This is a genomic window from Coprococcus sp. AM11-30B, from assembly GCF_027674365.1.
GTDB classification, from domain to species: domain Bacteria; phylum Bacillota; class Clostridia; order Lachnospirales; family Lachnospiraceae; genus Allocoprococcus; species Allocoprococcus comes.
The window spans coordinates 115,344-173,014 of the sequence record NZ_JAQDVB010000005.1; the positions used below are offsets into that span (position 1 = coordinate 115,344).

The window sequence follows — 57,671 nt, forward strand, 5'->3', positions numbered from 1 at the left end:
TTTCGTCAGTTCTGAATCTTTATCGATACTCTTGACCATTACATTTCCACTCTGTTTTTCCTCATCGCTTTCCACATATGCCAGACGGAAACCTTCAAATATAATCTTAGATGCCGATACCGTAAAACGGTAATCATCTGCTCCGATTTTAACAGAAGTTGTCTCATATTTTGCCGGCTGCATTCTGCTCGCCACAAAACGCTTCCAGATCAGCTGATACAGACGGAACTGATCTCTTGTAAGAGATTCTTTGATTTCTGCCGGAACACGGGTAACATCTGACGGGCGGATGGCTTCGTGTGCATCCTGAATATTTTTCCCGTCATTCTTCTGCTTCTGTTCCGATGCAGCCTCTGCCACATACTCTTCTCCGTAGGCTTTTCCAACGTAGGCTCTTGCATTTGCATCCGCCTCCTCAGAGATACGGGTCGAATCCGTACGCAGGTAAGTGATCAGACCAACCGTTCCACTTCCTTTGATATCCACACCTTCATAAAGCTGCTGTGCGATACGCATCGTCTTTGAAGTTGCAAAATTCAATGCTTTGGATGCCTCCTGCTGAAGGGTACTGGTTGTAAACGGAAGCGGTGCTTTTTTGCTTCTCTCACCGCGCTTTACATCGACCACTTTATATTCTGCATCTTCCAGTTCTGCAAGAATCTTATTCATTTCCTCTTCATTATGGATCGTAATCTTCTCATCCTTTGTTCCGTAGAATTTTGCTACAAGAGGCTTCTTTTCTCCCTTTACCTTGAAATTGGCGTCCAGTGACCAGTATTCTTCCGGAATAAACGCTGCGATCTCATCTTCCCGGTCTGCAATGATGCGAAGTGCCACAGACTGCACACGACCGGCACTAAGTCCTCTTTTTACTTTTGCCCAGAGAACCGGACTGATCTTATATCCCACGATACGATCCAGCACACGACGCGCCTGCTGCGCATCTACCAGATCCATGTCGATATCACGTGCATTTTTCAGGGATGCCTTTACCGCACTTTTAGTGATCTCGTTAAAGCTGATCCGGTATACTTTCTTTCCTTCCAGCTTAAGTGCTTTCATCAAGTGCCAGGAAATTGCTTCTCCTTCGCGGTCCGGGTCAGTTGCAAGATAAATCTTATCTGCTTTTTTTACTTCTTTTCTAAGTCCTGCAAGGATCTCACCTTTTCCTCTGATTGTAATGTATTTCGGCTCAAAGTCATGCTCCAGGTCTACTCCCATCTGACTTTTCGGCAAATCTCTTACATGTCCGTTTGATGCCATTACCACGTAATTGCTGCCGAGAAATTTCTTTATGGTCTTCACTTTTGTCGGTGACTCTACAATCACAAGATAACGTGCCATATATTATATTCCTCCATATTAATAGTGTCAGATCATTTAGCTCTGACATAATAATTTTTTGATCTTTCCTGAATGCATCCTTTCAACTGAAGAGATACACAGATTCCCATCACCTCCTGTGGAGTAAGTCCGGTTTCTCTCTGTAAATCATCCAGCCCCCGCGGATACAAACCGAGCTTACTATACACCAAATTTTCTTTCGTTTCAAGCTTTATTTTATTTTTCGTGTCTGATATAATTGCGATTTTCTTCTTTAGCAGCCCTTTTATAACCAGTTCTTCCAGCAAATCTTCTTCATTCAGAAGAATCCCTGCTCCCTGCCGGATCAGGCGGTTACAACCACAGCTCAGCGGCTCTGTCACCATCCCCGGGAGAGCATAAATGTCTCTTCCTTGTTCAAGAGCCATGTCTGCTGTAATCAGGGATCCGCTCTTTTCTTTTGCCTCCATAACAAGTACCACATCGGCAAGTCCGCTGATCAGACGGTTTCTTGCCGGAAAATGCCAGGCAACCGGTGGAGTTCCCGGTGGCTGTTCAGACAGTATGCCGCCCCGCTTTATCAAATCATTATAGAGTCCTTTATGTGCCGCCGGATAACATACATCAGCTCCGCCTCCCAGGACCGCAAATGTCTTTCCTCCAACATTTAATGCAGCCCGGTGTGCCATCCCGTCAATTCCCAGTGCCATTCCACTGATGATCTGGATTCCACTCTCCGCAAGTCTTTCCACAAAGCGAAGCGTCATTTTTTCACCATAGCTGCTACATCTTCTGGCACCCACCACCGCCACCGACGGGATTCCCTCCTGTGGCATCTCCCCGATAAAAAAGAGTGCATACGGCATTCCCGCAAGTTCTTCAAGCCGCTTCGGATAATTTTTCTGGCCACGGACTGCCATCTGAATTCCCCGGTCCACCGCTTTTTGATACGCTTCCCTCCAGTTCCTTTTTTTCTTACTTTCTTTCAGGATCTCCCACTCTTTTTCTGTAATTGTCTGTTCTCTGATTCCTTTTTCTTCTATATAATAGACTGCTTCCGCAGATCCGTTTTTTCTGCATAATTCACACTTCCTGCCACCGGTGATTCCTTCCACACACGCCAGCCAATATGTATACCACATTTCACTCATTTCTCTTATCCCCAGTATTCTTTATCCATAACCCGATACCCCAGTGCCTCTCGAAGTGTCGCAAGATCGATCTCCTCCTTTTCCTCCAGATCTGCGATTGTCCGTGCCACCTTCAACACCTTATGATAGCTCCTCACCGTCAGGTTCATCACTTCATAAGCCTGGCGCATCATCCGTTCTTCCTCTTTCCCAAGATGACAGTATTTTTCAATTTCATTTTGTCCCATCTGTACATTTTTTGTCAGCTTTTCTTCCCGAAAACGTTCCATCTGACGCATTCTTGCAAGCATCACTTTTTCCCGCATGGCTCTGGAATCCATCCCTGTTTCCTTTCCGGTCAGTTCTTCATATTCGACCTTGGGTGCCTCCATGCAGATATCAATCCGATCCAGAAACGGCTGGCTCAACTTTCCCTGATAATTCCGGATCTGCCCGGGCGTACAGGTGCATTGGGGACCAGGAGCCATTCCACAGGGACATGGATTCGTTGCAGCAACCAGCATAAAGTCTGCCGGAAAAATATAAGCTCCCTGCTGCCTTGCCAGATGAATGCATTTTTCTTCCAGCGGCTGCCTGAGCACCTCCAGAACACCTTTTGGGAACTCCGCCAGCTCATCCAGAAAAAGGACACCTCCATGCGCAAGTGTTGCTTCTCCCGGCGATGGGATTCGTCCGCCTCCGATGAGTGCTGCCCGCGTCACGGTATGATGGACCTCCCGGAACGGTCTCTTCCAGATCAGCGGATTCTCTCTTTTAAGCAGTCCCGCCGTACTGTAAATCCCCGTGATCTCCAGACTTTCTTCACGGTCAAGCGGTGGTAGTATCGTCGGAATCCGTTTGGCAAGCATCGTCTTTCCGGAACCAGGCGGACCGACATAAAGCAGGTTATGTCCTCCTGCCACCGCCACCATCGTCGCTCTTTTTACTGCTTCCTGTCCCTGAATATCACTATAATCTATGTCCCATTCTTCCATTCCATGAGCCTCTTCTTTGTCACTTTTCTCCATCTGAGGCATATACTCACCCTTCAACCATCTGCATACCTCCTCCAGAGTCTCTGCCCCAAAAATCTGTATTCCCTGCGCCAGCCTTCCCTCATCCTCATTTGACTTCGGAATCACACAACACCTAAAACCAGCCCTCTTTGCTTCCAGAACAATCGGAAGGATTCCCTCTACCGGCTGTAGCTTTCCATCCAGTCCGAGCTCTCCTGCAAGTAAAATATCCTCCACTGCTTTTTCCGGGAAAATCCCCATTGCCCCGAGTACTGCAACTGCAATTGGAAGATCAAATACCGATCCCTTCTTGCGGACACATGCCGGCGACAGATTGATTACAATCTTTTTCGCCGGCATGATATAACCGGCATTACGCATGGCAGTTCTTACCCGTTCTGCGGCTTCCTTTACCTCAGAAGACAGATATCCCACCATATGAAACATTGGAAGTCCGTTCCCTGCATCTGCCTCTACCTGCACAAATTCTACTTTCAGCCCCAGAATCGTTGCCGAATGTACCTTATAAAATCCCATATTAAATTCACCCTTGCCTTTCCCCGGCAAAAGTTCAGAAGTTTTATTTCAGAAAATATATGGCGAAATGCCATGAGCGATTTGCTAAAAGAAAACCGATATCTTTTAGAAAATGTATCCTTATGATAGTATGGGTAGGGGATTTTGTCAAGATGAGTTGGAGGAAATTTTTGTACGAGTAGGTTGTGAGGTCGTCGTGGGAAAATCATCTCTTTCGATTCCATTGTGCAAACCATTCCGAGAAGCCTCTGAAAGCGAAAATTGTGTCAGCAATGGCTTCCACAATTTTTGAGTCTTCTCTCCATTGCACAATAAGTGAATCGAAAGAGATGATTTTCCCACGACGACCACTGTACTTTACTGGCAAAGTTTTGCCTTGCTGTATCATAGTGGGGACAAAATGCCTCTTCACATGCAGGTCGAAACCTTGTGTGCAGAGGCATTTTGCTAAAAGAGTTATTTACTTAATCTTTGTTTCATGTATTCGTTGGCGTTTAATTCTAAGGTGTCGTCCAGTGGGACGAGTGGGGCGATTTTGCCGTATTTGCGTTCTAGGGCAGTTTGTAATATAAAATCACAGAGTACCGGGTTCTTTGGTAAAAGGGAGCCGTGTGAATAGGTTCCGAAGACATTTTTGTAGCGGGCTCCTTCGGTTTGGTCTTCTCCGTTGTTGCCGTAGCCTTTGAGCATTTTGCCGAGTGGTGATACGCCTTCACCCAGGTAGGTCTTGCCGGAATGATTTTCAAAGCCGACTACGACAGCTCCACTGCTCTCCGGGAGGGTCTCAAACATATAATTGCCGATCATACGCTCTTTTGATCCAACGGTATGAATGTTGATCGCGCCGGTAAAATCGAGCTGGACACCATCCCAGGTCTTATAATACTGGCCAAGCATCTGATAGCCTCCGCAGATTGCGAGGAAGGTCTTTTCATCTTCCACAGCCGCGCGGATCTCTGCTGCTTTTCCGGTCCCCAGGTCTTTCAGAAGGACTTCCTGTTCAAAATCCTGACCTCCGCCAATGAAGAAGATATCATAGCGGTTTGCATCCAGCGTTTCTCCGATCGAGCAGCCTTCTACATTGACCTTGATTCCCCGATCCTCCATACGACGTTTCATTGTGATGATATTGCCCCGGTCTCCATACAGATTAAGGATGTCCGGATAGAGATGACAGATATTCAGTTCCATAATTCCCTCCTTATTCGTAAAATGCCTTGATATCGGTATGCTTGCTGATCTCGCCGCGCAGATCAAACATAGCGGTATAAGTCGGCATAATAAATGTCGGTGTCTCATCCGCTCCGATTGCTTCTAAAAGGTTCTCATAGTCACGGATCACTTCAATCCGTCCAGTGTCAAATCCTGCATATTTCAGGCGGAGCGCCATATCATCTGCACGGACTCCGGATACCAGAATACGGGTAAAGCGTGCGCTCTGGCGGGCAAGTGCTTCAAAATCCACATCCCAGATCCAGCTGATATCGGTTCCATCTGCATAACGGTCGTTCAGAAGGAACGCAATCTTGCACTCTTCCTCATCATTAGAGATCTGGTTGATGACCTGATTGTACCCTGCCGGGTTCTTGACAAGCATCATACGTGCTTTAGACTTGCCAAGTTCAAACTGTTCCGCACGTCCGAAACCACACTCAAATCTGCTGAGTGCATCAACTGCTGTGTCTTCATCGATTCCAACAATCTCCGCAGCCGCAACGCAAGCTGCCGCATTGTAAATATTGTAACCTCCCGGAAGATTAATGTGCACATCATGGCTATGCCCGAATGCATTTAACACGATATCCGAAGAATCTGCTCCGGTACGCACTACCTGCGTCACGCCAACCTGCGGTGTCTGCCGGTGATATCCACATTTCGGACAGCGGAAACCGCCAAGATGGCTGTAAGTTCTGTAATCGTATTCATATTCTGTCTTACAATGAATACAGTACACTGCATCAGACAATTCAAACGCTGTCTCTTTGTAAATCGGCACATCCACCCCGAACCATACAACCTTATTCGGTACATCATCTGCAAGAGATGACGTCAATGAACAGTCCGCGTTCAGGCACAGGGTTGCATCCGGTACGTGGGTAATTCCTTCGCGGATTGCATTCAACGTGTGGGTGATCTCCCCATATCTGTCCAACTGGTCACGGAAAATATTGTTGACTACCAGACACTCTACCGGCAGCATCTCACTGGTCTTGCGGAACGCTGCCTCATCGCACTCGATCAGTGCGTGTGTGTAGGAACACTTGCCAGAAAGACTGCAGTGCTGTGCAAACACCGTAATGATCCCGGTCAGAAGATTGGCACCGGATTTATTTGCGAAGTACTTATATCCGGCTTCTTCAAATGCCTGCTCGATCATACGGGACGTGGTCGTCTTTCCATTGGTTCCGGTCACTACCGTAACCTTCACCCCACGTGATAATTCCTTTAAAATATCTTTGTCAATTTTTAATGCGATCTTGCCCGGCAGGTTCGTTCCGCCTCGTCCCATCCGCCGCAGGACTGCATTGGATGTCTTACAGGCAAGTACCGCTAATCTTGTCCTTATTCCCATAATTTTTTCCTTTTCTCTCGTAATCTCATTTCTTTTGTAAACCATATCTGCTACTACATGATTCAACGCTCATTATAACGCATTTTCAGACGTACCACAAGCGCAAAATAACCCGAATGGAAAAGCACAGAACATTTCACTTTTACATACAATGTTAGTAACTCTATTTTGAGGTAATCGTATTGAAATCCTTTCCTCCGCCTCTTACTCCAAAAGAGGAATCCGAGCTTCTGAGACGCAGTGCAGACGGTGACAATGAGGCCCGTCATATTCTGATCGAGCGCAATCTCCGTCTGGTCGCTCATGTCATAAAAAAATATCAGCATCTGGAGGACGATACAGAAGATCTTCTGTCCATCGGAACCATCGGTCTTATCAAAGCAGTTTCCACCTTTAACCCAGACAAAAAAGCCCGGCTTGCCACCTACGCCTGCCGCTGCATCGAAAATGAACTTCTGATGATGCTGCGCACCAAGCGGAAAAGTAACCGGGAAACCTCCCTATACGAACCGATCGGTACAGACCGGGAAGGGAATGAGATCTGCCTGTATGATGTCATCGAATCTGATGAAGAAGATGCCTGTATGCAGCTTGCCCTGAAAAATGATATTTCTCTTCTCTATGAAAAACTGGAATCCGTTCTCACCGACCGCGAACAGCTGGTACTGAAAAAACGCTACGGTCTTTATGGTGAAAAAGAATATACCCAGAAAGAAGTTGCAGCTTCTCTTGGCATCTCACGTTCCTACGTTTCGCGAATTGAAAAAGGGGCGATTCAAAAACTCCGCCCCTGCTTTCTTCCTTCTCATTTTTAATTTTTGCCGGTCTAGATCCTGTCTGTCCATTTTTAAATTCATGATGCTTCTTTCACACCGACAGACAGGACACTCTACTCAAACATTCCTATACCAAAAAGCAGAATGCCAAGTCCTAGAAAGACGCTACTTACAAGCACAAGCCCCAGCAGAGTTTTCTTTTTCTCTCTTGGCAGAAGTCCCCTGTCGTATCCCGGCTGTCCTTTATGGATCAGGTAATTCCCCGCATAAAGCAGAAACGGTCCTGCCGAAGCATAAATAAAATACACCGCCACCGTCACAAGCAAAATGCCTGTCGATGCCATAGCTTCTGCACTTTTCATCTGCTCTGAAGCCACACTGGAAGTAAGCTGTAAAAGCAATGTCGGTAACGCATTATTGATCAGATGGAAGAACATGTTATAAAACATGTTATCCGTCTCGGCAAGCAGATATCCCATGGCGATTCCAAGCATCGCTGTCGGCACAAACCGCCAGAAGCTTCCGTGAAATGCACCGAACACTGCTGCACTGATCAGAATTGCCGGCCATGGACTCCTAAAGCCACGAAAACAGCTGAAAAGCCCGCCTCTGAATGCTATTTCCTCAAAAATCGCCGGCGTGACACAGATCAGAAGAAATGCAAGTCCAAACGGCAATCCACCGGATAATTCACTCACACTTTCTGTAGCCCCACTCATCTGCTCCGGAAATACATAAAGCAGGATCGATGTCGGAATCATCGTGATCAGAAGGGTTCCGATCCACATCAGCAATGTTCCGACAGTCTTTGCGATCGTCGGTCTGTGAAATGGAAATGCACGCTTTACGTCTTCCCTGAAAAGCACTACTATTCCAAGTGCCAGCACCGCAAGAAGGCCCTCATACATTGGAATTCCCCACTCACCAAAATAATGGACACAAAATCCGGAAAGCCAGAATATATCCACGCCGTACAGAAGGATCAGTACGATCGCCGCATATGGCTTCCACGTTTTTTTATTCATCTGCTTCCTCTTTTCTTCTGAGAATATCGTACTTGTCAGCCCTACCGGACAGTTCTACATACAGTACCTGCTTCGGATGTGGTGCACTCTCCTGTTCTTCTCCTTCTTCATTTACGATCCGTTTTACCTGAACCTCCACGTTATCTCCGTTCGGTTTCATGATCTCAATCGTCTCGCCCACCGAAAATTTATTTCTCTGTTCGATCTTCACCATACCGTCTTTAATCTCTTCTGTGATTCCAAGATATGTGTACTCCCGGATATAGGTGTTGCTGTCATAAATCTGTGCCTCTTCCGATGGTTTTCCAAAGAAAAATCCAGTTGTAAACTGCCGATAGGTACAATTCGAGATCTGGTCCAGATACCACGGCATATTCTTCCTGTAAAGCTCCGGATCTTTCTGATAATCATCAATTGCTTTCCGGTATGTTCTCGCTACAGTTGCCACATACAGAGCCGTTTTCATTCTTCCTTCGATCTTGAAGCTGTCAATCCCCGCATCGATAAGCTCCGGAATATGTTCGATCATACAGAGGTCTTTTGAATTGAAAATATACGTTCCTCTCTCATTTTCATAAACCGGCATATATTCTCCCGGACGGGTTTCTTCCACAACAGAATATTTCCAGCGGCACGGATGGGTGCATGCGCCATGGTTTGCATCCCTGCCTGTAAAGAAATTACTGAGCAGACATCTTCCGGAATAAGAAATACACATTGCACCGTGTACGAATGTCTCAATCTCCAGATCATCCGGGATATGTGCACGTATTTCTTTGATCTCACGCATGGAAAGTTCTCTTGCAGATACAACTCTGCTCGCCCCTTGTCTGTACCAGAACATATAAGTTGCATAATTTGTATTATTGGCCTGTGTACTCACATGTCTTTCAATTTCCGGACATACTTCTTTTGCGATCTCAAATACACCCGGATCAGCAATGATCAATGCATCCGGTTTTATTTCCTTTAACTCTTTAAAATATTCCCGCACGCCTTCCAGATCGTAGTTATGTGCCAGAATATTTGCAGTTACATATACTTTTACATCATGCTCATGTGCAAACCGGATTCCTTCCATCATATCTTCTTTGGAAAAGTTCTTTGCCTTTGCACGAAGTCCAAATGCTTCTCCTCCAATATAAACTGCATCTGCTCCAAATACGACTGCAGTCTTCAACACTTCCAGGCTGCTTGCCGGTATCAATAATTCAGAATGTCTTGCCATTATTTTTTTCCTTTCTGTTACTGTTATCTCCTGTTTTTATTTTCGCACGCTCAGTGCCACTCCATCTCCCAGCGGAAGAATAGATGTCTCAAGCTCAGGATGATGTTTCAGAGTATACAGATACTCCCTCATCCGGCTATGGATCGTGCGGTCTCTTCTTTCCACCGCAAACCGTGACTCAATAATATCTCCGTCCTGCAACACATTATCCGTGATCAGGATCCCTCCCGGCACAAGGAAACGCATCACCTGTTCTAAATATGCCGGATATTGTCCCTTTGCGGCATCCATAAACACAAAATCAAATCCTGCATCATCCGGCATACCTTTCATGATCTCCAGTGCATCGCCTTCAAGCAGCGTAATTTTCTGTTCCATACCTGCCCTGGCAAAATTGGCTCTGGCAATTGGAATCCTTTTTTCGTAATTTTCGATTGTTGTAATGTGACATTCCTCCGGAGAATATTTTCCCATCAAAATTGCCGAAAACCCAACTGCTGTCCCAATTTCAAGAATCTTTACCGGACGTTTGATCTCCAGCATTACTTTCAGAAAACTTTTTGTCTCTTTGCGGATGATCGGAACCATGTCCGCAAGGGCTTCCTGTTCGATCTCATCGAGAACGGGAATGTCCGCACTTTCCAGAGAATGGAGGTAAGTCGTCAGTCGTTCTTCTACTATCATATCTTCCTCTTTTCTTCCAAGGGAATTCTTATCCTATACATTTATCATAGAAGCGCAGACAAAGTTTATTTTCTTTTCAACTCTGACTGCGCTTCTTTATGCAGATATCTTCGCATCTGCTTATTTTCATAAAAATGCCACAGGCATCTTTATATTATACATCCATAATGATCGGAAGGATCATTGGTTTTCTCTTGGTTCTTTTCCAGATAAAGTCATTCATTGTGTCGCGGATCACAAGCTTAATCTTGCTCCAGTCAGCATGACGGCTCATCAGACATTTTTCAACCGCTTCCGTAACAACCTTCCGTGCCTCTTCCATCAGGCTTTCAGATTCACGTACATAAACAAATCCACGGGATACGATATCCGGTCCGGCAAGAAGCTGGTTGGTACGCTTTTCCAGTGTCAGAACGACAATCAGGATTCCGTCTTCTGCCAGATGCTGACGATCACGCAGTACAATATTACCGACATCGCCAACACCGAGTCCATCTACCAGGATTTCTCCTGTGTGTACCTTATCTACAACTTCTGCGCTTTCATCATCCAGTGCAAGTACATCGCCTGACTTGAGGATGAAAATGTTGTCCTTCGGAATCCCAAGAGATTTGGCAATACCTGCGTTCGCTTTCAGATGACGGTATTCTCCGTGAACCGGAATTGCATATTTTGGTTTTACCAGTGAATAGATCAGCTTCAGCTCTTCCTGGCACGCATGTCCGGATACGTGCGTATCCTGGAAAATAACATTCGCTCCCTTTTCAGAGAGTTCATTAATGATATTCGATACCGCTTTTTCATTACCCGGGATCGGATTAGAGCTTAAAATGATCGTGTCACCCGGCATGATCGAGATCTTCTTATGGATATCTGCTGCCATACGTGACAGAGCCGCCATAGATTCTCCCTGGCTTCCGGTTGTGATGATCGTTGTCTTCTCTCTTGGATAGTTTTTCAACTGATCTGTCTCGATCAGCGTATTCTCCGGCACATTCAAATAGCCAAGCTCTGATGCAACCGAAATGATATTTACCATACTGCGGCCTTCTACAACTACTTTACGTCCATACTTGTAAGACGTATTGATGATCTGCTGTACACGGTCTACATTCGAAGCGAAGGTTGCTACAATAATTCTTGTATTGGAGTGTTCGGCAAAAAGCCGGTCAAATGTAGCTCCCACTGTCCTTTCTGACTGTGTAAAACCAGGTCTCTCCGCATTGGTACTGTCTGACATCAATGCCAGTACCCCTTTCTTGCCAATTTCTGCAAAACGCTGCAGATCAATCGCATCACCAAATACCGGTGTATAATCTACCTTAAAGTCTCCGGTATGCACAACAATACCTGCCGGCGAATAGATTGCCAGTGCCGATGCATCCTGGATACTGTGGTTCGTCTTGATAAATTCAATTCTGAATTTTCCAAGATTGATCGACTGTCCATGACGCACTACTTTTCTTTTAGTTGAGCGGAGAAGATTGTGCTCTGTGAGCTTTTTCTCGATAATTCCCATAGTCAGCTTTGTTGTATAAATCGGCAGATTAATCTCTTTAAGCACATAAGGAAGCGCTCCAATGTGATCCTCATGTCCATGTGTGATCACAAACCCCTTCACCTTATCCGCATTGCTCTTAAGGTAACTGATATCCGGGATTACAAGATCGATTCCGAGCATATCATCTTCCGGGAACGACAATCCGCAATCTACTACAATAATACTGTCTTCATATTCAAAGGCAGTGATATTCATTCCGATCTTTTCAAGGCCTCCAAGCGGAATGATCTTAAGTTTTGAGTTGCTTTTTTTCTTCAATCTCACACCTCCATATATTTTATGTATCTCATCCGTACATTTAATTATCGTAAAATTCGGAGTCCGCCTCTGTGTGCGAACCCCGTTCTTATCTGTCAGAAATATTCTTTTGACAGTTCCGTCTACACTTCAATCTCCACATCCTCCAGAAGCTCTTCGAACACCTTGAGTACGGCATTAAGCTCTACTTCCTCTTCTACCATCTCATAAACGCTGTCCTTCTCTTCCGGCGCACTTGTATCCTTCAAGATCAGGCACTCTGCATCATCCTCTTCTGAATCTGCAACCAGAAGGTAAGTCACTCCATTCAGTCTGGTCTGCTCCACAACAAAAAATTCTTCTGCTTCGCCGCCTTCTCCGCATGTAAACGTTAATTTTTCATTCTTCATATACTTTCCCCTTATCGTCTGATTGTATTCCAAAGCCTGTTACTTTTGCATACCCAGAGAGTCCAGATATCCCTGCAATATAAATACAGCCGCGATCTGATCCACATACTGCTTGCGGTTCTCCCGTCTTACGCCGGATTCCATAAGTGTCCGTTCCGCTTCCACCGTTGTAAGGCGCTCATCCCACATCACGATCTCAATGCCGGTACGCCGCTTCAGCATCTCTCCAAATTCCAGTGCCTTCTCTGCCCGTTCTCCGATATCATTATTCATATGTTTCGGAAAACCGATCACAAACTTCTCTACTCCATATTCGGTTGCAAGGCTCTCAATCCTTGCCAGTGTCTTCCGAAGCTTGTTCTCGTCCTTCCTCGTAACCGTCTCCACTGCCTGTGCCGTAATCCCCAGAGGATCACTTACAGCAACACCTACGGTCTTCGTACCATAATCAAGTCCCATTATCCGCATCATATCTTCAACCTACAGTTCATGTCTGATATAAGCTTTTAATAATTCTTCTACTATCTCATCCCGCTCAACCTTCATCACAAGGCTTCTTGCTCCGTTATAGCTGGTAATGTATGTAGGATCACCGGACATAATGTATCCTACAATCTGATTCACCGGATTATATCCTTTTTCCACCAGAGCATTATATACAATTTCCAGAATATCTTTTGCCTGGATCTGTGGTCCTGTCTCTACCTGAAAAAATTGTGTATTCGTTATATCTTTCATCTTACGACCTCCAATACTTCATATTCATTTTAATATAATCTATACAAAAATTCAATGCATAATTTGTGAAAGTGAAGTAAGTTCTATCTCTTTTAACTGATTGGTCCACCGGTCTGCCTGTTCCGGTTCGCATGGAACCCCAATCCGCAGATATTCCTTGGTGTGCCCTGTGACATAATTTTTCCCATCACGTTCTGTCATCTCTTCAAATAGAACTTCCACCTTTTTTCCAAGCCATCCTTCTTCATAGCGTTGCATTTTTTTGCGGTTCAGTTCCAGCATGATATTGCTTCTTCGCGTTTTTTCATGTTCCGGGATCTGCCCGTCCATCTTCGCAGCCTTCGTTCCCTGGCGCTTTGAATACTTAAATATATGAGTCTCATAAAAATTGATGCTGTCTACAAAGTCCCGGGAGGCTTCAAATTCTTCCTCTGATTCCTGCGGGAATCCTACGATCACATCGGTTGTCAGTGCCGGATTTTCAAAATACTTCCGGAGAAGCTCACATTTTTCCCGATATTCTGCCGCATCATATCTGCGGTTCATCCGTTTCAGGGTTGCATCACATCCGCTCTGCAGAGACAGGTGAAAATGCGGACATATCTTCGGCAGGCAAGCCAGTTCTTTTGCAAATTCTTCCGTCACGATACGCGGTTCCAGAGAACCCAGACGGATCCTTTTGATCCCTTCAACTCCATGTACCGCGCGGATCAGATCCAGGAGTCCTTCTGTCTGCTTTCCATTTTCATCTTTCCATTCCAATCCGTAAGAACTGAGATGGATTCCGGTAAGTACCACTTCCTGATACCCATGTTCCGCAAGTGTACGCACCTCTTCCACTACGTCTTCTTTTTTCCTGCTGCGCACGCGTCCTCTCGCATAAGGAATGATGCAGTAGGTACAGAACTGGTTGCAGCCATCCTGCACTTTCAGATATGCCCTTGTATGCTCTGCTGTCCGGGAAAGATGGAGGCTCTCATACTCGAAGGTATGGTTAATGTCAATGACCTCCTGCATCTGTTCCGGAATGTCTTCTTTAAAATATTCTTCCAGAAGGCGGATCAGATCCTTTTTTTTATTATTCCCGATTACAATATCTATATTCTCATCCAGCTCACCCATATCCGCCTGCGCCTGCACATAACAGCCGGCCGCTACGATCACTGCATCAGGATTCTGTTTTCGGGCACGATGGATCATCTGTCTGGACTTGCGGTCTGCCATATTCGTCACCGAGCAGGTATTGATCACATAGACATCTGCCAGATCATGAAACGGTACGATCTCATATCCGTTCTTTTCCAGCAGTTCCTGCATCGCTTCTGTTTCATAAGCATTTACCTTACAGCCCAGGTTGTGTAATGCTGCTTTTTTCATAAATTCATCCTACTTTCAATATTTATAACATTTAACGAAAATTTCATTCATTCTTCGGCGTTTTGTTCCTTGACTTTTTTATGTATAACTTTTAATATAACTATAGAAAATGAAATCAAGGAGGTGTGCTTTCAATGAAAACCGTACAAATTTCTTTAAATTCTATCGACAAAGTAAAATCATTCGTAAACGAAATCACAAAATACGATTACGATTTTGACCTGGTATCCGGAAGATATGTGATTGATGCAAAATCTATCATGGGTATCTTCAGTCTTGATCTTTCTAAACCGATTGATCTGAACATCCATGCTGAGAACCAGGATGCTGATAACATCATCGAACTTCTGAAACCATACTTAGTATAATAGAATGCGAAGTATCAGGACGCAGTACATTTTCTGTACTGCGTCCTTTCTTTTTTTGAGGAGAGCCTGAAAAAGCTCCCCTTTTTCTTTTATTATTTTACGATGATCGTCTCCACAGTATTCACTGCTTCTGCAAACAGTTCATCAATCTTTTCACTTAAGTTTTCTTCTGATTTGCGGATCACTTCTACATTCGGTTTGGTTACCGGATGTTTTGCCACGAAGATCGTACAACAGTCTTCGTATGGAAGAATGGAAGTCTCATAGGTTCCGATCTTCTCTGAAATATCTACAATCTCTTGCTTGTCAAACCCGATCAGTGGCCGATATACCGGCAATGTACATACATCGTTGGTTGCCATCAGGCTCTGCATGGTCTGGCTTGCCACCTGTCCGATACTTTCACCGGTAATAAGTCCCAGGCATCCGTCTTCTTTTGCAAAATGCTCTGCAATCCGCATCATATAACGGCGCATGATGATCGTCAGTTCATCATGTGGGCATTTTTCATAGATATAAAGCTGGATATCGGTAAAGTTGACTACATGCAGCTTGATCGGTCCTGTATATTTGGAAACCTGCTTTGCAAGATCCACTACCTTCTGTTTGGCCCTCTCGCTGGTGTACGGCGGTGCATGGAAATAGGTTGCCTCCAGTCCGACGCCACGTTTGGAGATCATATAACCTGCAACCGGACTGTCGATTCCACCGGAAAGCAGAAGCATCGCGGTTCCATTGGTCCCGATCGGCATACCGCCAGGTCCCGGAATGATCTCGGAATAGATATAAATCTCTTCTCTTACCTCTACATGAAGCAGTACATCCGGGTGGTGTACATCTACCCGGATTTCCGGGAATGCATACAGAATAGCTTCTCCGAGGTCATAATTGATCTCCATTGATTTCTTCGGATAGGTTTTCTTTGCACGACGGGACTCTACCTTAAATGTGATATTCTTATCCGGATAAACCTCATCCATGTATGCGATCACATCTTTTTTCAGTTCTTCAAATCCTTTATCCTCTACGCGGACAACCGGACAGATCCCTACAATTCCGAATACTCTTTTCAGAGCTTCTACCACTTCATCTCCGTCATAATCTCCGTCACAGTCCACATAAACTCTTCCCTGTGCTTTATAAGTATGGAATAATCCATCCAGGTCTTTTAACGAATGCCTGATCTGTCTTACCAGTGCATCCTCGAACATATAACGGTTCTTTCCTTTGATTCCGATTTCTCCATATTTTATCAAATAAGTCTGAAACTTCATTCTTTCCTCCTAATGGCGTGTGTACTTTCTAAGCATCGGTACACAATTATATAATGTTTCCAGCGTATAGTCAATTTCTTCTTCTGTAGTAAATTCTGACATACTGAATCTGAGCGTTGCGTCCAGATATTCTTTTCCGGCTCCGATTCCCTTTAACACTCCGCTGATCGCCGGATGGTTGGATGCACATGCCGAACCGGATGATACATAAATCCCCTTCTCTTCCAGTGTATGAAGAAGAACCTCACTCCGGATTCCTGCAAATCCCACACTGATGATATGTGGTGCACTTGTTTCATCATAAAGTCCGTGGATCACAGTATGATCGATTTTCTGTACCCCTTCGATAAAGTGCTGTTTCAAGGCACGCATATGTGCCACCTTTTCATCCAGGTCTGTGTAAATCGTCTTTGCTGCCAGCCCGATTCCTGCAATCCCCGGTACATTTTCTGTTCCGGAACGCATGTTTTTCTGCTGCTCGCCTCCGAAAATGATCGGTTTTACTTTTGCTTTTTCATTGATATAGATAAAACCGATTCCCTTCGGTCCATGGATCTTATGTCCGCTTACAGAAAGCATATCGATTCCCATCTTTTTCGGGTAAATCTTATATTTTCCAAATCCCTGTACTGCATCCACATGGAACAGGATATTTTTATTATAAGCCTTTACGATCGCAGATGCTTCTGCAATCGGCTGAACCGATCCCACTTCGTTATTCACATACATGACCGATACCAGGATCGTCTCGTCACAGAGTGCTTCCTTTAACGCATCCAGGCGGATCCGTCCATACTCATCAACCGGAAGATAGGTCACACGATAGCCCTCCTCCTCTTCCAGGTAACGCATGGTATTGAGAATTGCCGGATGTTCAATTGAACTGGTGATCAGATGCTTGCCGGCACGGTGATTGGCACGTGCACCTCCAATCAATGCAAGGTTGTCACTTTCTGTTCCACCGGATGTGAAATAAAGTTCCTTTTCCTGCACCTTCAGAATCTTTGCAAGTGTCTCCTTCGCCTCACGGACATACGCTTCTGCATCCACACCTTTTTTATGCATGGAGGATGGATTGCCGTAATCCTCACACATCACTTTTCCGACTATATCCCGAACACACTCATAGGCTCTCGTTGTTGCTGAATTATCCAGATAAACTTCCATTTTTCTTTGTCTCCCAAACACTTCTTCTCTTTATCTTATGCAGTTCTTTGCCTGCCGGTCTACTGTTCCAGTTCAAACATCAGTACAGCAAGCGTTGCAAGTCCGGCTGTCTCTGTCCGCAGGATCCGCCTGCCCAGGGTGATGACCTTCGCCCCCATACTGACTGCTGCATCAACTTCTTCCGGTTCAAATCCACCCTCTGGTCCGATAAAAATCCCAACAGACTGTCCACTTTTAATCTGGCGGATCACTTCTCTTGTCACTTCCATACCACCTGCAAGTTCATACGGAAGCAACGTCACATCAAGCTCTTCTGCCATTTTCAGTGCTTCTTTATACGAAAGCGGCATGGTAACTTCCGGGATCCGGCTTCTTCCGGCCTGCTTTGCCGCACTTTCTGCGATGGAATTCCAACGGTCTGCTTTTTTCGCTGCTTTCTTATCATCCAGACGAACAACAGAACGCTTCATTGCTACAGGAATCACCTGATACACGCCAAGCTCCACCGCTTTTTGCACGATCAGCTCCATCTTGTCGCTTTTGGGAAGCCCCTGGAAAAGATACAGCTTTGACGCCGGTTCCGTGTCCGCTTCCATCTCTTCCAGAATATGCATAACCGCCACATCTTCTTCATAGGCTTCCACCTCGCAAAGATAGGTTCTTCTTTCTCCGTCACTGATTTCAGCCTTTTCATGCAGCTTCATCCGGAGCACATTCTTCATATGATTAACATCTCCGCCTTCAATCCGGATCTTATCTCCGGAGATCTGCTGTGGTGTTACAAAAAAATGATGCATCTTTTCTGATCCTCTCTGCCTACGCTTTCGTTTCTTTTCTCGCTGTTACAGATACCCATTCTCCCTGATGATGAACCTCCAGGACCGTGAGTCCTGCTGCCTCTACCGCTGCTTTTACCGTCTCCTCCTTGTCTTCGATGATACCACTTGTCACGTAGATACCACCGTCTTTTAACTGGTTCACGATCACCGGTGTCAGCGGCACCAGTACGTCTGCAAGAATATTCGCCACAACGATATCATAGCATCCATAACCAACTTTATCCTGAACCGCTTTATCATCAATGATATTTCCGATCATTACTTCGTATTTATCCTTTGAAATACCGTTGACTTCCATATTTTCATAGGTTGCATCAATCGCACACGGATCCAGGTCTGTTCCTACAGAATACTTTGCACCGAACATCAGCGCCAGCATTCCAAGAATTCCACTTCCGCATCCTACATCCAGAATTCTGGTGTCCTCTGTCACATATTTGCGGAGCTGACGGATGCAGAGCTGTGTGGTCTCATGCATTCCGGTTCCGAATGCAGTTCCCGGATCGATATGCACGATCATCTTGCCTTCATCTTCCGGCTTTACTTCTTCCCAGGACGGAATGATCAGGATATCATCCACATAGAACTGGTGAAAATATTTTTTCCAGTTATTGACCCAGTCCACATCCTCTGTCTGGGATTCTTCTATCGTTCCTTCACCTACTTCCACATAGGCACGCATATCTTCCAGTTCATTTTTCACAGCTTCCAGAAGACTTTCTTTATCTTCATCTTCTTCCAGATAGAAACTGATATATGCGATGCCGTCATTGATTCCTGTCTCCGGAAGGATATCAACAAACATCTGCTCTTTTTCCGCCTGTGTCATCGGAATCTTATCCTCAATTTCGATTCCCTGTACACCAAGGTCCATCAGCATACTACTGACAATGTCTTCTGCCTCGGTTGTTGTCTTTAATCTGAATTTATTCCACTTCATATTGGTTCTCCTTTTATTGTTGTCCAAGCAAATAATCAATAAACTGCTGTGCAGTACGTCCGCTTAATCCGCCATGGCTCAGTTCCCATTTGTTTGCCTCCAAAAGAAGCTTTTCCTCTTCCATCTCGACACCATAACGATCTGCAAGCGTGGTGACAATCTTCTGGAATTCTTTTTTATCCGGTTTTCCAAAATAAATGGTCACGCCGAATCTTGCTACCAGCGAAAGTTTCTCCTGTACGGTATCATTGGTGTGCAGTTCTTCATCTCTGTCGGCTTTATCTTTGAATGTCTCACGTACCAGATGTCTTCTGTTGGAAGTTGCATAGATCAGGATATTATCCGGTTTCTTCTCCAGACCGCCTTCGATCACCGCTTTCAGATATTTGTACTCAATCTCGAATTCTTCAAAAGAAAGATCATCCATATAAATAATAAATTTGTAATTCCGGTTCTTGATCTGTGCGATCACATCATTCAGGTCTTTGAACTGATGCTTGTACACTTCGATCATACGAAGTCCCTGGTCATAATACTGGTTCAGGATTGCCTTGATCGAAGAAGATTTACCGGTTCCGGCATCACCAAAAAGCAGACAGTTATTAGCTTTTTTACCCTTTACAAATGCCTCGGTATTATCGATCAGTTTCTTCTTGGCAATGTCATAGCCCACCAGATCATCCAGATGGACGTGTGCGATCTTGGTGATCGGCACGATCTGTGCTCCTTCTTCCGTATGCTCAATACGGAATGCCTTGTGAAGTCCGAAAGTTCCCACTCCGAATTCTTTGTAGAACTGGGTTACAGTTGTCTTAAATTCTTCTGCATCATCTGTCTGTGCAAGAGCTTTGCTTAAGTCGCAGATCCGGTCGCGAATCCTCTTGTTAAATACATGTCCCTTGGCATTGACCGGATGATATTCCTCAATCAGTTCCAGACTGTCTGTACCGAGCTTTTCACCCATCTCTTTCAGATCATATTCGAACAGTTCTTTGAAAATCTGAAAATCATGAAGGGCTGCTTTATTGACGCTTCCCTCTACCTCTCCTACCACTTCACAGGCTGTGCTGTAAGCATTCTCACTGTTGGCAAGCAGGAACGTCAGGAAGGTATGCCAGAGGTTCCCCTCGAATCCATAGTTTGCAGCCAGCTCGATCAGCTCATTTAAATTTTCGAAAAGAAGGCTCTTCAAATCCTCTTTGTTGTAATAATCATTATCTGCATTGTCGATCAGAAATGTCATGTCCCGAAGAAGATCTTCATGTTCCATATAACGATATAATATCAGTTCATTTGTTCTCATAGACGTGTCCTCTCTTTTTCAGTCTAATAATTTCCAAGGATTTTCAGGTTCAGTGCTTCTTCCCTCAGTCCACGGATCGCATTTTTCACTGCGGCATCTGCCAGATTTCCTTCAAAGTCCACAAAGAAACGATATTCCCAGCTTTTTCCTTCTACCGGCCGGGATTCGATCTTTGTCATGTTCAGGTCATTGTAAATAAAATGGGAAAGCAGATGGTACAACGATCCACTCTCATGCGGTATTTCAAAGCAAATACTGATCTTGGATGCATTTTTCAGGAATACCTTCTGGTTCGTGACAATGATAAATCTTGTACTGTTGTCAGATTCGTCATTGATCTCTCTTGCCAGGATATCCAATCCGTAAAGCTCTGCTGCATATTCGTTGCAGACAGCTGCCTGCGTGGTATCCTGGTCTTCCATCATCTTCTTGGCCGCCATAGAAGTATTGGCAACACTGATCTGCTGCCAGGTTCCGTGTTCATCCAGGAAATGGGATGTCTGCATCAGTCCTTGTGGATGTGAATACACTCTTTCAATGCTGGAAAGTGTAGTTCCTTTCACTCCGGCAAGCATATGCTTAATCGGAAGGACCGTCTCTCCTACAATGTAATTTTCAAATTCCACCAGAAGGTCATACACCTGTGTCACCGGACCTGCGGAAGAATTTTCAATTGGAAGGACTGCATAATCTGCGCTTCCCTCTTCAATTGCTTCCATTGCATCACGGAATGACGGTACATGGAAGTTTTTCACATTTTTCCCAAAATATTTTAACATAGCTGCCTGGTTGTTGGCTCCTTCCACTCCCTGGAAAACCACACGTGCACCATCAAGATCCAGCTGATCCAGTCCGATAAAGGGAAGTCTTCCCAGAACTCCTTCCTCAGAAAGACGCTGGTACTGCAGCTTTCTGCTCATGCTCATCAGCTGTTCAAAAAGCTCCCGGATCCCTTTTTTGTTAAAATCTGTGGACACCTTTTCCGCTACTGCTGCCAGTTTCTCGTTCTCTCTTGTCTTATCAAATACTTTTCGTCCGTTCTTTATCTTATATTCTGCAACTCCTTCGCAGACCTTCATACGTCTCTCATAAAGCGTGGTGATCTGGTCATCGATCACATCCAGCTCTTTTCTCATCTCTTCCAGACTCTGCATTGTCCCACTCCTTATCGTTTTATCCTTATGTCTTCTTACGCTGACGTTACTAATTTTTCATTATAATATATTTTTTCTGTAAAATCTACATTTCTTCGCAAACCCGATCAGAAAAAACATGTAAAACTTTGTTGAAATACCCATGTTTTTGTTATATTATAGATAAAGAATATATGAACCCGCACATATTCTGCGGTTATTTTTAAGGAGGTTTCTTATGAGACATTTAATGAGTCCTTTAGATTTTTCTGTGGAAGAGCTCGATAAGCTTATGGATCTTGCAGGTGATATCGAAGCTCATCCGGAAAAATATGCACATGCTTGCGCAGGCAAAAAGCTTGCCACTTTATTCTATGAGCCAAGTACCCGTACCCGACTGAGTCATGAAGCAGCAATGATGAATCTCGGTGGTAATGTACTTGGCTTTTCTTCGGCAGCTTCCAGCTCCGCTACCAAAGGGGAAAGCGTAGCAGATACGATCCGTATGGTTTCCTGCTATGCAGATATCTGTGCGATCAGACATCCAAAAGAAGGTGCACCGATGGTTGCAGCGCAGCACTCTTCAATCCCGGTGATCAACGCAGGTGATGGCGGACATCAGCATCCTACACAGACACTGACTGACCTTTTAACCATCCGTTCTCTAAAAGGACGTCTGAATAATCTGAAGATCGGACTCTGTGGAGACCTCAAATTCGGTCGTACCGTACATTCTCTGATCAATGCCCTGGTGCGTTATGAGAACATCGAGTTTGTACTTATTTCACCGGAGGAACTCCGTCTGCCAGGTTATGTACGCAAAGACGTACTGGATAAGAAAAATATCCCATATACAGAAGTAGAGCGCCTGGAGGATGCCCTTCCGGATCTCGATATCCTTTATATGACACGTGTTCAGAAGGAACGTTTCTTCAACGAGGAAGATTATGTCCGTATGAAAGATTTCTACATCCTGGACAAAGGGAAAATGGAACTTGCGCCAAAAGATATGCTGGTTCTCCATCCACTTCCGCGTGTCAACGAAATTTCTGTTGAAGTTGATGATGATCCAAGAGCTGTTTATTTCAAGCAGGTACAGTATGGTGTCTATATCCGTATGGCACTGATCCTGACACTTTTGGATATTCATGTAGATTAAGGGAGGCGAAAGACATGGTTGAAAATACACTGAACATTGGGAAAATTTCAGAGGGCTTCGTACTGGATCACATCCAGGCAGGAAAGAGCATGGATATCTACAAATATCTGAACCTGGACCAGCTCGACTGTTGCGTAGCCATTATTAAGAATGCAAAGAGTAACAAGATGGGAAAAAAGGATATTATCAAGATTGAGTGCCCGATCGATATTATTGATCTGGATATTCTTGGTTTTATCGATCACAATATTACGGTAAATATTATCGAGGATTCTAAGATCGTCGAGAAAAAAGATCTGAAGCTTCCGGCAGAGATCAAGAATGTGATCAAATGCCACAATCCGAGATGTATCACTTCGATCGAGCAGGGTCTGGATCATGTGTTTGTACTGACCGATCCGGAGAAAGAAGTGTATCGGTGCAAGTACTGTGAAGAGAAATATAATCGAAAGAAGTAGATTCAGCTTTTGAACCGTTAGGTAAAGGGACGCCGTGGGAAAATAAAATATCCTCTCCTGATTCTATATGCAAACCATTCCGATGAGCCTCTGGAAACGGAAATTATGTCAGCAATGGCTTCCATAATTTCTGAATATCATCTCCATTGCACATACATGAATCTGGAGAGGATATTTTATTTTTGATCTCCTTTGCACAGTAAGAAAGATAATTCCGGTATTTTTTTCTTCCTAAAAAACCATCATTTTGATTGTTTTCATTTTTAAATATAGTAAAAATATTTTACAGCTACAACAGCTTACGCCCTCGCGCAATCCATTATCATTTTCTCACACCTCTCATATCCAAGCTGTGAACTGTTGAGTGCCAGTGTATAATTAGCCGCCATCCCCCACTTCTGCTCTGTGTAATAATTGTAATTTGCTCTGCGGCGTTTATCCGTATCTTCCATCATTTTTACCGCTTCTGCTTCTGTAAGATCATACAGTCTGCAGATACGCTGTGCTTTTTCCGGCATATTTCCATGTATAAATACATTCAACACATCATCCCTCTCTTTCAGGATAAAATCTGCATTTCTGCCTATGATCACACAGCTTTCTTTTTCTGCAATTTCCAGAATTATTTTCTTCTGTGTTTCATAAACCATATCTTCTACCGATTTTCCTGTTATATCCCGTCCTGCAAACGCATACACAAATAAGCCCTTTTTCGGCGACAGTTCGGAAGTTTTCTGAATATATTCCTGGGAAAATCCAGACTGCTCGGCAATCTGAGTAATGATATTTTTATCATAATACGCAATTTTAAGCTTTTTTGCGACTTCCTCTCCTATAAAACGTCCACCACTTCCAAATTCTCTGCTGATTGTAATAATTTTTTTTGCCATTTTCGCTCCCTCCTTATTTCAGACTGTCTACTTTGTTCTTTTTCATTCTCTTTAAAAATACATATCCTACCAGACAAGCTACAAGCTCAGTAATTGGAAATGCCCACCAGATCAGTGAAACTCCCGCCTGACCGCTTCTGACAAAAATCGAAAAAAATCCCGCCAGCTGTAATATGATCACAAACTGTCTTAGCAGTGAAATCACAAGTGATTCAAAACCTCCATCCAATGCCTGATAGATTCCCTGATATGCCACATTGATTCCTGCAAAAAGAAAACTGATCGAGATAATTCTCATTGCTCCGAAAAAATATTCTCTTGACTGACCTGCGTTAAACAAGCTCGCAAATGCATCTGGGAAAATCTCTGTAATCACAATCCCTGCAATCATCAAAACTACCGTATAGATCAATCCATAACGGATTCCATCTCTGATTCGCTTTTTGCTTCCCATACCATAGGAAAAAGCGATGATCGGCGTAATCGCATCTCGTAGTCCAAATGCCAGGAAAAGTACAAACTGCTGGACTTTGTAGAACAAACCATATGCGGTCTGGGCTGCCGGGTTGAATTTTAAAATAAGATTCATGACATAGACCATGATCGACATCAGTGCCTGTGCAATAATTGCCGGAAGACCGATCGTATAGATTTCCTTTATAATTCCGGATTCTGGTTTCATATACTTTACACCGTGCTCAAATTCCTTATTTAATTTCATATGGAATACGAATAATAATATTGCAGATACAACCTGTCCGATAACGGTTGCATAAGCAGCACCACGCACTCCCATTTCCGGCACAGGTCCAATCCCGTAGATCATGATCGGATCAAGGATCATATTGACCACGGCTCCTACAACCTGACCGATCGTTGAATAAAGAGAACGTCCGGTTGCCTGTAACAACTTCTCAAATAATGAAAAGTAGATAATTCCAAAAGAAATCACGCAGCATATCCTCAGATAACTTGTTCCCATCGAAAGGACCTCCGGATCCACTGTCTGCGAGGAAATGTATGCTTTTACTCCAAAAATTCCGAACAACAGACATACTGCATAAATGATTGTTCCAAGGAACAGACTGTTTCCTGCAACCTTCGCTGCCTTTCTCGGATTTTGCTGCCCCAGCGTCCTTGCAAGAAGTGCATTGGTTCCCACACCGGTTCCGATTCCAACTGCTACCATCAGCATCTGAATCGGGAACACCAGTGTCAGCGCATTTAACGCCGCTTCACTTCCCACCTTCATGTTTCCGACAAAGGCACTGTCTACAATGTTATAGACCGCCTGTAATGCCATAGATAAGATCATCGGTATCCCCATCTGGATCATAAGCTTATTTACCGGCATCTCCCTCATCTTGTTACTTTCTGCCATTTTAACTTGCTCCTCCTTCTTCTAAAAAATAACTATGCCGCGGCACATAGTGCCTTTTATTTCATAAAAAATTCCGAAAGAACTTTTAATGAAATAAAAAAAGTATGTACTTATCTCATAAGTTGGACTTACGCTGATAAGCTACACACTTTTCCATGGCATTATTATAAAAAACAAAAAACGAGCAGCAAAACTGGATTTACGCTAGTTCGGCTACTCGTTCAATAATTTATTATATTGGGCGTTTTTCAAAAAGTCAAACAAAAATTTCAGAAAATTCTTTCTCCTATGAACCATTTTTATCATTTACAAAATTCGACATTTTTATCATTTACCTTTTATTCAACAACTTTTTATAAGAAAGATCAATGGCAAATGCCCCAAGCGGCGCTGTCAGTACGATCGCAAGTACTGCCACCGTAAGCACCATATCCCCGCAGGCAAATCCCAGCGAAAGCGGAATTCCTCCGATTGCCGCCTGCACCGTTGCTTTTGGTGTATATGCCATCATCACAAAGACTTTCTCTTTTCCACCAAGACTGGTTCCAAGCAGGCATACAAATACGCCAAGCATCCGGAACAGCAATGCGCCTGCAATCAAAAGCACTGCCTTAATTCCAACCTTTCCCAGATACCCGATATTGACCGTTGCTCCAACCAGTACAAACAGAAACACCTCTGCTCCAACCCACAATTTTCCGTATTTTATGGAGATTCTTTTTGCAACAGTCTCTCTTTTTCTCTGCAGTCCGATTCCGATAAACATAATTGCGATCAGCGCGGAAAATGTAATTGCAGTTGTCAGCCTGTCTTCGATCGTAACAAGCAAAAATGATATACTCAAAATAATCAGAACCTTTGAAGTATCCCGGATATGGACTCTTTTAAAGAAGTAGCCCAGCAAGGTTCCGGTAATCAGCCCTATTATGATTCCCAAAATGATCGATACCGGGATATTTACAAAACTGATAACGGAAGCTCCCTTTCCCTGCATCATCCCCACAAACGTAGAAAATAATACGATCACATAGACATCATCTACGGATGCCCCGGCAAGGATCAGTTGGGGGATTCCTTCCTTTACTCCGTATCCTTCCTCCATCATTTTTACCATTCTCGGCACTACAACCGCCGGTGAAACGGCTGCAAGAACTGCTCCCATAATTGCTGCTTCCAGCAAGCTGATTCCCATCAGTTTTGGTGCGAGTAAAAGCATTCCCAGAAGTTCAAAACTCGCAGGGACAAAACACATCATCACAGCAGACCTTCCAATCTTCTTCAAACCCGACAGATCCAGTCCAAGACCTGCCCTTGTTAAAATGATGATCAATGCAATTTTCCGAAGCTCGGATGAAATTCCAAGAATACTCCCGTCCAGCAGATTCAGGACATATGGTCCGAGAACCACACCGGTCGCTAACATTCCAAGCAAACCTGGCAATTTGATCTTCTGACAGATCCAACTCATACACATTCCAACAAGCAGGATCAGCGCAATACTTAATAACATAAAAAATACCTCCTATAGACGCAGAAAAAAGCTGAGACTTTCTGCGTGTCATGTAATCGCAGAAGTCATCAGCTTTTATAAGCGGTTTAAGCAATCTTGTTACTAAGGGAGAACCTCATTCCCTTTATTTTCTGTTGAAAGTGTAACATACCAGCTTCCATTTAGCAAGAAAATCTGGATTTTTGTTTTGCATTTTTCACCTGTAAGAAAATTACTGTTCCTTTTTCCTGTTCATATAGATAAAGAAAATCACATTCATAATTACCCCGACAGTCGTAGACACCGGTGCTGCCAGACCGATCTTTGTCAGGCTGGCGTTTGGCTGGATACTCATCACATAAGCGAACGGCAGACGTACCAGAAGTGTCTGGATCAGGCCCTGCGTCATAACCCATACCGTCTTATTATTTCCGTTAAAATATCCGATCATGCTGAAAAGGATTGCAGTCACAATGGTTTCTGCCCCAAATCCTCTCAGATACTCAAAAGCTCTCTGGATAACTGCTACATCCGTGGTAAAGAATCCTGCAAGCAGATCTCCCTTAAACATCACCAGTACAAATACAACACATCCTACAGTCAATCCGATTCCAATTCCTGTAAACAGCGCATGTTTCGCTCTTTTTATCTTTCCGGCTCCGATGTTCTGCGATACGAAAGAAGCCATGGACTGCATCAGGGCACTTGGTACCAGCATGACAAAATTTACGATCTTGCATGCAACACCATAACCGGAGGATGCTTCCAGGCCGAGCCGGTTGACAAATGCACATAGTGCCAGAAATGAAATCTGTGTCAGTCCTTCCTGAAGTGCGAGTGGCAGTCCGATCTTAAGGAATTTCCCACACTGCGGATTCCATCCGAAACTCTTTCTGGAAATCGTAAACGGAAGGTTCTTTTTCATCAGGATGATGACTGCAAAGACAACGCTGCATCCCTGTGCCATTACAGTCGCAATTGCCGCTCCCGCTGCATCCATATGAAGTCCTGCAACCAGAACAAGATCCCCCATGATATTGATGATACATGCGACCAGAACAAATAACAGCGGGGATTTGCTGTCTCCCATTCCTCTGAATATAGCGGCCAGCACATTATATGCCACGATAAAGAAAATTCCACATCCGCAAATACGCACATAGCTTGATGTAAGGGTAACTGCCTCTTTTGGTGCCTGCATCAGAACAGAAATCGGATGTGCAAACAACACCATTAAAATAAACAGCAGAACGGATATCCCAGCAAATACAACTGCGGATCCTCCGATTACAGAACCAATCTGTTCTGCCCGTTTTTCTCCCAGATACCGGGCGATCAGTACCGTCACGCCCATTGCAAGCTGTGTCACTACAAATGTCACCAGATTCAGTACCTGGCTTCCTGTAGAAACCGCAGAAAGTCCCGATGTCGAGCCATAACGCCCGACCACCAGAAGGTCTACTGCACCGTAAGCCGCCTGCAGGATCAATGCCCCCAGAATCGGTATCATAAAGGCAACCATTTTCTTCAAAATGCTTCCCTGTGTAAAATCTGTCTTATCTGCTGCCATCGTATTCTCTCCTCTCTCTCATAATCTGATAGAATTTTTCGATTGTCCGGATCATATTCTGAGCATCCTCTTCCGATATCTCGTCCATATAAGGTGCTAGCATGTCAAAATACTGTGCATCGAATTTCTGATGCAGTTCTTTTCCGGCCTCTGTGATCGTAATATAAGTCACTCTTCCGTCATCCGGCGATGCAATCTTCTGAAGAAATCCCTTCTCTTCCATTTCCTTTACGGTTCTGGTAACACCGGGTCTTGGAAGATTTAGTGCATCACTAATATCCGATATCTTCACGGAAACATCATCTTTTTCCAGCATCTGAATCGCATCCAGATACTGGATAAATGTTGACCGCACACCACTTGGCAGCGGCGGAAGCAGCTCCCGGATTCGCTTTGCCTGGTAGCATGCATCAAACATTCTCTTAATTGTTCTGTTTTCCATGTACCTGTTCCTCCTGTAATTATTTTTGTGAAACCATCATTCTCTGTTTTTTTTGATCTTATGATAATATTAAAATAATTATCACAGTTAATTACCATTGGTAATTATATGAATGATTTTTTTATTTGTCAATAGTAAATAAAAAGCCAATATCAGATGCGATTTTTTCATCGCAAAAGATATTGACCATTGTTTTATATATTTCTCTTAATCCAACGATGTAAGAAGCCATTCTCTGTGTTTTCCATCCAGCTCCATTCCACTACCGCTGGCTCTCATAATTACAGATCTGAATGGCTGCACCAGGTGTTGTAACAATGACTTTGGACGGTGTGATGACAAGTGCTCCCTTTGCAGTAGCAGCACCTTTAAACATGTCTTCAACCATAGCCTTGAATGTATCCACGATGGCTCCCTCTGTAATATATTCCGCAGTTCCTTTGATCTGGTATCCTTCCAGATTCTGTGCATCGTATACGGAAAGTCACTATGAAATTTCATAGTAAAAGCTTCTAAAATAAATCCAGCATATTATCCAGATACAGTTCTTCTCTCACATGCAGCTGATATTCCGGCTTTGTCATATAATACAGCAGAAATTCCAGAACCAGCGCACTTCCAAGTGCCCTGCCCTCGATTTTAAAATTCGTAAATCCCATCAGCAAATAAATATTTTTGATGTCATCTACGCTGATAAATCCGGGATTGGTCATTACTTTTGAAAAGCGGTAGCCTTCTTTCGCATTCGGCGCAGTGCACCGATGTTCTTCCCCGGCTTCTCCCAGATTTTTCCGGCTCACATCTTCGTAACAGATTTTTCTGTCCCTGCAGCCAAACCAGCAGCATTCATTGCACAGAAATTCGACTTTATCTTTCTGGGCTTCTGATAATGTATTCCATTTATCCAACACCTTATTCAGGCGAAAATCCGGCACAACATACTGAAACTCTTCTCGCTGTATTTCCCGCAGGCACTCCTGAAACTCCGTCAAAACCTTCGTGGTAGATGAGACAAAATATAATCCGGGATAATTCTTTTTCAAATAATCCAGCAGCAGATCCGAGTGTACGATCACACCGTTTTTCACACCTGTGCCTTCCTCAAACAACCGACAAAACGCATTGCATCTCTTATCCGCAAGATGCTCTTCTCTGAGCAGGGAATTGCTAAAGGTCAGGCGGGCAGAAATCCTGTATTCCTTCGTAAGTGCAAGCACTTCTTCCGGCTCTGCCTCTCCCATCCCCACACGTCCACCGCCCCACAGGCAGTCTTCCGGAGCGCCATAAATAGAGCCAATCTCACACCAGTCATAAAAATACTCCCTGTGTGTATAAAACAACGGCAGAAACAGCTTGTACAGTTCATAAAATTCAAACAAGCCCGGAAGGTGGTAATATGCCATGTCTCTTTTCCTCTGAATTTTGAAACAATCGTTCTTCATTTTTCTTTACATCCTCCACTCCTGCTATTTGCTTTCATTCTCTTTTTTTATTTAGAAAACAATTACTGTTCCGTTTTACTTTAACACAAACTGTTTGAAATCAACAACATTACTTCCTTCATAAATAAAATACAAAGGCTGTACTCCTCTTACTGTTACTCTGCACTCTGGATCTGACATTCTCCATTCTTCCGATGGCATAATTGGTATTTTCCCTACATTCCCTGTCTTCACCAGATTGTGTAAAATAAGGGTGCTATCCGTTCCGGTCTTCCATCTGAGACCGCCTATCAGATTTCGAAAAGCTTTTCAACTGACGCCGACTCAATACCGCAGGCATGTCAAAAAAATTCTAAACCAAACCTTGAAGAAAATAAAATAAATTCTATTTACGAAAAAAGAATCTGTATACTTCAAAAATATAAGTACAGATTCTTTTCAAAATTTCTCAATTAAAAATAAAAAAGCAAGCAAAACGATAAGCCGGGTTATGTCGTGGACGTTCATCTATCCAGTTCTGCTGTTGCCAGCAGACTCAAGCGACCAACCTGAAGCATGACGGGCCGCCATACCACTTCTTTTCGGTCTTGCTTCGGATGGGGTTTACATATGCCCTGTGTGTTACCACCCAGGCGGTAGTCTCTTACACTGCCCTTCCAACCTTACCTGCATCTACAGGCGGTATATTTCTGTTGCACTATCCTTAGAGTCACCTCTACCGGACGTTATCCGGCATCCTGCCCTGTGAAGCCCGGACTTTCCTCGTCTGCAGCCTTTCGGCACCTGCATCCGCGAACGTCTGTCTTACTTGCCTTAGATACTTTATCATATTTTTTTATCAGTGTAAAGGATTTCTTCTACACTCCCGGATCAACCTGCAGCTCATTTCCGTCTGCTGCCGTTGTCGCAAGAGTATCACAACGTTCATTCTGCGGGTGTCCATCATGCCCTTTTACCCAATTGAAGTTCACCTGGTGCGGCTTTTTCGCTTCCAGAAGACGCTTCCACAGGTCGGTATTCTTGACCGGCTCATTCTTCCCACGCTTCCAGCCCTTTTTTATCCATCCCTCAATCCAGTGCTGATTGAATGCATTGACCACATATTGGGAATCAGAATAAAGCTCTACCTCGCAAGGTCTGTTGAGCGCTTCCAGCCCCCGGATGACAGCCATCAGCTCCATCCGGTTATTGGTTGTCCGCACATAGCCGCCAGAAAGCTCTTTAACGTGAAGTTCTCCCTTCGGGTCTACATATTCCAGAACGACTCCATAACCGCCCGGTCCGTCCGGATTACCTCTTGCCGCTCCATCTGTATAAATACTGACTTTCATAAATTGTCTCCTTATAGTTCAAATACCTGTCCCTTTTCCCGGACCCGCATGATCTTCTCCCGGTATGGCTCTGATACTTCCATTCCGATAAGCCGGTCCTGCACCTCGTACTGCTTCCACATATGCATCGGAAATACAATCTTCGTATCCGTATGCCGCATATACCAGTCAAAGCCCCAGTAAAACTGCTCTTCCTGTCTCGGGTCAAGCACGACAAATGCAAGATCGATCTTCTCACCGACCAGCGTTTCAATCTCCTTTTGATAATCGCCGCGCATCATCCGGTTATACGCATCATCTTCCTCTTCCCAGTGCCACCAGTTCAGATCCCCTGCATGATAAATGATCCTGTCTTCGCATCTTACCAGAAAGGCAACCCCTTCATCGGTTGAGCGCAGGCTTTTTACCTTTGTATCCCCGACAGTAATCTCATCCCTTTTTCGCATGAAATGTTCCGATTCACGCTGCTCCTTTTTCGCAATTCTGATATCCTTCGGGAAAATATATTCCACATCCGGATACACATCCGCAAGCTTCAGGATCTCTCTGTTAAAATGATCCGGATGGGAATGGCTGGCAAACACCAACAGCTTCTTCGCTGGATCAAACTCCGGCATCGTTCCTTCATAATAGTCAAATAATAGAATATGGGATTCCAGTTCCACTGAAAATCCGCTGTGTCCGATATACGTCACCCTCATCTGTCTGCCTACTCCTCAACATCATCATGTTCACCGACTGCCGTCTCTGTCGCATAAACAATCTCCGGAAGAACATATTCCAGACACTCTTTAATGATCTTCGGACTTCCCGGAAGATTGACGATCAGGGATTTACCCCGGATACCTGCTGTTCCTCTCGTCAGCATTGCCCTTTTTCTGGTCCGTGTCATAAAAAGACGCATCGACTCTCCGATCCCCGGAATCTCCTTATCGACCACTGCCTTTGTCGCTTCCGGAACACAGTCCTCTTCTCTGCATCCGATCCCACCGATCGTAAGGATCAGATCTGCCATCTGTGCATCCGCGATCTTCGCAAGGATCTTGCGGATAACCTCCCTGTCATTTGGTACCGGCTGTACAAGCTCTGTCTTGAAGCTGACCTGATCGAGCACTCTTCGCACGATTGGCGAACACGTATCATCCTTCTGTTTTCTGTATATCATGGTGTCTGCTGATACAATTGCTACTTTCATAGATGTCCCTCTTTTCTTTTCTCCTCACGTATAGATTTCATGGTATCTTATATGACCATTCATTCCATGAAAATGTATCCCCTAACGTATAGACTTTAGTATAACATACTCTCGGATTGCCATGCAAGTTTCCTACCGCCAATCGAATTGATTTAAGAAAAATTTTAGATAATGATGCAAACCATACCTCCGTTGCTGTCATTGACGATCTTCTGCATGGTGTCCTGCAGTTTTGCCTGACTTTCATCTCCGATCATGGCGATCTTGTTTCGCACGCCATCCATCACCAGCTCTTCGATCGATTTTCCGAAAATATTGGTTCCCCAGACTCCATCCGGGCTCTTTGCCGCCTCGTTGATATAATTTACCAGATCCTTTGCCTGCTGCTCACTCCCCACGATCGGCGCGATCTCGGTCTCAATGTTAGCTCGGATCATATGGATAGAAGGTGCTTCCGAACGGATCTTTACTCCGTATTTATTGCCCTGCCGGATTACCACTGGATCGTCCAGCCGGATTTCTTCTCTTGTCGCGCTGACTACACCGTAGCCTTTCATTTTAACCGAAGCAAGTGCATCTTTGACACTTTCATATTCTTTCTGGAGCATGGCAAGATTACGCACTGTATGGATCAGATCATATTCCCCGCTGATCTGCGTTCCGGTCAGATCACTTAACATTTCATAATAACAGCCATCTTCTACCTTGATTTCAACCGAGATTTCACCGGTATCCATGGACACACCTGTTACATTTACTGCATTTATGTAGGTACTCTGCTCCGGCTTCCGGATCTCCATCGCATCCCGGATTTCTCCGATTCTGCCCATGACTTCTCTTGCATAAGATACCAGCTCTTCCCGGACCTTGTGATCTGCTGTAAGTATTTCCACCCATTTTGGAAGGAAAAAATTTACTTCTGTGACCGGAAATGCAAAGAGCACATTTTCCATGATCCGGTGGATATCTTCTTCCCGAAGCTGTTCACAGTTGACCGGAAGTGCCGTTACCTGATATTCTTTCTGGATTTCTTCTGCCACGTTTTTTGCCTCTGCGCTGTATGGTTTCCGGGTATTGACCAAGACCACGAACGGCTTGCCAATGCTTTTCAGCTCCTGGATCGTTTTCTTTTCTGCCGCCCGGTAGCTGTTTCTGGGAAGCTCTCCGATACTTCCGTCTGTCGTCACAACAATCCCGATCGTGGAGTGGTCATGGATTACCTTTTTCGTCCCGATTTCTGCCGCCTTTGTAAACGGAATTTCTTTTTCGTTCCACGGCGTTTTCACCAGACGTTCTGCTCCATTTTCCATGTGACCGGCGGCTCCCTCCACCATATAGCCCACACAATCGATCAGACGCACCAGCACACTCACATCCTTTGCGAGCTGGATTTCGGCAGCTTCTTTTGGCACAAATTTCGGCTCCGTTGTCATGATGCTCTTCCCTGACGCAGACTGCGGAAGCTCATCCACCGTCCGCTCTTTTGCATGCTCATCGGTCATTTTCGGCAGCACCAGCACATCCATAAAACGCTTGATAAAGGTTGATTTGCCACTCCGTACCGGTCCTACCACACCCAGATAGATCTCTCCATTCGTCCGGCACTGTATATCCTTGTATAAATCAAATGTATCCATACACTGTCCCCCTTTGATTGCTGATACAGTGTATGCGGGCTTTCCCCGGTTTAGAACAACTATACTGCCAGTTCACTTTTACTTTCTTGCCATCAATTTCAAAATCGGGTATGATAAATGGTAACAAAAAGCGTATTACAGGCACGTAATGCCTTTCATTTATCAGAAAATCCTATCGGGATTTTCTTACAGTCAAAAAAGGAGGTATCCTATGCACGTAGGAAGAAAAGCACAGAAAAGAGAAAAAAAAGCCATGTCTGTCTCCCTGTACGGGAATCTGTTTTTCGTTATCGTTGAGATCGTCATGGCAATCTACACCAGTTCCCAGGCAGTTCTTCTGGACGCAATCTATGACGGAGTCGAGTTCTGCATGCTCCTGCCGTCGCTTTTTCTGATTCCGCTACTTTACAAGCCATCCAATGAAAAGCACCCGTTCGGTTATATGCAGATTGAATCTATGTTTGTCGTTGTCAAGGGCATTACCATGACTGGCGTTACCGTCGGGCTGATCCTGAACAATATCGAAATCATGATTCATGGTGGCAGAAAAGTCGCTTTTGATACCATTGCCTGGTTTGAATTATTTGCATTTTTTCTGGGAATTACCGTATCCATTTATCTCAAATATAAGAATCGTCTGATGGATTTCCCACTGATCACAATGGAAATGGAAGGCTGGGAGATCGACAGTATTGCCTCTTTCGGTATGGCAATTGCCTTCTTTCTTCCGGTTCTGCTGCCTTTTCCATGGTTCAGACCCATAACACCTTATCTTGACCAGATCATTACCGTCACCCTGTCCATCTTTATGCTGCCGACGCCGATAAAGACGGTAATAACCGGACTTCGGGATCTGTTCCTGATCCCGCCGGAGGAAGAGACTGTTGATGAAATTAAAGAAACGATCGAACCTGTCCTAAATGCCTATGGTTACAAAAAACTCTACTATGACATTCTCCGTACCGGAAGAAAGCTCTGGATCAGTGTTTACATCACCTTTGACAAAGATCTGGTTTCCATTACCCGGTTTAAGATCGTACAGAATTTCTGTATCCAGGCTCTTGCGAAAAAATATACGGATTTTTATTTTGAACTTCTGCCGGATATTGTGTTTACCACGGATGATGAGGCATTGACCAATCATATCGTAAACCAGTCGGAAGAAGTGGATCCGAATGCATAATTTGCAGACTGAATTATCTGATCTTTATTCTTTAAAAATACTCATTTTCCAAGAAAAGCTGCCTTAATCGGCAGCTTTTCCTTTAAATTCTTTGATTGGATTCTTGATAAATTTTATGTACTGCTTTCTCAGCCATTCGATCAGCTTCGTCAGATACCGAAGTACCGGCTCGGTCGCGATAGAGAATACTACAAAAAGCATAATGCATTTTCTGGACATTCCCGTAATCGCAAATAACTGTGGCAGGAAGATACTGCATCCTAACAGTCCGATCACGCATCCGATCCAGACGATCATACGCAGTGCATTCATCGGCTGGCAGATCCGGTAAAGGATCATGAATCCGACAATTGCAAGCAGCATCGTCGCCGCCGTAGAAATATCTTTGGATGCAACTCCGAACGTCTGTCCAAATACAACCAGCGCACCAACCGCAAATACATCCGTAAGTCCTGCCGGAAGTGCCTTTAAGAACACATTGGTCAGGAAGTGTCCCTTAATGATATCCCGGTTCGGCTGCAGTGCCAGGAAGAATGCCGGAATACCGATCGTATACATGCTGATCAGCGATACCTGAGATGGCTCCAGCGGATAGGTAATCATAAAGACTGCCGAGAAAATTGCAAGCAGGAAGGAAAAAATATTCTTCACCAGGAACAGACTTGCTGAACGCTGAATGTTATTGACAACTCTTCTTCCTTCCAGAACAACCTCCGGCATCCTTGAAAAATCGGATTCCAGAAGTACCACCTGGGACGCCTGGACCGCCGCATCGCTTCCTGATGCCATCGCCACCGAACAGTCTGCATCCTTCAGGGCAAGTACATCATTAACACCATCACCGGTCATAGCGACCGTCATTCCCTGCTTTTTCAGTGCCTGCACAAACTGTCTTTTCTGTTCCGGGATTACCCTTCCGAAGACCGTATATTTGCTCACCGCAAGGGCAATATCTTCTTCGGTCTTTAATGTTCCCGCATCCACGTAATTCTCTGCGCCTTCAATTCCGGCCTGCTTCGCAGTCTCCGATACGGTGATCGGATTATCACCGGAAATAACTTTTATCGCAACACCCTGGTTCGCAAAATATTTGAAAGTCGCAGGCGCTTCTTCCCTGACTTTATTGAGAAGGAGGATATAACCAAGCGGCGTTACCGTTCCAGTCAACGGCTTACCATCCGGCTCTCCATCATAGCTTCCAAATACCAGTACACGGAACCCCTTGGACGTATACTGTTCTATTCTTCCCTGATACTTTGTATAATCCTCACGCAGGACAAATTCCGGTGCACCAAGCACATATGCCTGATCTTTGAAAATTACTCCGCTATATTTGACCGTGGAAGAAAAAGGAATCACTTTTTCCGGCACTTTATCTGAATGCTCTGTAAAATGTTCTTTCATCGCACACATCGTGCTGTTATCCGCGTCCATTCCTTTGACAAAATCGCCGATCATCCGGTTCAGATCCGGCATCTTTTCTTCGTCATAGGCCTTGGCTTTCGCCACTTCGCTGACACACATACTGTCTTCCGTGATCGTACCTGTCTTATCAACACAAAGCACATTCACCCGCGCCAGAGTCTCGATACTCTTCATATCATGGAGCAATACCTTCTTCGATGCAAGACGCATTGCGCTCACCGCAAGTGCCACGCTTGCAAGAAGATATAATCCTTCCGGGATCATGCCGATCACTGCAGCAACCATGGAGATAATGCTCTGCCGGAAGCTGTCGTGATTATAGAAATAACTCTGCACGAACAAAATGATTCCTATCGGGATCAGTGCGATTCCGACTATTTTTACCAGCTTGTCCAGGGAATGGATCATCTCCGACTGTTCCCCCTGCTGCATGGCTTTTGCTTCCAGAGTCAGCTGTGAAATATAGGAATCTGCTCCGACCTTGTCCAGACGTGCATGACAGCTTCCTGATACCACAAAACTACCTGACATCAGATGGTCTCCACGCTTTTTCGTGATCTCATCGGATTCACCGGTAAGTAAAGATTCATTGACCTGAACCTCACCAGCTTCAACGACCGCATCTGCACAGATCTGGTTCCCTGCACGAAATACAACAATGTCATCCACAACCAGCTGATCCGCCTCCAGATTCAGCGATACCCCTCCACGGATTACCTCTGCGTGCGGCGCATTCAGCATGGTCAGCCTATCCAGTACTTTCTTGGATCGGATCTCCTGAACGATCCCGATCAGTGTGTTGCAGATAATGACCGGCAGGAATGTCAGATTTCGAAAAGAACCTACCAGACACAGCAGAATCGCCAGAATCAGAAAGATTAGGTTGAAATAGGTAAATATATTATTATGAACGATCTCTTTTGTCGTAAGTCCCGGCGGGGTAACCTCATCATTGGTCCAGCCATTCTCTTCCCTTATCCGGATCTGCTCGGGATTAAGACCTACCCGGTAGTCCGGAACCACACGCTGGATCTCGCCGCGAACGACCTCTTCCTCTTGTGTTTCTTTTTCTTTTTTTCCGAATTTCATACAAAAAATCCTCCTGTATACACGTCATTATACGCCTATACGGAAGGATTTTCCATTAAGACTTTATGAAATTTCTTTGAAACTTTAATTCCACGGAAGGTTACTGTATTCGCTGCGTCCGTCACGCATCATCAGTTCGCTTACCGCATCCTTTGCAGGTTTGCCTTCAAAAAGTACCTGGTTGACCTTTTCCACGATCGGCATGGATACCTCATATTTTTCAGCCAACTCTCTTGCCGCTTTTGCTGAATACACGCCCTCGACTACCATCTTGACCTCAGCCATCGCTTCTTCCATCGTCATTCCCTCACCGATCAGAACACCTGCCTTACGGTTACGGCTGTGCTTACTTGCACAGGTGACGATCAGATCGCCGATTCCGGTAAGTCCGGTAAAGGATTCCAGCTTTCCACCCATCTTTATACCCAGCCTTGTAATCTCTGCAATTCCTCTGGTGATCAGAGCAGCTTTGGTGTTATCCCCATATCCGAGTCCATCTGCAACTCCGGCTGCAAGTGCAATGACATTTTTCAGGGAGCCACCAAGCTCAATTCCTTTGATATCCGGACTCGTATAAACGCGGAACACATCATTCATAAAAATTTTCTGCAGATAAATGGCGGTTTCTTCTGTCTCTGCTCCGACTACAACCGTTGTCGGAAGTTCGCGGCTTACTTCTTCCGCGTGACTTGGACCTGAAAGAACAGCTACATTTGCCTGCGGAATCTCTTCTTCAATCTGCTCGGAAAGTGTCTTTAAAGTACCCTCTTCAATTCCTTTTGCCACATTGACCAGAATCTGCTCTTCCTTTACATACGGGCACATTTTCTTCGCCGTAGCTCTGGTTGCCATAGACGGAACTGCAAGAACGACCACATCTTTTCCTTCCACGCTTCCCTGCAGATCTGTTGTGATCTCGATCTCCTCCGGGATATGAACGCCCGGAAGCTTACTTGGATTTTCCCGCTTCTCCCTAATCTCATCTGCTTCTTCTTTTAAATAAGACCAGATGGTTACATGATGTCCGTTTTTATTCAGTACCAGCGCCAGGGCCGTTCCCCAGCTTCCTGAACCGATAACTCCGATTTCTGCCATAATTATTACCTCTTATTTTTTCTTTTTTGAAAAACTGATCTTGCTCTCTGTACCATTTCTCAGACGTCCGATATTCGCATGGTGGCGGATAAATGCAGAGAGAACAAAAAGCGCTCCGATTCCATACATTTCAAACAGATACTTCTGCGCCATTCCAAACATTCCCATCTGTCCGTCAATGACAAGTCCGACAAGGAACAGTACGGAAATCACCAGCGATCCCAGTGATACATAACGTGTCACGGCAACAATTACGATAAACACAATCAGACATACTGCCGCAATCCGAATATCTGTAGATAAGATCATACCTGCCGTAACTGCAATTCCCTTTCCGCCCTTGAACTTCAGATAGAATGGAAAATTATGTCCAAGCACTGCCCCAAAACCTGTATACAGCGAAAGGAGCGGTAAAATATCTGCGTGAGACTGTCCGTAAATTCCGCGGACCACCAGAACTGCGATCACGCATTTGAAGCAGTCACCTAGCAGGGTGATCATTCCGGCTTTGATTCCCATGGTGCGAAGTGCATTGGTAGAACCTGCATTTCCGCTTCCCATCTTGCGGATATCTACCCCCTGAGTTTTTCCATAGAAATAGCCGGTCTGAAACAGACCAAATATATAGCCGATCAGCAAACATACAAGACGTTCCATCTTATTTGTCCTTCTCCTTTCTCTCCCTGATAAAGAATTTAAGAGACGTTCCACGGAAGCCAAACGCTTCACGGATCTTATTCTCCAGATATCTCGTATAAGAGAAATGCATCAGTTCTTTATCATTTACAAAGATGACAAATGTCGGCGGTTTGACCGCTACCTGGGTAATATAGTAAAGTTTCAGCCGTTTTCCCTTATCTGACGGCGGCTGCTGCATTGCAACAGCTTCGGTCATGATCTCGTTAAGGACACCCGTAGCCACACGGAGTGTCTGGTTCTCAATAACGGTGTCGATCATGTCAAAGAGCTTCGGAAGTCTCTGGCCTGTCAGTGCAGACACATACATGATCTCTGCGTAAGGCAGGAAAGACAGCACCATCCTGATCTGATGCTCATATTCCCTCGTGGTCTTATCGTTCTTTTCAATGGCATCCCATTTATTTACAACGATGATGACACCTTTTCCACGCTCATGTGCGATTCCTGCGATCTTGGCATCCTGCTCGGTTACTCCTTCTGCCGCATCGATCACAACCAGGACCACATCCGCTCTTTCTACTGCCGTAACTGTACGGATAATACTGTAGCGCTCCAGTTCCTCTTTGATCTTATTCTTACGGCGAAGTCCTGCTGTATCAATGAATACATACTCTTTTCCATTGTGCATTACTTCTGTGTCAATGGCATCTCTTGTAGTTCCGGCAATATCGGATACGATCACACGGTCTTTTCCGATCAGACGGTTGATGATCGAAGACTTCCCGACGTTCGGTTTCCCAACGATCGCAACTCTCGGACGGTCATCTTCCTCTTCCTGGCCTGCCCCTTCCGGAAAATATGCCAGAACCTTATCCAGCATATCTCCAATTCCAATTCGTTCCGATGCTGAGATCGGAACCGGATCTCCGATTCCCAGATTATAAAATTCATACACATCCGGCATCATCTTGTTAAAATTGTCCACTTTATTGACAACAAGGATGACTGGCTTGTGGGAGCGGCGGAGCATATCTGCCACTTTTGAATCGGAATCTACAAGTCCCTGCTTTACATCTGTCATAAACAGGATCACATCTGCAGTGTCAATGGCGATCTGTGCCTGCTCTCTCATCTGGGAGAGGATCACATCACGGCTGTCCGGCTCGATTCCACCGGTATCGATCAACGTAAATTCTTTATCGAGCCAATTCACTTCTGCATAAATTCTGTCGCGGGTAACACCCGGCGTATCTTTAACGATTGCTATCTTTTCTCCTGCCAGTGCATTAAAAAGCGTCGACTTTCCAACGTTCGGCCGCCCTACAATGGCAACAACTGGTTTACTCATATTTTCTTCCTCCTGATATTTATTCGGAATTCTGCTTCTATATCATACTAGATTTCTTCAAAAAATGCAATTTTTTAACGCCTCTTTCTTGTCATTGCTTTTAAATAATGGTATAAAGGATAGGTAAGATTAGATAAAAAGCGCGTAAAACGCTTATTATAAGGAGGCACTCATGACAAATATCGAACTTATGGAAAAAGCTCTTCCGACAGCACCACTTAAAATTGCTGCTCTGGAAAGTTGCAAGGATCTGGCAGAAAAAGTGGATCAGTACATCGTATCGTTCCGCAAAAATTCTCTGCATGACTTTCTGGATCCTGCAATCTATTCATCTTATGAAGCAGATTCTTATCTTGCAAAGAACAGTTGCCCACGTTTTGGTTCGGGGGAAGCAAAGGGAATGTTTGGCGAAAGTATCCGCGGAAAAGATCTCTTTATTATGGTGGATGTCTGCAACTACAGCCTGACATACACAGTAAACGGACATATCAATCACATGTCACCGGATGATCACTATCAGGATCTGAAGCGTATCATCTCCGCTTCTACAGGGAAGGCACACCGTGTAAATGTAATTATGCCATTCCTTTACGAAAGCCGCCAGCACAAGAGAACCAAACGTGAATCTCTGGACTGTGCAATGGCTCTGGAAGAATTAACCGCAATGGGTGTATCTAACATTCTGACATTTGACGCACATGATCCGCGTGTACAGAATGCGATCCCACTCAACGGTTTCGACAGCTTCAACCCTCTGTATCAGTTCATCAAAGCTCTGTTTAAAGCAGAACCGGATCTGAAAGCAGACAAAGACCATCTGATGATCATCAGCCCGGATGAAGGTGCAATGCAGAGAGCCGTATACTTCTCCAACGTACTCGGGGTTGATATGGGTATGTTCTACAAACGCCGTGATTATTCTACCATCGTAAATGGTAAAAATCCGATCGTTGCACATGAATTCTTAGGTGACGATGTACATGGAAAGACCGTTATCATCATTGATGATATGATTTCTTCCGGTGAAAGTATGCTGGATGTTACCAGACAGTTAAAAGACCGCGGAGCTGAGCGTGTATTTGTATGTACTACTTTTGGTCTCTTTACAGAAGGCCTTGACAAGTTCGATGAATATTATGAAAAGGGATATCTGGACAGACTGATCACAACCAATCTGACCTATCTGCCTCCACAGCTTCATGATAAACCGTATTTCATTGAAGCAGATATGAGTAAGTTCCTTGCACTGATCATTGATTCGATGAATCATTCTACATCTATTAGTGCGGTTATGAATCCGACGGATAAGATTCATGATTTGCTTGCGAAGAGAAACATGAGATAAATTTTGTTGGCGGGAAAGTAAGGATATATTAGCGAACAGACGCCGCAAAAGAACCATAAAGCAGGACAGCTTCCTTTGTGCAAACCATTCCGATGAGCCTCTGAAAGCGAAAATCGTGTTCAGCAATGGCTTCCACGATTTTTGAGTCTCATCTCCATTGCACAAAAATGGAATCTGTCCTGTTTTATGGTTCTCTTGCGGCTGTTTGTTAGTATATTTTTACTTTTCTGGCAAACAAGAAGCTCTTTTTTATATCATATTATTTTGAAAATACTGCATCATTTTTTGTAAGAAGATATATACAGTATTGATTCATACTAATTCCTTCTTTTTGAGAGTGTTCTGCTAGACATTGTAATATTGATTTTTTATATGGACTTTCAGACTGTATGGATACAGACTACATTATCGTTTCCCGAATCGAATCTCCAGAATTATACAATCTTCTGGTGGAAATCAATAAAAATGATGACATAAAAAAAAGAATTATGGCATATGCGCAGAAATTAACTAAAATGCCGTAAACCAATATCTTTCATGGTTTTACGGCATTCTTATTTATCGTATTTACTTATACTGTCCTGTCCCCATCAAAGAATTCCTGTCCGGTCGGGTATGTATAGGAATCTCCGATTTCATGGAGAAGGACGACTTTTAATTTATTATTCAGTGTTTTTTTATCCAGCTTGATTGCTTCGGTAAGCTGTGGGAGTGGGACATCGGCTTTTACCGGAAGTTTATAAGCTTCCAGGACTTTTCGGATGTGCTCGGCTTCGCCTTTTTTGGTGAGTCCTTTCTCTTCAGCGATCTTTGTGATCTGGTACATTCCGATGGCTACAGCTTCACCGTGGCTTTCTCTTTCATAGCGGAAGTGCTGCTCAATGGTATGGGCAAGGGTATGTCCGAAGTTCAGGAGAATCCTCTCTCCGGTATCAAACTCGTCTTCTTCTACAACACGGCGTTTGATATCGACACAGGTTGCGATCACATCGGTTAAATGCTCTTTCAAATTCTCATAGGATCCGCATTTCTCCAGAAGATCAAAGAGCTTGCGATCCTTGATGCATCCGTATTTGATAACTTCCCCCATGCCGTCCGTCACGTAACGCTCCGGCAGGGTTTCCAGTACATCCGGATCGATCAGTACCATCTTCGGCTGGTAAAAGGCACCTACCAGGTTCTTCCCCTGCGGAAGATCGACTGCAACTTTTCCACCAACAGAAGAATCTACCTGTGCAAGAATGGAAGTTGGAATCTGTACGAACTTGATTCCTCTAAGAAAGGTCGCTGCCACAAATCCGGCAAGGTCTCCTACCACTCCACCGCCAAGTGCAACGATCAAGTCTGTTCTGGAAATCTTTGCTTCCAGAAGAGAGCTGTATACACCCGGAAGGGTTTCGAATGCTTTTGACGGTTCTCCATGTGGAATCACGGTTTCCGTACACTCATATTTTTCAGAAAGATTTTTCTTAAGCGCTTCTCCGTAATAAGAATAAACTCTGTCATCGGAAATGATCATGATCTTTGATCCCCGATATACTTCTGCTATTCTTTCTGCTGCTTCTTTCAAAATTCCTCTTTCAATATAAATCGGATAGCTGTGTTCCTTTAAATCTACCGTCATTTTCATCGTTTTGTTCCTCCCAGGCTGCTGTTTTTTACATTTCTTTACCGACTGCTTTTGCGATTCCGGTAATCTCTTTTAACAGTGTATCATATTTTTCCGGTTTCAGCGACTGTGCTCCGTCACAAAGTGCCGTTTCCGGACTGTTATGTACTTCGATGATCAGCCCGTCCGCTCCTGCTGCAACTGATGCTTTTGCCATCGGATCAACCAGCCACCATTTTCCTCCTGCGTGGCTCGGGTCCACAACTACCGGAAGATGGCTGAGTTTTCTTACTACCGGAATAGACTGAAGATCCAGTGTATTTCTGGTATAAGTCTCGAAGGTACGGATTCCTCTTTCGCAGAGGATAACATTTGGATTTCCGGATGCCATAATGTATTCTGCTGACATCATCCATTCTTCGTAAGTTGCATTAAGTCCTCTCTTCAAAAGGATCGGTCTCTTTGTCTGTCCGAGCTGTTTTAACAGGTCATAGTTTTGCATGTTACGTGCACCGATCTGGATCAGGTCTACCTTTTCATCGAAGATTTCCAGATATTCCGGTGACATCAGTTCTGTTACGATCGGAAGCCCTGTCTCTTCTCTTGCTGCACATAAGATTTCCAGACCTTCAAGGCCAAGTCCCTGGAATGAATATGGGCTTGTTCTCGGCTTGAATGCACCACCACGGAGCATATTTGCACCAGATGCCTTAACAGCCTTTGCGATCTCGATCACCTGCTCTTCTGACTCTACAGAACAAGGTCCGGCGATCAGTGCCAGATGTCCGCCACCAACTTTGACACCAGATACATCTACGATGGTATCGTCCGGATGGAATGCACGGTTTACAAGTTTATAAGGTTCCTGTACATGCATAACCTTCTCAACAGAAGAGTCTACTTCGAAAAGCTTTGGATCCACACGGACCGTATCGCCGATACAGCCGATAATTGTAAGATCCTCACCTTTTACAGTATGTACTTCCAGTCCCTTTGCACGGACCATATTCTCAACTCGTTTTACGTTTTCATCACTTGTTCTTGGTTTTAATACGATAATCATAATCTTTTTCCCTTTCTTTTCTCTCTACTAATCATCGAACATGTCTTTTAGAAGTTCCTTCGGAATTTCTGTTAAACTATGCGAAACACGCTCCGCAAGTTTCTCAAATTATCGCGGCAGTCGCCAAGTTTTCGTGCAAGCACGGACTTTGGCTCGTTGCTCGCGTAAATAAAAAAACCCCCGTCTTCTGCAAAAACAGAGGACGAGAGTATTATATACTTCGTGGTTCCACCTCATTTTACAATTGTCTCACGACAACTGCCTCGTCAGGTACGTCGTTCATAACGGTTATACCCTTGCAGATAACGGCTGCTACCGGAAATACCTATTAACAATTCTTCAAAAGAATGCATTCAGTATCCTACTCCAAGAGGAATTCAATATAATCTTCGGTATCCTTCTTCCACCGATAAAGGACTCTCTGTGACGTCTTATTATATTTACTACTTCTTTTCATTGTATTTTGATAGTAGAATATGTAATTTTTAAAATCTATAGCCTATGTTACACGAATCAATAGGCTTTGTCAATCATTTTTAGTAAATTAACGCGAGAAATATTTTTCTTTGATAATATCAACCGGCATTTCTTTTCCTGTCCAGAGCTCAAATGATGCAGCACCCTGATATAACAGCATGTTCAGACCATTCAGCGTCTGGCATCCTGCTGCTTTTGCTTTCTTCAGAAATAACGTCTCTTCCGGATTGTAGATTACATCAAATACAAACAGATCTTTTCTGAACACACTGTCATCTGTGATGATACATCTGTCTGTCTTCGGTGCCATACCGATAGACGTTCCGTTTACCAGAATGGCACTTTCTGTGATCTCCTTTTTGAGGACTTCCGGATCAGAGAAGTCATAGAGGTTGATCTTACAGTCTGTCTTCTCATGAAGTTTCTCGATTGTCTTCTCCGCGCGTGTGAAGAATTCATCACGGATGTTGAATACCGAAATCTCTGCCACTTTGTCAAGTGCTGCCTGGATCAGAATCGCTGCTGCTGCTCCACCCGCTCCAAGAAGTGTCATCTTCTTGCCAATGATATCAACGCCTGTCTCACTGACTGCACGCATGAATCCAATTCCGTCTGTCGTATAGCCTGTCAGGACACCGTTATCATTCACAACAGTGTTGACCGCCCCACCGATCTCAGATGCCGGTGAAAGTTTGTCAACCAGTGAACACATCAGATTCTTGTCAGGCATAGTCAGGTTGAATCCTCTGACTCCCATGACTTTCAGGCCATCTACCGCTGTCTTTAAGTTATCTGTTCCAACATCAAATGCCAAATATGCGTAATCCAGCTCCAGCTGGCGAAATGCCTCGTTATGCATCATTGGGGAAATGCTGTGTGCTACCGGACTCCCCAGTAATCCGGTAAGGACTGTATGTCCTGTAATCTCGTATGCCATTATCTTTTCCTCCTGCGTTACATTTTCACACTGTAAAGTGCTACTTTTGTCCTTTATCATACCATATTTTTCAAAATACGCAAGCATCGTTATAAAAAAGACGATATTTTCCTGCCTTTGAAAAAGCATTTTGAAAAATTTTGAATACCAAATAAGAATGAATGTTCCTATGTAACAAAAAGAGTATCACGTTTCTTCTTGTTCACGTGATACTCTTTCTTTCATGGCTTCTGACTGTTACTGCTGATATACGTTTTACTTTTTCATTTACAATCTGTTTTATTTTACACCATGGTCCACCTGGTACATATGCGAAATCAGGCGGAAGATCTGACTGGTATATCCCCATTCATTATCATAAAAACTGATCAGTTTGAAAAAATGACCGTTTACCTGGATTCCTTCCCTTGCATCAAAAGAGGATGCGTGATTATCTCCGATAAAATCGGAAGAAACAACTTCATCATCCACATAATCCAGAATCTCCTTAAGAGTTGTTTCGGAAGCTTCTTTCATTTTCTTGCAGATATCTTCATAAGTGGTTTCTGTCTTCAAAGCGACATTCAGATCCACAATGGATACATCTGAAGTCGGTACACGATAAGAAATTCCATTCATGCGGTCCTTTAACGCCGGAATAACAAGTGAGATTGCCTTTGCAGCTCCTGTTGAAGATGGAATCAGATTTCCGAATACAGCACGACCTGTACGCCAGTCTTTCAGCGAACGGCAGTCAACTACCTTCTGTTTTGCTGTAGCTGAATGGATAGTAGACATCAGACCATACTCTATTCCATAATTATCCTCCAATACCTTACAGATCGGTGCAAGACAGTTTGTTGTGCAAGATGCATTTGAAACGATCTGCATAGACGACTGATAAAGTTCATGATTCACTCCCATTACAAATGTCGGTGTGTCCTGATCTTTAGCCGGTGCAGAGATGATCACTTTCTTTGCTCCACTCTGGATATGCGCCATTGCTTTTTCTGTCGTACAGTAAGCACCTGTCGCATCTATAATGTATTCTGCTCCACACTCTCCCCACGGAATGTCAGCAGCATTATTTTCTGAATACACTCGGATCTTCTCACCATTTACAACAATTCCATCCTCATATTTTTCCAAATTTCCCTGGAAACGTCCAAAGATCGAATCGTAACGGATCATATAAATCATATAATCCAGATCTGCGTTTCTCACATTGATCCCACAAATTTTAAATTTTTCCGGCTGATTGATGGCAATGCGGAATGCAACTCTCCCAATACGTCCAAATCCGTTTATGCCGATTGTTATTGCCATATTAAATACCTCCCTGTATATGACATATTGATACTCTTTGTATCTTTTCCCTTGCAATAACAGTCCGCCACAATCTATTGCGAGTGTAACACACTTTTTTTTGAAATGCTACCGAAATGGCAGTAATTAATCATTTAACAGGATTCCCATTTTTTTAACAAAAAAGGATGCGCTTTTTCAAACGCACCCTCTGTCACTTTTTATGCAATTACTCTGACTTTCAGAACACCCTCGATCATTTCCAGACCTTTTACCACGTCTTCTGCCACATCATTATCCACATCGATCATCGTATATGCATAGCTGCCACGGCTCTTATTCGTCATATCATCGATATTGACATTATCCTTTGCCAGAAGCGCAGTAAACTGACCGATCATATTCGGAATATTTCTGTGTAGAATCGTAATTCTTGTTTTATCCCTTACCCCCATATCGCATGCCGGGAAATTGACAGAATTACGGATATTTCCATTTTCCAGGAAATCTTTCAGCTCTTCTACTGCCATCTTTGCACAATTATCTTCTGATTCAGCAGTTGACGCTCCCAGATGCGGAATGACAATCGCATGCTTTACTCCTGCGATCTCCGGTGTCGGGAAGTCAGTTACATAGCGTCCGACTTTTCCTCCAACAAGTGCATCCACAATGTCTTCGCTGTTCACCAGTACATCTCTTGCAAAGTTCAGGATCACAACGCCCTCTTTCATCAGACTGATGGCATTCTTATTGATCATACCCTTGGTATCTTCCAGTGCCGGTACATGGATTGTGATATAATCGCACTCCTTGTAGATCTCATCTACATTCTTAGTGTGATGGATGCTTCTTGAAAGTCTCCATGCGGAATCTACAGAAACATATGGATCATAACCATACACTTCCATCCCGAGATGTGTAGCCGCATTGGCAACCAAGACACCGATTGCACCAAGGCCGATCACGCCAAGCTTCTTTCCCTGGATCTCACAGCCTGCAAATGCTTTTTTCGCTTTTTCTGCATCTTTGGCAATATTGCCATCCTCTTCGTTCTCCTGTACCCAGTTGATACCTCCAAGGATATCTCTGGATGCAAGCAGCATACCGGCGATCACCAGCTCTTTTACACCATTGGCATTTGCCCCTGGTGTATTAAATACAACGATTCCCTGCTCCGCACATTTGTCCAGTGGAATATTATTTACACCGGCTCCGGCACGGGCAATCGCTTTTAAATCTTTATCAAATTCCAGTTCATGCATTCCGGCACTTCTTACAAGTACCGCATCTGCTCCTGCCATCTCACCGGCAGGTACATAGTCATCACTGAATTTCTCTAGTCCAACAGGAGAAATCGGATTTAAGCAAAAATATTTATACATATTACAGATTCTCCTCCTCAAACTTCTTCATAAATGCAACCAGGGCTTCCACGCCTTCGTATGGCATTGCGTTATAAATACTTGCACGCATACCACCAACAGTACGGTGTCCTTTCAGGTTCTCAAGACCTGCTTCTTTTGCCTCTTTTACAAATTTGGCATCCAGCTCGTCACTGCCTGTCACAAATGGTACATTCATAAGAGAACGGTCTTTCTTTTCTACCGTACCTTTGAACAGTTTGCCCTGATCCAGGTAGTCATAGAGCAGTTTGGCTTTCTTTTCGTTGCGTTCTTTCATAACTTCCAGTCCGCCCATCTTTTTCAGCCATTTAAATACCTTACCGCAGATATAAATTCCATATGCCGGCGGTGTATTGTAAAGAGAACCTGCGTCTGCATGTGTCTTGTATGTAAGCATGGTCGGTGTTCCCGAAAGTACATCCTCCGTAATCAGATCTTCGCGGATGATCGCGATAACAACACCCGCTGGTCCGACATTCTTCTGGACTCCACCATAGATGAGACCATATTTTGTCACATCTACAGGCTCGGACAGGAAACAGGATGATACATCCGCTACCAGTGTCTTGCCTTTCGTGTTCGGAAGTTCCTTGAATTTGGTTCCGTAAATTGTATTATTTTCGCAGATATATACATAATCTGCATCTTCATCAACCGGCAGATCCGAACAGTCAGGAATGTACGAAAAGGTTTTATCCTCGGACGATGCGATCTTATTCACCTTCCCATATTTGGATGCTTCAGCAGCTGCCTTTTTGGCCCACTGCCCGGTAACAATATAATCCGCTACTTTGTTCTTCATCAGATTCATTGGAATCATTGCAAACTGCTGGCTTGCGCCACCCTGAAGGAACAGTACTTTGTAATTATCCGGGATTCCCATCAAATCACGAAGATCCTGTTCAGCGGTTTCAATGATTTCAGCAAAAGCTTTCGAGCGATGACTCATCTCCATAACGGACATTCCACATCCTTTGTAATCCAGCATCTCATTTGCTGCTTCTCGTAAAACTTCTTCCGGCAGTACTGCCGGTCCTGCTGAAAAATTGTAAACTCGTTTCATATTACTCCTCCATTCCTGCTCTACGTATCTGTCGCTGCATATGTTTTTCTAGTTTGTCTGCTGTTTTTCCTGCAGATCCTTCTCGTCAAAAACTTCACTGATCGGAGCACCCGGAGCAACCATCGGCCATACCTTGTCATCGCTGTCAATCTGGCAGTCAATCACCACCGGACCGCCTGCATTTAAAGCAAACTTAAATGCATCTGCGAATTCTTCTCTGGTCGTAGCTCTTACCGCTTTCGCCCCCATCGCTTCTGCGAGTTTCACAAAATCTACTGCATCATTCAGAACAGTTGCTGAATAGCGCTGTCCGTAAAACAGATTCTGCCACTGTCTTACCATACCAAGCACATGGTTGTTCACTACAACCTGGATGATCGGAATGTTATAACGCGCCGCTGTTGCAACTTCATTCATATTCATACGGAAACATCCGTCTCCGGCGATATTGACTACCGTCTTCTCCGGTCTGCCCATCTTGGCTCCGATTGCGGCTCCAAGACCGTATCCCATGGTTCCAAGGCCACCTGACGTAAGCAGTGTTCTCGGTTTTGTGAATTTATAATACTGCGCTGCCCACATCTGATGCTGTCCAACCTCTGTGACGATGATCGCATCACCTTCTGTCTGTTTGTAAATCTCTTCGATCACATACGGACCAGTCAGACTTTCCGGATGATAGGTAAGCGGGTATTTCGCTTTATATTCCTGGATCTTTTTAATCCATTCGGTGTGTTCCTGCTGTGGCAGTTTTTCATTAACTGCCGCAAGCACTTCCTTGATATCTCCAACCACACCTTCATCGATGATGACATTCTTGTTCATCTCTGCCACATCAATATCAAACTGGAGAATCTTTGCATTACTTGCAAATTTATTTGGATTACCTGTGACACGGTCGGAGAATCTTGCACCGACTACGATCAGAAGATCACATTCACTGACTCCAAAGTTCGATGTCTTGGTACCATGCATACCAAGCATTCCTGTATAAAGTTCATCAGTTCCCGGAAATGCACCTTTTCCCATCAGGGAATCACATACCGGACACTGTACCTTGTCTACGAATGCACGGAGTTCTTCACTTGCATCAGATAATATAGCTCCACCTCCGACGAATACGAACGGACGCTTTGCTTCTTCGATCATCTCTACTGCCTTGTCAATATCTTCCATACAGATTTCTTTTTTGTATTTTACGATTGGCTGGATTTTGACAGGCTCATACTCTGCTTTATTGCCTGTCACATCTTTCGGGATATCGATCAGCACCGGTCCCGGTCTTCCGGACTGTGCGATCTCAAACGCCTTGCGGATCGTCCTTGCAAGATCATTGACATTCTTCACAATAAAATTATACTTTGTGATCGGCATCGTAATACCGGTAATGTCAATTTCCTGGAAACTGTCTTTTCCAAGAAGCGGTACCCCTACATTACAGGTGATCGCAACAATCGGAATAGAATCCATAAATGCGGTCGCGATTCCTGTTACGAGATTTGTTGCTCCAGGTCCACTGGTCGCAAAACACACCCCAACTTTACCAGTGGCACGCGCATATCCGTCCGCCGCATGAGAAGCTCCCTGCTCATGCGATGTAAGGATATGTCTGATTTCATTACTATGCTTATATAATTCATCATATACATTTAAAATTGCGCCACCCGGATATCCGAATACGGTATCCACGCCCTGCTCTTTTAAACACTCTATCAGTATCTCTGCACCATTTAATTGCATTGTACATTCCCCTTGTCCAGATTTTATTTTATTTGTGTGGAACTTCCAGAACTGCTCCACGGTTTCCTGAAGTTACCATTGCTGCATATCTTGCAAGATATCCTGTTGTAACTTCCGGTTCTCTTGGCTGCCATTTTTCTTTTCTTCTTGCAAGTTCTTCATCTGAAATTCTTGCATTTAATTTCAGGTTCGGGATATCGATCTCGATGATATCGCCTTCCTCGATCAGTGCTACCGGTCCGCCGACTGCTGCTTCCGGTGATACGTGTCCGATAGAAGCTCCACGGGATGCACCGCTGAAACGACCGTCTGTAATAAGTGCTACCGATGAACCAAGTCCCATACCTGCGATTGCAGAAGTCGGATTCAGCATCTCCGGCATACCAGGACCACCCTTTGGTCCGACGTAACGGATCACTACAACATCTCCCGGATGGATATCTCCGCCTTTAATTGCCTTGATCGCATCATCTTCACATTCAAATACTCTTGCAGGTCCTTCATGTACCAGCATTTCCGGTACAACTGCAGAACGTTTTACAACACTGCCATCCGGTGCGATATTACCTTTGAGGACTGCAAGTCCACCAGTCTGGCTGTATGGATTGTCGATCGGACGGATTACTTCCGGATTTTTATTTTCGCATCCTGCGATATTTTCTCCAACTGTCTTTCCGGTTACTGTCATGCAGTCTGTGTACAGAAGGCCTTTCTTATTCAGCTCGTTCATAACTGCATATACACCACCTGCTTCATTCAAGTCTTCCATATATGTAGGACCTGCCGGTGCAAGGTGACAGAGGTTCGGAGTCTTTTCGCTGATTCCGTTTGCAAAATCAATTTCAAAATCCATACCGATCTCATGTGCGATCGCCGGAAGGTGAAGCATACTGTTGGTTGAGCATCCAAGTGCCATATCAACAGTCAGAGCATTTAAGATGGCTTCTTTTGTCATAATGTCTCTCGGACGGATATTTCTTCTGTACATTTCCATTACCTGCATACCTGCATGTTTTGCAAGACGGATTCTTTCTGAATATACAGCCGGAATTGTTCCATTCCCCTGAAGTCCCATACCAAGTACTTCCGTCAGACAGTTCATACTGTTAGCTGTATACATTCCAGAGCAGGATCCACAGGTAGGACATACTTTATTTTCAAATTCACATACATCACATTCGTCCATTGTTCCTGCTGCGTAGGATCCAACTGCCTCGAACATGCTGGAAAGACTTCTCTTCTGTCCTTTTACATGTCCTGCAAGCATTGGTCCGCCACTGACGAACACTGTAGGTACATTGATACGGGCTGCTGCCATCAAAAGCCCAGGTACATTTTTATCACAGTTCGGGATCATAACAAGGGCGTCAAACTGATGCGCCATTGCCATTGCTTCTGTCGAATCTGCGATCAGATCTCTCGTTACCAGAGAATACTTCATACCGATGTGTCCCATTGCAATACCGTCACAGACTGCGATTGCCGGAAACATGATCGGTGTTCCACCTGCCATGGCAACCCCCATCTTTACTGCATTTGCAATTTTATCCAGGTTCATATGTCCCGGAACGATTTCGTTATAAGAACATACGATTCCGACAAGCGGTCTCTCCAGTTCTTCTTTTGTAAGACCAAGCGCATTGAACAATGATCTGTGCGGCGCCTGCTGCATACCTGTTTTTACATTATCACTTCTCATGATTTTATAATCCTCCTGTAACTTTTGGCTCCATTCTATTACAGTTCCGTCCTGCTTCTCTTTCCCCATAGCAGTACGGAACTGTATCTTTCCCAATCCTTGACTATCGAATTCTTTCGCAGATCAGATCTCCCATCCGGGCTGTTCCAACCTTTGTACATCCGTCTGACATAATATCCCCGGTTCTGTATCCATCTTTTAACACCTGGGAAACTGCTGCTTCAATCGCATCTGCTGCTTTATCCTGATCCAGGCTGAAACGAAGCATCATTGCTGCTGAAAGAATTGTTGCTATCGGGTTTGCAATTCCCTGTCCTGCTATATCCGGTGCCGAACCGCCACTTGGTTCATACAGTCCGAACCTGGTTTCATTCAGACTTGCACTTGCCAGCATTCCGATCGAACCGGTTACCATGCTTGCTTCATCAGAAAGGATGTCTCCAAACATATTCTCTGTAAGAATGACATCAAACTGCTTCGGATCTCTTACAAGCTGCATTGCACAGTTGTCAACCAGCATATGCTCCAGTGTAACTTCCGGATAATCTTTCGCAACTTCTTCTACTACTTTTCTCCAGAGTCTTGAAGAATCCAGTACATTCGCCTTATCGACGCTTGTCACTTTCTTTCTTCTCTTCATTGCAATGTCAAACGCGCGGATCGCAATCCTGCGGATCTCATCCTCATTATAGGTAAGTGAATCGAATGCAGTCATCACACCATCCACTTCTTCTGTCTTCCTCTCTCCAAAATAAAGACCGCCTGTCAGTTCACGCATGATCATCAGATCAAATCCGCCTTCTGTAATCTCTTCTTTCAGAGGACATGCACCCTTCAGTTCATTATACAAAACCGCCGGACGCAGATTTGCGAACAGGTTCAGTTCTTTTCTGATCTTCAGAAGACCGGCCTCCGGTCTCTTTGACGGTTCCAGCTTATACCACGGGGAAGTCTTTGCATCTCCTCCAATGGATCCCATCAGTACGGCATCACATGCTTTTGCTTTTGCTACCGTCTCATCTGTAAGCGGGACTCCATGTACATCAATGGATGCGCCCCCAAGAAGCAGCTGTTCATAAGAACAGTCAAATCCGTATACCTCTCCTGCTTTATCAAGAACTTTCATCGCTTCCGTTACAATCTCCGGACCGATTCCGTCACCTTTAATTACTCCGATTTTCAGGCTCATCTTTGTCATTCCCTTCTATGTATCTGTGATTTTTGTACCATTTTTCGTTCCAAAAATCTGTTAAACACTATAATACCGTATTTTTTGTCAGGTTTCAACCCTTTAATCTGTAAAAGTATAAAAATCAGAGCGAACTCTGTTTTATTTTTCCGTTTTCTGTGGAATCACAAAAATGAAGATCAGCGAACTGACAAACAGCATTCCCGGATAAAAAAGCTTCGGAATGATCTGAAATGCAGAAATCTCACTGCCAAGCTCATGCACTGCCGAAATTGCCACCAGCATCTGCGCGCCATACGGAATCACTCCCTGTGAAATACAGGAAAAAGTATCCAGAAGGGATGCCGTCTTTCTCGGTGTGATCTGATAATCGTCTGCCATTTCCTTTGCAATTGGATTGGCCATCACTATTGCTACGGTATTGTTCGCTGTTGCCACATCCAGGAGCGCTACCAAAATACCAACACCCAGCTGACCACTTTTCGGTCCCTTAAAAACACGGTGAATCACATCCAGCAATACATCAAAGCCACCATTTTCCCGGATCAGCGCACACATTGCAGCAACCAGCACTGCCACCATACAGGTTTCAAACATCCCGGACACACCAGATCCCATGGCAGCAAGCATTTCATACGGTGTTACCTGCCCCATTGCGAGCATGATCACCGCGCCGGACACAATTCCTGTCAGAAGTACCAGGAAGACATTGAACCCGGCGATCCCGCCGACCAGCACCAGCACATACGGAATGATCTGCGTCAGATTGTATTCGTGCGTAACTGCCGTTCCGATCTCTGCCCGGAAAGAGCTGATCAGGATCAGAACCAGCGATACGATCGCCGCCGGAAGTGCGATCCAGAAATTTTCCCGGAATTTATCTTTCATCTCACATCCCTGCCCGTTGCAGGCAGCAATTGTTGTATCTGATATGAAAGAAAGATTGTCCCCGAACATGGAGCCTCCCATCACCGATGCCACGCAAAGCGCCAGGGAAAAACCGGACGTCTGCGAAACTGCCGCCGCAATCGGAGTCAGAAGGGTGATCGTCCCAACCGAAGTTCCCATTGCTGTTGAAACAAAACATGCAACCACAAACAGAACGGCAACCGCAAACCGTGCCGGGATGATCGATAGCATAAAATACGCCACACTCTCTGCACTGCTTCTTCCAACCACTCCCACAAAAGTTCCCGCCGTCAGGAAAATCAGCAGCATTGTGATAATATTCTTATCTCCAATTCCCCGTCCCATAATCTCCAGCTTCTCATCAAAGCCAACCTTTCTGTTCTGCAGACACGCGACCAGGAGTGCCGCCAGAAACGCCACTACGATCGGTACATTATAAAACCCCATTGGAATTTTCATTATGTATTCAAATAAAATACCCAGTCCCAGATAAAATATCAGAAATACACCGACCGGCAAAAGTGCTGCACTTTTTCTTCTTTTTTCCATATATTCACCTCTCATCTGCTTCTATTGCTTCCCGGATCTTCCCAAAAACTTTTCCATATCCGGAAAACAGACAGCAATACTTCTCCTTATCATAGCATATCCTTCTCTTTTCCCGCAATAAGGGAAATACAGGAAGTTCCCGCAGAAACCGTATAAAAATACACTTTTGCACAAAAAACAGAAGTCTGTCTCTGTTTTTTCAGGACAGACTTCTGTTTTTTACATATACATTTTACAGATGCCAGATATCTCTGTTGTATTCAGCAATGGTTCTGTCAGATGAGAAATATCCTGCTTTTGCGATATTCACAACCATCTTCTTTGCCCATGCCATGCGGTCTTCATAATCTGCGTAAGCCTGTTCTTTCTTCTGGATATAATCTTTCACATCAAGAAGTGTCATGAACCAGTCTTTACGAATCAGTTCTGCATGCAGTTCAAGAAGCAGGTATTTATCTCCGATACGGAGAAGTTCCGGGCTGATGATAAAGTCTACCAGTCTGCGGATCTCTTCATCATTGATATAGTAATCAACTGCATTATAATCCATCTTGCGGTAATGCTCAATAACCTGTTCACTGGATTCTCCGAAGATGTAGATATTTTCATCCCCTACAAACTGATGGATTTCTACGTTGGCTCCATCTTCTGTTCCCATTGTCACAGCCCCGTTCAGCATGAATTTCATGTTACCTGTTCCACTTGCTTCTTTGGATGCAAGAGAAATCTGTTCAGAAATATCACAGGACGGGATCAGCTTTTCTGCCAGTGTCACGTTGTAGTTTTCTACCATAACCACTTTCAGATACGGTGCAACTTCCGGATCGTTATCAATCAGCTCCTGCAGGCAGAGGATCAGATGAATGATATCCTTTGCAATAATATAAGCCGGTGCAGCCTTGGCTCCAAAGATTACCGTGATCGGAGTCTCCGGTTTCTTTCCGCTCTTGATCTCCAGATATTTATAGATCACATATAACGCATTCATCTGCT

At 44.4% G+C, this 57,671-nt stretch carries 52 protein-coding genes, 1 other RNA gene, 1 pseudogene, 1 riboswitch and 1 other annotated feature (2 of these 56 cut by a window edge); of the genes and pseudogenes, 6 read left to right on the top strand and 48 right to left on the bottom strand.

The features are described from left to right. The 5 genes from topA to PGU50_RS04380 form a co-directional block, all read right to left on the bottom strand. Window positions 1–1,344: the 5' portion of a type I DNA topoisomerase gene (gene topA, locus PGU50_RS04360; protein WP_270246196.1), read on the bottom strand. Its footprint begins 744 nt before the window's first position; the window shows 1,344 of its 2,088 coding nt (coding positions 1–1,344); its start codon is at window positions 1,342–1,344; its stop codon lies off the left edge, out of view. A 32-nt stretch (window positions 1,345–1,376) separates the two neighbouring features. Continuing rightward, entirely contained in the window at window positions 1,377–2,465 is a 1,089-nt protein-coding gene (gene dprA / locus PGU50_RS04365; RefSeq protein ID WP_117556107.1) for a DNA-processing protein DprA, read from the bottom strand. 14 nt (window positions 2,466–2,479) lie between these two features. Beyond that, on the bottom strand, window positions 2,480–4,006 hold the full coding sequence (locus tag PGU50_RS04370) for a YifB family Mg chelatase-like AAA ATPase (protein WP_270246197.1): 1,527 nt from the start codon (window positions 4,004–4,006) through the stop codon (window positions 2,480–2,482). 456 nt (window positions 4,007–4,462) lie between these two features. Continuing rightward, on the bottom strand, window positions 4,463–5,197 hold the full coding sequence (locus PGU50_RS04375; protein ID WP_207737966.1) for a type 1 glutamine amidotransferase: 735 nt from the start codon (window positions 5,195–5,197) through the stop codon (window positions 4,463–4,465). Between the two features lie 10 nt (window positions 5,198–5,207). After that, complete coding sequence (locus tag PGU50_RS04380; protein WP_070098607.1) at window positions 5,208–6,578, bottom strand: Mur ligase family protein; 1,371 nt, start codon at window positions 6,576–6,578, stop codon at window positions 5,208–5,210. 182 nt (window positions 6,579–6,760) lie between these two features. Between PGU50_RS04380 and sigK the strand changes: the two genes are divergently transcribed. After that, on the top strand, window positions 6,761–7,393 hold the full coding sequence (sigK, locus tag PGU50_RS04385; RefSeq protein ID WP_118198380.1) for an RNA polymerase sporulation sigma factor SigK: 633 nt from the start codon (window positions 6,761–6,763) through the stop codon (window positions 7,391–7,393). A 74-nt stretch (window positions 7,394–7,467) separates the two neighbouring features. On the opposite strand, the gene PGU50_RS04390 is transcribed toward sigK, so the two are convergent. From PGU50_RS04390 to mtaB, 8 genes are all read right to left on the bottom strand, one after another. After that, on the bottom strand, window positions 7,468–8,379 hold the full coding sequence (locus PGU50_RS04390; protein WP_118217237.1) for a CPBP family intramembrane glutamic endopeptidase: 912 nt from the start codon (window positions 8,377–8,379) through the stop codon (window positions 7,468–7,470). Further along, the gene (locus PGU50_RS04395) at window positions 8,372–9,607 is read right to left on the bottom strand and encodes a peptidase U32 family protein (protein WP_270246199.1); all 1,236 of its coding nucleotides are present in this window, start codon (window positions 9,605–9,607) and stop codon (window positions 8,372–8,374) included. Before PGU50_RS04395 ends, PGU50_RS04390 begins: the two co-directional genes overlap by 8 nt. Window positions 9,608–9,643: 36 nt before the next feature. After that, window positions 9,644–10,291, bottom strand: a complete 648-nt coding sequence (locus tag PGU50_RS04400) for an O-methyltransferase (RefSeq protein WP_008375007.1) — start codon at window positions 10,289–10,291, stop codon at window positions 9,644–9,646. Window positions 10,292–10,445: 154 nt separating this feature from the next. Next, window positions 10,446–12,110 (bottom strand): ribonuclease J, encoded by a 1,665-nt coding sequence (locus tag PGU50_RS04405; RefSeq protein ID WP_117556117.1) that lies wholly within the window; start codon window positions 12,108–12,110, stop codon window positions 10,446–10,448. Window positions 12,111–12,232: 122 nt separating this feature from the next. Continuing rightward, window positions 12,233–12,499, bottom strand: coding sequence for a DUF1292 domain-containing protein (locus tag PGU50_RS04410; protein WP_008375002.1), 267 nt, complete (start codon window positions 12,497–12,499; stop codon window positions 12,233–12,235). 39 nt (window positions 12,500–12,538) lie between these two features. Further along, window positions 12,539–12,967, bottom strand: a complete 429-nt coding sequence (ruvX, locus tag PGU50_RS04415; protein WP_044999233.1) for a Holliday junction resolvase RuvX — start codon at window positions 12,965–12,967, stop codon at window positions 12,539–12,541. 12 nt (window positions 12,968–12,979) lie between these two features. Further along, a complete protein-coding gene (locus tag PGU50_RS04420; protein ID WP_008374998.1) occupies window positions 12,980–13,237 on the bottom strand; it encodes an IreB family regulatory phosphoprotein in 258 nt (85 codons plus the stop codon). 51 nt (window positions 13,238–13,288) lie between these two features. Continuing rightward, window positions 13,289–14,614, bottom strand: a complete 1,326-nt coding sequence (gene mtaB / locus PGU50_RS04425; RefSeq protein ID WP_008374996.1) for a tRNA (N(6)-L-threonylcarbamoyladenosine(37)-C(2))-methylthiotransferase MtaB — start codon at window positions 14,612–14,614, stop codon at window positions 13,289–13,291. 134 nt (window positions 14,615–14,748) lie between these two features. Here mtaB and PGU50_RS04430 point away from each other — a divergent pair, with 134 nt between their 5' ends. Beyond that, complete coding sequence (locus PGU50_RS04430) at window positions 14,749–14,982, top strand: HPr family phosphocarrier protein (RefSeq protein WP_008374994.1); 234 nt, start codon at window positions 14,749–14,751, stop codon at window positions 14,980–14,982. A 92-nt stretch (window positions 14,983–15,074) separates the two neighbouring features. On the opposite strand, the gene thiI is transcribed toward PGU50_RS04430, so the two are convergent. Genes thiI through pheA form a run of 6 tightly spaced genes read right to left on the bottom strand, consistent with a single transcriptional unit; the run spans window position 15,075 to window position 21,659 of the window. Continuing rightward, window positions 15,075–16,256, bottom strand: a complete 1,182-nt coding sequence (gene thiI / locus PGU50_RS04435) for a tRNA uracil 4-sulfurtransferase ThiI (RefSeq protein WP_055155635.1) — start codon at window positions 16,254–16,256, stop codon at window positions 15,075–15,077. Window positions 16,257–16,265: 9 nt separating this feature from the next. Then, window positions 16,266–17,423, bottom strand: coding sequence for a cysteine desulfurase family protein (locus PGU50_RS04440; RefSeq protein ID WP_008374989.1), 1,158 nt, complete (start codon window positions 17,421–17,423; stop codon window positions 16,266–16,268). A 59-nt stretch (window positions 17,424–17,482) separates the two neighbouring features. Next, the gene (locus PGU50_RS04445; RefSeq protein WP_270246200.1) at window positions 17,483–18,220 is read right to left on the bottom strand and encodes a 16S rRNA (uracil(1498)-N(3))-methyltransferase; all 738 of its coding nucleotides are present in this window, start codon (window positions 18,218–18,220) and stop codon (window positions 17,483–17,485) included. Between the two features lie 19 nt (window positions 18,221–18,239). Beyond that, complete coding sequence (gene prmA / locus PGU50_RS04450) at window positions 18,240–19,202, bottom strand: 50S ribosomal protein L11 methyltransferase (RefSeq protein WP_008374985.1); 963 nt, start codon at window positions 19,200–19,202, stop codon at window positions 18,240–18,242. A gap of 13 nt (window positions 19,203–19,215) precedes the next feature. Next, the gene (locus tag PGU50_RS04455; protein WP_270246201.1) at window positions 19,216–20,505 is read right to left on the bottom strand and encodes an ATP-binding protein; all 1,290 of its coding nucleotides are present in this window, start codon (window positions 20,503–20,505) and stop codon (window positions 19,216–19,218) included. Window positions 20,506–20,528: 23 nt separating this feature from the next. Continuing rightward, on the bottom strand, window positions 20,529–21,659 hold the full coding sequence (gene pheA, locus PGU50_RS04460; protein ID WP_055155638.1) for a prephenate dehydratase: 1,131 nt from the start codon (window positions 21,657–21,659) through the stop codon (window positions 20,529–20,531). Window positions 21,660–21,876: 217 nt separating this feature from the next. Here pheA and pyrB point away from each other — a divergent pair, with 217 nt between their 5' ends. Together pyrB and PGU50_RS04470 are read left to right on the top strand one after the other, a co-directional pair. Continuing rightward, complete coding sequence (pyrB, locus tag PGU50_RS04465; protein WP_117823146.1) at window positions 21,877–22,797, top strand: aspartate carbamoyltransferase; 921 nt, start codon at window positions 21,877–21,879, stop codon at window positions 22,795–22,797. 14 nt (window positions 22,798–22,811) lie between these two features. Then, window positions 22,812–23,255, top strand: a complete 444-nt coding sequence (locus tag PGU50_RS04470) for an aspartate carbamoyltransferase regulatory subunit (protein WP_117556128.1) — start codon at window positions 22,812–22,814, stop codon at window positions 23,253–23,255. A 299-nt stretch (window positions 23,256–23,554) separates the two neighbouring features. Here PGU50_RS04470 and PGU50_RS04475 read toward each other — a convergent pair whose 3' ends face one another. The 13 genes from PGU50_RS04475 to spoIVA all read right to left on the bottom strand — a co-directional run bounded on the left by PGU50_RS04475 (window position 23,555) and on the right by spoIVA (window position 34,632). After that, entirely contained in the window at window positions 23,555–24,145 is a 591-nt protein-coding gene (locus tag PGU50_RS04475) for a cytidylate kinase-like family protein (RefSeq protein ID WP_270246202.1), read from the bottom strand. Window positions 24,146–24,158: 13 nt separating this feature from the next. Beyond that, window positions 24,159–25,526 (bottom strand): MATE family efflux transporter, encoded by a 1,368-nt coding sequence (locus tag PGU50_RS04480; RefSeq protein ID WP_270246204.1) that lies wholly within the window; start codon window positions 25,524–25,526, stop codon window positions 24,159–24,161. A gap of 331 nt (window positions 25,527–25,857) precedes the next feature. Continuing rightward, window positions 25,858–27,036 (bottom strand): cation:proton antiporter, encoded by a 1,179-nt coding sequence (locus PGU50_RS04485; RefSeq protein ID WP_270246205.1) that lies wholly within the window; start codon window positions 27,034–27,036, stop codon window positions 25,858–25,860. A 52-nt stretch (window positions 27,037–27,088) separates the two neighbouring features. Continuing rightward, window positions 27,089–27,168: riboswitch (Fluoride riboswitch) on the bottom strand. A gap of 79 nt (window positions 27,169–27,247) precedes the next feature. Beyond that, window positions 27,248–28,585, bottom strand: coding sequence for an MATE family efflux transporter (locus PGU50_RS04490; RefSeq protein WP_117556136.1), 1,338 nt, complete (start codon window positions 28,583–28,585; stop codon window positions 27,248–27,250). Beyond that, the gene (locus PGU50_RS04495; RefSeq protein ID WP_117556138.1) at window positions 28,572–29,027 is read right to left on the bottom strand and encodes a MarR family winged helix-turn-helix transcriptional regulator; all 456 of its coding nucleotides are present in this window, start codon (window positions 29,025–29,027) and stop codon (window positions 28,572–28,574) included. Before PGU50_RS04495 ends, PGU50_RS04490 begins: the two co-directional genes overlap by 14 nt. 262 nt (window positions 29,028–29,289) lie before the next feature. After that, window positions 29,290–29,433, bottom strand: a complete 144-nt coding sequence (locus tag PGU50_RS04500) for a hypothetical protein (RefSeq protein ID WP_243002759.1) — start codon at window positions 29,431–29,433, stop codon at window positions 29,290–29,292. Between the two features lie 106 nt (window positions 29,434–29,539). Further along, window positions 29,540–30,430 (bottom strand): hypothetical protein, encoded by an 891-nt coding sequence (locus PGU50_RS04505; RefSeq protein WP_270246206.1) that lies wholly within the window; start codon window positions 30,428–30,430, stop codon window positions 29,540–29,542. Window positions 30,431–30,544: 114 nt separating this feature from the next. After that, complete coding sequence (locus PGU50_RS04510) at window positions 30,545–30,670, bottom strand: hypothetical protein (protein ID WP_270246208.1); 126 nt, start codon at window positions 30,668–30,670, stop codon at window positions 30,545–30,547. A gap of 262 nt (window positions 30,671–30,932) precedes the next feature. Beyond that, an RNA gene (gene rnpB / locus PGU50_RS04515) (RNase P RNA component class A) lies at window positions 30,933–31,280 on the bottom strand. A 46-nt stretch (window positions 31,281–31,326) separates the two neighbouring features. After that, on the bottom strand, window positions 31,327–31,800 hold the full coding sequence (gene rnhA / locus PGU50_RS04520; protein WP_008374972.1) for a ribonuclease HI: 474 nt from the start codon (window positions 31,798–31,800) through the stop codon (window positions 31,327–31,329). An 11-nt stretch (window positions 31,801–31,811) separates the two neighbouring features. Continuing rightward, window positions 31,812–32,501 carry an MBL fold metallo-hydrolase gene (locus PGU50_RS04525; RefSeq protein WP_118198387.1) on the bottom strand — a complete coding sequence of 230 codons (690 nt, stop codon included), beginning with the start codon at window positions 32,499–32,501 and terminating at the stop codon, window positions 31,812–31,814. 8 nt (window positions 32,502–32,509) lie between these two features. After that, window positions 32,510–32,995 (bottom strand): MogA/MoaB family molybdenum cofactor biosynthesis protein, encoded by a 486-nt coding sequence (locus PGU50_RS04530; protein WP_117834041.1) that lies wholly within the window; start codon window positions 32,993–32,995, stop codon window positions 32,510–32,512. A 164-nt stretch (window positions 32,996–33,159) separates the two neighbouring features. Further along, on the bottom strand, window positions 33,160–34,632 hold the full coding sequence (gene spoIVA / locus PGU50_RS04535) for a stage IV sporulation protein A (RefSeq protein WP_270246209.1): 1,473 nt from the start codon (window positions 34,630–34,632) through the stop codon (window positions 33,160–33,162). A 211-nt stretch (window positions 34,633–34,843) separates the two neighbouring features. On the opposite strand from spoIVA, the gene PGU50_RS04540 reads away from it, so the two are divergent. Beyond that, entirely contained in the window at window positions 34,844–35,815 is a 972-nt protein-coding gene (locus tag PGU50_RS04540) for a cation diffusion facilitator family transporter (protein WP_270246210.1), read from the top strand. A gap of 63 nt (window positions 35,816–35,878) precedes the next feature. On the opposite strand, the gene PGU50_RS04545 is transcribed toward PGU50_RS04540, so the two are convergent. The 4 genes from PGU50_RS04545 to der form a co-directional block, all read right to left on the bottom strand. Beyond that, window positions 35,879–38,329, bottom strand: coding sequence for a cation-translocating P-type ATPase (locus PGU50_RS04545; RefSeq protein ID WP_270246212.1), 2,451 nt, complete (start codon window positions 38,327–38,329; stop codon window positions 35,879–35,881). A gap of 84 nt (window positions 38,330–38,413) precedes the next feature. Beyond that, the gene (locus PGU50_RS04550; protein WP_270246213.1) at window positions 38,414–39,424 is read right to left on the bottom strand and encodes an NAD(P)H-dependent glycerol-3-phosphate dehydrogenase; all 1,011 of its coding nucleotides are present in this window, start codon (window positions 39,422–39,424) and stop codon (window positions 38,414–38,416) included. 12 nt (window positions 39,425–39,436) lie between these two features. Next, window positions 39,437–40,081 carry a glycerol-3-phosphate 1-O-acyltransferase PlsY gene (gene plsY, locus PGU50_RS04555; protein WP_270246214.1) on the bottom strand — a complete coding sequence of 215 codons (645 nt, stop codon included), beginning with the start codon at window positions 40,079–40,081 and terminating at the stop codon, window positions 39,437–39,439. A gap of 1 nt (window position 40,082) precedes the next feature. Beyond that, the gene (gene der / locus PGU50_RS04560; protein WP_118198390.1) at window positions 40,083–41,411 is read right to left on the bottom strand and encodes a ribosome biogenesis GTPase Der; all 1,329 of its coding nucleotides are present in this window, start codon (window positions 41,409–41,411) and stop codon (window positions 40,083–40,085) included. Between the two features lie 172 nt (window positions 41,412–41,583). Here der and PGU50_RS04565 point away from each other — a divergent pair, with 172 nt between their 5' ends. Then, window positions 41,584–42,756, top strand: coding sequence for a ribose-phosphate pyrophosphokinase (locus PGU50_RS04565; protein ID WP_008374954.1), 1,173 nt, complete (start codon window positions 41,584–41,586; stop codon window positions 42,754–42,756). A gap of 259 nt (window positions 42,757–43,015) precedes the next feature. On the opposite strand, the pseudogene PGU50_RS18110 reads toward PGU50_RS04565, so the two are convergent. From PGU50_RS18110 to PGU50_RS04625, 12 genes and pseudogenes are all read right to left on the bottom strand, one after another. Continuing rightward, window positions 43,016–43,111, bottom strand: a pseudogene (locus PGU50_RS18110) (toxin-antitoxin system HicB family antitoxin); the annotation flags it as partial. A gap of 216 nt (window positions 43,112–43,327) precedes the next feature. Further along, window positions 43,328–44,386 carry a 3-dehydroquinate synthase gene (gene aroB, locus PGU50_RS04575; RefSeq protein WP_270246215.1) on the bottom strand — a complete coding sequence of 353 codons (1,059 nt, stop codon included), beginning with the start codon at window positions 44,384–44,386 and terminating at the stop codon, window positions 43,328–43,330. 28 nt (window positions 44,387–44,414) lie between these two features. Next, window positions 44,415–45,428 (bottom strand): 3-deoxy-7-phosphoheptulonate synthase, encoded by a 1,014-nt coding sequence (gene aroF, locus PGU50_RS04580; protein ID WP_008374949.1) that lies wholly within the window; start codon window positions 45,426–45,428, stop codon window positions 44,415–44,417. Window positions 45,429–45,623: 195 nt separating this feature from the next. Then, window positions 45,624–45,894 (bottom strand) — a binding site (T-box leader). 78 nt (window positions 45,895–45,972) lie between these two features. Further along, window positions 45,973–46,842 carry a shikimate dehydrogenase gene (locus PGU50_RS04585; protein ID WP_270246217.1) on the bottom strand — a complete coding sequence of 290 codons (870 nt, stop codon included), beginning with the start codon at window positions 46,840–46,842 and terminating at the stop codon, window positions 45,973–45,975. Between the two features lie 279 nt (window positions 46,843–47,121). Beyond that, entirely contained in the window at window positions 47,122–48,147 is a 1,026-nt protein-coding gene (gene gap, locus PGU50_RS04590) for a type I glyceraldehyde-3-phosphate dehydrogenase (protein ID WP_270246218.1), read from the bottom strand. Window positions 48,148–48,347: 200 nt separating this feature from the next. Then, a complete protein-coding gene (locus PGU50_RS04595) occupies window positions 48,348–49,508 on the bottom strand; it encodes a phosphoglycerate dehydrogenase (RefSeq protein WP_008374946.1) in 1,161 nt (386 codons plus the stop codon). A 1-nt stretch (window position 49,509) separates the two neighbouring features. Next, complete coding sequence (serC, locus tag PGU50_RS04600; RefSeq protein WP_270246219.1) at window positions 49,510–50,592, bottom strand: 3-phosphoserine/phosphohydroxythreonine transaminase; 1,083 nt, start codon at window positions 50,590–50,592, stop codon at window positions 49,510–49,512. A 48-nt stretch (window positions 50,593–50,640) separates the two neighbouring features. After that, entirely contained in the window at window positions 50,641–52,332 is a 1,692-nt protein-coding gene (gene ilvB, locus PGU50_RS04605) for a biosynthetic-type acetolactate synthase large subunit (RefSeq protein ID WP_117556166.1), read from the bottom strand. 28 nt (window positions 52,333–52,360) lie between these two features. Then, window positions 52,361–54,031 carry a dihydroxy-acid dehydratase gene (ilvD, locus tag PGU50_RS04610; protein ID WP_008374941.1) on the bottom strand — a complete coding sequence of 557 codons (1,671 nt, stop codon included), beginning with the start codon at window positions 54,029–54,031 and terminating at the stop codon, window positions 52,361–52,363. 103 nt (window positions 54,032–54,134) lie between these two features. Then, a complete protein-coding gene (leuB, locus tag PGU50_RS04615) occupies window positions 54,135–55,220 on the bottom strand; it encodes a 3-isopropylmalate dehydrogenase (protein ID WP_055297292.1) in 1,086 nt (361 codons plus the stop codon). Between the two features lie 141 nt (window positions 55,221–55,361). Further along, a complete protein-coding gene (locus tag PGU50_RS04620) occupies window positions 55,362–56,678 on the bottom strand; it encodes a Na+/H+ antiporter NhaC family protein (protein WP_270246221.1) in 1,317 nt (438 codons plus the stop codon). Window positions 56,679–56,910: 232 nt separating this feature from the next. Then, window positions 56,911–57,671: the 3' end of a glycogen/starch/alpha-glucan phosphorylase gene (locus tag PGU50_RS04625; RefSeq protein WP_055155652.1), read on the bottom strand. Its footprint extends 1,498 nt past the window's final position; the window shows 761 of its 2,259 coding nt (coding positions 1,499–2,259); its start codon lies beyond the right edge, outside the window; its stop codon occupies window positions 56,911–56,913.

Coding starts and splice junctions, on each gene's coding strand:
- PGU50_RS04430 (WP_008374994.1), top strand. CDS start 14,749: ATGAAAACCGTACAAATTTCTTTAAATTCTATCGACAAAGTAAAATCA.
- leuB (WP_055297292.1), bottom strand. CDS start 55,220: ATGAGCCTGAAAATCGGAGTAATTAAAGGTGACGGAATCGGTCCGGAG.
- PGU50_RS04550 (WP_270246213.1), bottom strand. CDS start 39,424: ATGGCAGAAATCGGAGTTATCGGTTCAGGAAGCTGGGGAACGGCCCTG.
- prmA (WP_008374985.1), bottom strand. CDS start 19,202: ATGAAGTGGAATAAATTCAGATTAAAGACAACAACCGAGGCAGAAGAC.
- PGU50_RS04585 (WP_270246217.1), bottom strand. CDS start 46,842: ATGGCATACGAGATTACAGGACATACAGTCCTTACCGGATTACTGGGG.
- PGU50_RS04540 (WP_270246210.1), top strand. CDS start 34,844: ATGCACGTAGGAAGAAAAGCACAGAAAAGAGAAAAAAAAGCCATGTCT.
- gap (WP_270246218.1), bottom strand. CDS start 48,147: ATGGCAATAACAATCGGCATAAACGGATTTGGACGTATTGGGAGAGTT.
- plsY (WP_270246214.1), bottom strand. CDS start 40,081: ATGGAACGTCTTGTATGTTTGCTGATCGGCTATATATTTGGTCTGTTT.
- aroB (WP_270246215.1), bottom strand. CDS start 44,386: ATGAAAATGACGGTAGATTTAAAGGAACACAGCTATCCGATTTATATT.
- mtaB (WP_008374996.1), bottom strand. CDS start 14,614: ATGAAAAAAGCAGCATTACACAACCTGGGCTGTAAGGTAAATGCTTAT.
- ruvX (WP_044999233.1), bottom strand. CDS start 12,967: ATGCGGATAATGGGACTTGATTATGGTACGAAGACCGTAGGTGTTGCT.
- PGU50_RS04505 (WP_270246206.1), bottom strand. CDS start 30,430: ATGGCATATTACCACCTTCCGGGCTTGTTTGAATTTTATGAACTGTAC.
- PGU50_RS04620 (WP_270246221.1), bottom strand. CDS start 56,678: ATGGAAAAAAGAAGAAAAAGTGCAGCACTTTTGCCGGTCGGTGTATTT.
- PGU50_RS04420 (WP_008374998.1), bottom strand. CDS start 13,237: ATGAAAGATATAACGAATACACAATTTTTTCAGGTAGAGACAGGACCA.
- pheA (WP_055155638.1), bottom strand. CDS start 21,659: ATGCAGAGTCTGGAAGAGATGAGAAAAGAGCTGGATGTGATCGATGAC.
- PGU50_RS04400 (WP_008375007.1), bottom strand. CDS start 10,291: ATGATAGTAGAAGAACGACTGACGACTTACCTCCATTCTCTGGAAAGT.
- PGU50_RS04565 (WP_008374954.1), top strand. CDS start 41,584: ATGACAAATATCGAACTTATGGAAAAAGCTCTTCCGACAGCACCACTT.
- PGU50_RS04470 (WP_117556128.1), top strand. CDS start 22,812: ATGGTTGAAAATACACTGAACATTGGGAAAATTTCAGAGGGCTTCGTA.
- PGU50_RS04480 (WP_270246204.1), bottom strand. CDS start 25,526: ATGGCAGAAAGTAACAAGATGAGGGAGATGCCGGTAAATAAGCTTATG.
- PGU50_RS04455 (WP_270246201.1), bottom strand. CDS start 20,505: ATGAGAACAAATGAACTGATATTATATCGTTATATGGAACATGAAGAT.
- PGU50_RS04490 (WP_117556136.1), bottom strand. CDS start 28,585: ATGGCAGCAGATAAGACAGATTTTACACAGGGAAGCATTTTGAAGAAA.
- serC (WP_270246219.1), bottom strand. CDS start 50,592: ATGAAACGAGTTTACAATTTTTCAGCAGGACCGGCAGTACTGCCGGAA.
- PGU50_RS04525 (WP_118198387.1), bottom strand. CDS start 32,501: ATGAGGGTGACGTATATCGGACACAGCGGATTTTCAGTGGAACTGGAA.
- PGU50_RS04440 (WP_008374989.1), bottom strand. CDS start 17,423: ATGGAAGTTTATCTGGATAATTCAGCAACAACGAGAGCCTATGAGTGT.
- rnhA (WP_008374972.1), bottom strand. CDS start 31,800: ATGAAAGTCAGTATTTATACAGATGGAGCGGCAAGAGGTAATCCGGAC.
- PGU50_RS04375 (WP_207737966.1), bottom strand. CDS start 5,197: ATGGAACTGAATATCTGTCATCTCTATCCGGACATCCTTAATCTGTAT.
- thiI (WP_055155635.1), bottom strand. CDS start 16,256: ATGAAGTTTCAGACTTATTTGATAAAATATGGAGAAATCGGAATCAAA.
- PGU50_RS04530 (WP_117834041.1), bottom strand. CDS start 32,995: ATGAAAGTAGCAATTGTATCAGCAGACACCATGATATACAGAAAACAG.
- PGU50_RS04595 (WP_008374946.1), bottom strand. CDS start 49,508: ATGTATAAATATTTTTGCTTAAATCCGATTTCTCCTGTTGGACTAGAG.
- PGU50_RS04485 (WP_270246205.1), bottom strand. CDS start 27,036: ATGTTATTAAGTATTGCGCTGATCCTGCTTGTTGGAATGTGTATGAGT.
- PGU50_RS04395 (WP_270246199.1), bottom strand. CDS start 9,607: ATGGCAAGACATTCTGAATTATTGATACCGGCAAGCAGCCTGGAAGTG.
- spoIVA (WP_270246209.1), bottom strand. CDS start 34,632: ATGGATACATTTGATTTATACAAGGATATACAGTGCCGGACGAATGGA.
- PGU50_RS04445 (WP_270246200.1), bottom strand. CDS start 18,220: ATGCATCATTTTTTTGTAACACCACAGCAGATCTCCGGAGATAAGATC.
- aroF (WP_008374949.1), bottom strand. CDS start 45,428: ATGATTATCGTATTAAAACCAAGAACAAGTGATGAAAACGTAAAACGA.
- der (WP_118198390.1), bottom strand. CDS start 41,411: ATGAGTAAACCAGTTGTTGCCATTGTAGGGCGGCCGAACGTTGGAAAG.
- PGU50_RS04495 (WP_117556138.1), bottom strand. CDS start 29,027: ATGGAAAACAGAACAATTAAGAGAATGTTTGATGCATGCTACCAGGCA.
- PGU50_RS04475 (WP_270246202.1), bottom strand. CDS start 24,145: ATGGCAAAAAAAATTATTACAATCAGCAGAGAATTTGGAAGTGGTGGA.
- PGU50_RS04545 (WP_270246212.1), bottom strand. CDS start 38,329: ATGAAATTCGGAAAAAAAGAAAAAGAAACACAAGAGGAAGAGGTCGTT.
- ilvB (WP_117556166.1), bottom strand. CDS start 52,332: ATGCAATTAAATGGTGCAGAGATACTGATAGAGTGTTTAAAAGAGCAG.
- PGU50_RS04510 (WP_270246208.1), bottom strand. CDS start 30,670: ATGCCATCGGAAGAATGGAGAATGTCAGATCCAGAGTGCAGAGTAACA.
- ilvD (WP_008374941.1), bottom strand. CDS start 54,031: ATGAGAAGTGATAATGTAAAAACAGGTATGCAGCAGGCGCCGCACAGA.
- PGU50_RS04410 (WP_008375002.1), bottom strand. CDS start 12,499: ATGAAGAATGAAAAATTAACGTTTACATGCGGAGAAGGCGGCGAAGCA.
- pyrB (WP_117823146.1), top strand. CDS start 21,877: ATGAGACATTTAATGAGTCCTTTAGATTTTTCTGTGGAAGAGCTCGAT.
- PGU50_RS04370 (WP_270246197.1), bottom strand. CDS start 4,006: ATGGGATTTTATAAGGTACATTCGGCAACGATTCTGGGGCTGAAAGTA.
- PGU50_RS04390 (WP_118217237.1), bottom strand. CDS start 8,379: ATGAATAAAAAAACGTGGAAGCCATATGCGGCGATCGTACTGATCCTT.
- PGU50_RS04380 (WP_070098607.1), bottom strand. CDS start 6,578: ATGGGAATAAGGACAAGATTAGCGGTACTTGCCTGTAAGACATCCAAT.
- dprA (WP_117556107.1), bottom strand. CDS start 2,465: ATGTGGTATACATATTGGCTGGCGTGTGTGGAAGGAATCACCGGTGGC.